The organism is Streptomyces sp. NPDC093260, from assembly GCF_040683715.1.
In the GTDB taxonomy this organism is placed as follows: Bacteria; Actinomycetota; Actinomycetes; order Streptomycetales; family Streptomycetaceae; genus Streptomyces; species Streptomyces sennicomposti.
Genome location: NZ_JBFBEK010000004.1, coordinates 1 through 57,671, shown reverse-complemented (window position 1 = coordinate 57,671; position 57,671 = coordinate 1). Strand labels below are relative to the sequence as shown.

The window sequence follows — 57,671 nt, the reverse complement described above, 5'->3', positions numbered from 1 at the left end:
CGGGAATCCCCGTCACCCCGCGCGCCCGGCCCCGCGCAGTGGACCTCAGCCGCCTCACGCGCCCGGCGCGAACCTCGCCCGCCCGCGCACCCGGCCCCACGCGGCGGAGTCGACCCCGCGCCGCGGCCCCCCTCAGCCTCCCTGCGCTCCCGTGAGCCCCTGCAAACGGCCCAGCAGGGTGATCTTGCCGCCGGCGCCGCCCGCGGGGTCGAGGGCGACCTGGTTGGCGACGAACTCCATCGTCAGCGACTGCTTGATCTCGCCCTCGGTCAGCGCCCGCACGCTCTGGTTCGCCGCCGGCACAGAGGTGCCCGCGGCGGCGGTCTGCTTCTGGTAGTGGTGCGTGGCGAAGAACACCAGCGCGCCCCCGTCGGCGGTGCGCAGCGCCAGCGGCGCGTAGCCGCCGTTCGTCAGCGGCTCGTCGATGTACTGCGTGGCCAGACCGGGCCGTACGGCCGTCCTGGCGCGCTGCGCGCGCAAGTCACTGGTGTACGCGCCGTCGGCGAAGGAGCCGCCGCCGTTCTTCAGGTACGCCGCGTAGTCCTTGCTGAGGTCGGCGGGCGGGGCGACCTGCCCGGCCGCGCCGACGGGCACCGCCTCGGCCCAGCCGTCCGCGTCCGTACGGAACTTCGGCACCGCGCCGGGCGCCACCAGCGTCAGATACGCGGCCCGCCACTTCGCGTCCAACCCGTCCCGGGTGAACACCAGGAGCCAGCGCGCGCTGCCGCCCTTGTCGCCCTCGGCGTCGGCGAGGAACCAGCGGGGCCAGCCCGCCTTCTTCGGGATCGTGAACTTCGCGTCGGACAGCGTCAGCGGAGTGTGCGCGGCGTTGCCGCCCGGGCTGTTGACGTGCCCGGCCTTCAGCCGCGCCGCGTCGATCGCGCCGAGCGCCCCGGTGACGTACGCCGCGTCCAGCGAACTGTCGTACGCCTTGTCGGCCTTGTTGTACGCGTCGGTGAACTCGGCGAGCGCCTCCGCCGCCTCGCCGCGCGTGGTGGCCGGAAGCACCTCCCGCTCGCCGTGCACCACCACACAGCCGCTCGCCGTCAGCGACAGCGCGGCCACGGAGGCCGCCGCCAGCACCTTCCGCTCAAGCCTGCGAAGCCTTCGAGGGCCGCGGACCCTGCTCATCAGCTACCGTCACCTTCCCCTTCCCGGAGGCGAACCCTACCGGGGCGAAGAACAGTGCGAGCGCCGGGACCAGGTACAGCAGCCACACCGTGACCTGGAGGACGGTCGGGTCGGGCTGGAAGTTGAACACGCCCTTCAGCAGCGTGCCGTACCAGCTGTCCGGCTCGATGGTGCCGCTGATGTCGAAGGCGAGGTTCGTCAGGCCCGGGACCAGGTCGGCCTCCTGGAGGTCGTGCACGCCGTACGCCAGCACGCCGGCGGCGACCACCACCAGCATCGCGCCGGTCCAGGTGAAGAACTTGGCGAGGTTGATGCGCAGCGCGCCCCGGTAGAACAGCCAGCCCAGCAGGACCGCGGTGGCCAGGCCGAGGGCTACGCCGACCAGCGGGCGCGGGGTGCCGTCGGAGGCGGCGTGCACCGAGGCCCACACGAACAGCGCGGTCTCCAGGCCCTCCCGGCCCACGGCCAGGAACGCGGTCGCCACCAGCGCGCCGGTGCCCATCGCCAGCGCCTGGTCCAGCCTGCCGTGCAGCTCGGCCTTCAGATGGCGGGCGGTGCGCCGCATCCAGAAGACCATCCACGTCACCAGGCCCACCGCCACGATGGACAGGGAGCCGCCGAGCGCCTCCTGCGCCTGGAACGTCATCTCCTGCGAGCCGAACTCCAGCACGCAGCCGAAGCCCATGGCCAGCAGGACGGCGATGGCGATGCCCGTCCAGATCGGCTTCAGGGCGTCCCTGCGGCCGGTCTTGACCAGGTAAGCGATCAGGATGCACACGACGAGGCTGGCCTCCAGCCCCTCGCGCAGACCGATCAGATAGTTGGAGAACACAGACTCACGCCTCCTCGGACAGCAGGGCGCGGCCCCACCAGTCGTGCGCGTCGCGGACACCGGGCGGGATCGCGAAGACCGCCGAACCCACGTGCTGGATGTAGTCGTTGAGCGCGTCCTGCGCCGACAGCCGGCGTTGCAGCGGGATGAACCCCTTGCGCGGGTCGCGCTGGTAGGCCAGGAAGAACAGGCCCGCGTCCAGCCGGCCCAGCCCGTCCGTGCCGTCCGTGAAGGAGTAGCCGCGGCGCAGGATGGTGATGCCGTTGTTGGAGTCGGGGTGCGCGAGGCGCACGTGCGCGTCGGGCTTCATGGCCTTCAGGAACGGCTCGTCGTGCTCCTTGGCCTTGCCCACCGGCGCGCCCTCGCCCTTGTCCCGGCCGAAGACGTCCTCCTGCTCCTGGAGCGAGGTGCGGTCCCACACCTCGATCTGCATCCGGATGCGCCGGGCGACGAGGTAGGAACCCCCGTGCATCCAGGCGTCCTTCGCGCCGCCGTCCCCGTCGCCGACCCACACGAACTTCTCCAGCCGGCCGGTCTCGGTGCCCGCGATGTTGCGGGTGCCGTCCTTGAAGCCGAACAGGTTGCGCGGGGTCTGCGCGCCCGGGGTGGTGGAGGAGGTCTTGCCGAAGCCGAGCTGCGACCAGCGGATGGCGACCTTGCCGAAGCCGATCCGGGCCAGGTTGCGGATCGCGTGCACGGCCACCTGCGGGTCGTCCGCGCAGGCCTGCACGCACAGGTCGCCGCCGGTGCGGGACCGGTCGAGGTTGTCGCCGGGGAACGGCGGCAGATCCACCAGAGCCGCCGGCCGCCGGTCCTTCAGACCGAACTTGTCGAACAGCGACGGCCCGAAGCCGACGGTGAGGGTCAGCCGGGAGGCCGGCAGGCCGAGCGCCTCGCCGGTGTCGTCGGGCGGCGCCTCGACGAGCCCGCCGTAGGCGCCCTCGCCGACCGCCTGGCCCGCGGTCATCCGCCGGGCCGCGGCCGTCCAGTCCTTCATCAGCTGCACGAACTCGGCGCGGTCGGCGGTCTTCACGTCGAACGCGGCGAAGTGCAGCCGGTCCTGGACGGGCGTGGCGATGCCCGCCTGGTGGGCGCCGTGGAACTCCACCGCGCCGGACGTGTCCGCGTGGTCCGCGCCGTCGTCGTCCTTGGCCAGGGCGACCGCGCCGCCGGCCGCGACGGCGCCGAGCGCCAGCCCGGCACCGCCCCAGCCGATCAGGGCGCGCCGGGAGGGGGCGGCGCCCCGCTGACCGGCGGTGCTCGGCTCCGGAGTGTCCGTCTCGCTCATCTGTGGCTCCCCGCTCACTTCGCTACGGCGGCGGCGAGCTTGGACAGCGGCTCGGCGAGCGCGTTCACCGCGTCCGAGAGCTCCTTGCGCTGGTCCTTGCCGACCTTGTCGTAGGACACGAAGTCGTAGGACGCCTTGTCCGTGCGGTACTTGTCCAGCACCGTGTTCAGGGCGGCGAACTGCTTGTCCAGCTCACCGGTCAGCGCCGCGTCGTTCTTCTTGGCGACCGGCTTGAGCAGCTCGTACGCCTTCTGCGCACCCTCGACGTTGGCCTTGAAGTCGACGAGGTCGGTGTGCGCGTAGCGGTCCTCCTCGCCGGTGACCTTGCCGGTGGCGACCTCGTCCAGCAGCTCCTTGGCGCCGTTGGCCATGGAGGTGGGGGTGATCTCCGCCTTGCCGACCCGCTGCTGCCAGTTCTTCAGGTCGGACACGAGCTGGTCGGCGAGGGTCTTCTCCTCGGCGCCGATCTTCTTGTCCTGCCACAGCGCCTTCTCCAGGCGGTGCCAGCCGGTCCACTTCTGGCCCTGCTCCAGGCCGTCGGCGCGGGTGTCGGTCTTCGGGTCGATGTCGCCGAAGGACTCGGCGACCGGCTCGGTGCGCTCCCAGCCGATACGGGAGGGGGCGTAGGCCTTCTTGGCGGCCTCCAGGTCGCCGGCCTTGACGGCGTCGGCGAACTTCCGGGCCAGCGGCACGGTCCCGTCGGCCTGGTCCTGCGCGTACTGGCGGTACTGGGCGACGGCCTGGTCCAGCTCGGGGTCGCGCTCGGCGGCGGCGTTCGAGCCGGTCACCGTGAGCTTCTGCCGTACGCCGTGGCCCTTCATGCCCGGGCGGCAGGCGATCTCGTAGGAGCCGGCCTTGACCTCCGCGGTCAGCGTGTACTTGGTGCCGGGGCCGATGTTCTCCTTCTCGGAGACGATGCGGTCGTCCGGGAAGACGATCTCGACCTCGGTCGCCTTGGAGCCCTTGTTCTCTATCTTCAGCGTCACCTGGCCGGCCGGGACCGTCTTGGCCGAGGTGTCGCACGTGGAGTCGGCGGCGGTCACCTGGATCGCGTCGCCGTCCGCCGCATCGCTCTTGGAGGTGCAGGCCGTCATGGAGGTCAGAGCCGCCGCGGTGGCGACGGCGGTGACGAGGGAGAGTCTGACGGCTCGCATGGAAGTGCTCCCGGATGGCTGAGAAGATCCCGACAGTATTGGTGAGGCTTGCCTAACTTAACGGACCTGCGCCTGCTTGGTACCCGTGCGTGCCGTGATTCAGCTCTCACGGGACGGGCCCGGCCACGGGTTGATCGCGAGCCGCCCAAGGAACCTTAAAGAGAAGGTCACGGAAGCTCCAAAGGGAGCGCTTCGGGGGCGCGCAGGCCCGGGGCGCTGCGGAGGGCGGCGCCGGCCCGGTCGCCCGCGCCGCCCTCCGTGCCGTTTCGGTGCTTCAATGCCCTGGTGACCGACTACGACGTGCTGCGCGTGTTCTGCGCGGCGAACGGCGGCTACGGCAACGAACTCGGTGTCGTCCGCGACGGCTCGACGATTCCGGACCCGGACGAGCGCCAGGCCCTCGCCGCCAAACTCGGCTTCAGCGAAACGGTGTTCGTGGACGACCCGGAGCGCGGCGTCCTCGACATCCGCACCCCGACCCTTCGCCTGCCCTTCGCCGGGCACCCCTGCGTGGGCGCGGCCTGGCTGCTGGACGTGCCCGAGCTCGTCACCCCGGCCGGCGCCGTCGGCACCCGCCTGGACGGCGAGTTCACCTGGATCGAGGCCCGCCCGGAGTGGGCGCCGCCGCGCACCCTGCGGCAGTACGCGACCGCCGCCGAGGTGGACGACCTGCCCGTCCCGCCGCCCGGGGAGTGGGTCTACGCCTGGGCGTGGGAGGACGAGGCGGCCGGCCGGGTGCGGGCGAGGGCCTTCCCGGGCCGGGGCGACGGCATCGAGGAGGACGAGGCGACCGGCGCGGCCGCGCTGCTGCTGACCGCGCGGCTCGGCCGGGCGCTCAACATCGTGCAGGGCGCGGGCTCCCAGATCCTGACGGCCCCCCAGCCGGAGGGCTGGGTGGAGATCGGCGGCCGGGTGGTCCTGGAGCGCTGACGCCCCCACGGGCGGCCTGCTTCACCCGGACGCCCACCCGGCCCGGACGCCGGGACCGCTCACGCGGCGGTGAGCGGGAACTCCTCGCCGACCGCCCTGAACACCTCGGTGTTCAGGGTGAACGCCCGCTCGCACTCGGCCGCGATCCGCTGCCCAGGGCCTCACGGCAGCGTGAGGATCTCCGCACCGGTCTCCGTGACCACGAGCGTGTGCTCGAACTGCGCGGTGCGCCTGCGGTCCTTGGTGACGACCGTCCAGTTGTCGTCCCAGATGTCGTACTCGATGGTGCCGAGGGTCAGCATCGGCTCGATGGTGAAGGTCATGCCCGGCCGCATCACCGTGGTGGCGTGCGGGCTGTCGTAGTGCGGCACGATCAGCCCGGAGTGGAACGCCGTGCTGATGCCGTGTCCGGTGAAGTCGCGCACCACGCCGTACCCGAAGCGCTTGGCGTACGACTCGATGACCCGGCCGATGATGTTGATCTGCCGGCCCGGCCGGACCGCCTTGATCGCGCGGTTCAGCGACTCGCGGGTCCGCTCGACCAGCAGTCGGCTCTCCTCGTCCACGTCGCCGACCAGGTACGTCGCGTTGTTGTCGCCGTGCACCCCGCCGATGTACGCCGTCACGTCCAGGTTCACGATGTCGCCGTCGCGCAGCACCGTCGAGTCCGGGATGCCGTGGCAGATCACCTCGTTGACCGAGGTGCACAGCGACTTCGGGAAGCCGCGGTAGCCGAGCGTGGAGGGATAGGCGCCGTGGTCGCACAGGTACTCGTGCGCGACCCGGTCCAGCTCGTCCGTGGTCACGCCCGGCGCGATGTGCTCAGCCGCCTCCGCCATCGCCCGCGCGGCGATCCGCCCGGCGACGCGCATCGCCTCGACGGTCTCCGGGGTCTGCACCTCCGGTCCGGTGTACGGCTTCGGCGCGGGCTTGCCGACGTACTCGGGGCGGCGGATGTTTCCGGGTACGGAACGGGTGGGGGAGATCTCCCCGGGAACGAGCAGCGACTGGCCAGACATGCCCGCGAGTCTATCCACGGGCGATGGGGGAACATGTCGGTGGCGAGAGGAGCTGGTCATGGCCCTGTTCAAGAAGCGGACCGTCGGCAAGCCGGGCGAGTGGTTCTACTGCCTGGAGCACAAGAAGGTCGAGGAGGGACCCGAGTGTCCCGCCAAGGACCGGTTCGGCCCCTACGCCTCCCCTGAGGAGGCGCGGCACGCGATGGAGATCGCCCGCGAGCGCAACCTCGAGTGGGAGAACGACGCCCGCTGGCACGACGCCCCCACGAGCGGCCCCGACGAGGGCTGACCGCCCCGCGGCCGGGCCGCCGGGCCCGGCCGCCGCGCCGGGCGGCCCCGCCGCGTCACCCCGCGCCGCTCACGCCGCCTCCCGCACCGCGACCGCGCGTTCCGCGCGCAGCCGCCGGGCGTGCTCGTTCGTCCGGGCGTCGTACGCCATCAGGCCCGGCAGGCACACCGCGAGCAGCCCCACCGCGCCCGCGCACAGCAGCCCGCCCGACCACACCGACGCCCGTACGCCCCACCAGGCGGCCACGCCGCCCGAGCGGACCTGGCCCAGCTGCGGGCCCACCGAGTACGACAACAGCTCGATCCCGGCGAGCCGGCCGCGCAGGGCGTCCGGGATGGTCTGGTTCCACATCGCGCCGCGGAAGATCCCGCTGACCATGTCGCAGCCGCCCGCCACGGTCAGGAACAGCAGCACCAGCCACACGTTCCCCACCACCCCGGCCGCGGCGACCGCGAGGCCCCACAGCAGCGCCGCCAGCACCACCATCCGCCCGTGCCGGTGCACCCGGGAGGTCCAGCCGCTGGTCACGCTCACCAGCAGCGACCCGAACGGCACCGCCGCGTACATCAGGCCCAGCGACCAGCGGGCGTCCAGCGCGTCCGCGAGGAACGGCAGCACGGCCAGCGGCATCGCCAGGAACATCGCCGCCAGGTCCACCGCGTACGTCCCCAGCAGCTCCTTGCGGCCCCACGCGTACCGGGCGCCCTCGGCGATCGCCCGCAGCGACGGCTTCGCCGCCTCCCGCGCGGCCGGCTGGGCGGCGATCCGCACCACCAGCACCAGCGACACCACGAAGGTGCCGAGATCGGCCGCGTAGGCGGGCGCGAGGCCCGCGTACGCCACGATCACGCCCGCCACCGCCGGACCGGCCACCCCGCCGACCGTCCAGCGCAGCGAGTTCAGCGCGGTCGCGGCCGGCAGGTGGTCGTGGGCCACGATCCGCGGCCACAGCGCGTCGAGCGCGGGCCGCTGCACGGCGGTCAGCGCCGAGGACAGGGCGGCCACCACGTACAGCGGCCACACCGCCGGCTCGGGCAGCAGCGCGTTGCCCAGCAGCCCAGCGCTGAGCACGGCCAGCCCCACCTCGGTCCACACGATCAGCCGCCGCTTGTCCAGCGCGTCGGCCAGCGCCCCGCCGTACAGCCCGAACACGATCAGCGGCACCAGCTCCACGGCGCCGATCGCGCCCACCGCCGCCGCCGAACCGGTCTCGTCCTTGATCTGCACCGGCAGCGCCACGAAGGTGAGGAAGCTGCCGAAGTTCGAGATCAGCCCCGACACCCACAGCCTGCGGAAGTCACGGGAGGCCCGCCACGGGGCGAGATCGGGCAGCAGCGCCCGCAGCCCCGAGGGCGGGGCGTCGTCGGCGGAAAGCGCAGGAGCGTCGTCGGTCACGAAGCGTCATGCTCGGCGGGAGACGCCACCTCGGGCAAATCCATTTCCGCACCCCGACGGCGCGGACGGCGGGCGAGCCCTCCGGCGAGACGGTCGCGGACCGCGGGCCCGGGAGCGCCGGGTGCCGGCGGGAGCGCCCCAGGCGCGGTGCCCGGGCGCACCGTGGTCGCTCCTCTACCACCCCGACGGCGGCGGCGCGGTCAGGGACTCCGCCAGCCGCGACAGGCGGTCCCGCAGCCGTCCGCCCCGCCGCGGCCCCGGCAGCGGGTTCTCCCCGGCCGCCGCGCTCACCAGGTGCTGCACCGTGTCCAGATCCAGCTCCGCGCCCTCCGGCACCGCCAGCGCCTCGTGCGCCAGCGCCGCCAGCTCGCCCATGCCCGTACCCAGCGCCAGCACCGTCGCCCCGGCCCGCCGCGCCCCGCACACCCGCTCCAGCAGCGGCGCCGGCTCCCCGGGCGCCACCACGAGCAGCGTCTCGCCCCGCCGGGCCGCCTCCAGCCGGCCGAGTCCGACCGCCAGATGCGCCGGGTCCGAGGGCCGCGCGTCGTGCCGTACCAGGGTCGGGGCCAGCTCCGGGGTGCCCGACCAGGCGGCCTCGTCCACCAGGTGCGCCGCGAGGTGCCACGGCTCGTACTCCGGGGTGCCCACCAGCAGCAGCCCGCCCCCGTGCGAGACCACCGACCCCCGCAGCGCCCCCGCGAACCGCCGGGTGGCGTCCAGCCACTCGGTCCCGGCGAGCACTTCACGCAACAACGCGACCCGTACGGCGTCCATACGACCGCATCGTGCCCCGAAACAGCCGGCCGGATGCGGAGTTCGGCCGCGATTCGCCCGCCCTGGGGACCCCGCCCCCGCCCCGTCGGGCGGCCCACCCGCAGCGGTGGCCGGCCGTACGCGGACGTAGAGTCGGCCCATGACCACTAGCGACAGCGCACACAAGGCCCCCGCCAAGGACCCCTGGGACCTGCCCGACGTCTCCGGGCTCGTCGTCGGCGTGCTCGGCGGGACCGGCCCGCAGGGCAAGGGCCTCGCCTACCGCCTCGCCCGGGCCGGCCAGAAGGTGATCATCGGTTCCCGGGCGGCCGAGCGCGCCCGGGCCGCGGCCGAGGAGATCGGCCACGGCGTCGAGGGCGCCGACAACGCCGAGACCGCCCGCCGCAGCGACCTCGTGATCGTCGCCGTTCCCTGGGAGGGCCACGGCAAGACGCTGGAGTCGCTGCGCGCCGAACTGGCCGGCAAGATCGTCGTGGACTGCGTCAACCCGCTCGGCTTCGACAAGAAGGGCGCCTACGCCCTCAAGCCCGAGGAGGGCAGCGCCGCCGAGCAGGCCGCCGCCCTGCTGCCCGACTCGCGGGTCACCGCCGCCTTCCACCATCTGTCGGCCGTGCTCCTCCAGGACCCGGAGGTCGAGCGGATCGACACCGACGTGATGGTCCTCGGCGAGGACCGCGCCGACGTGGAGACCGTGCAGGCGCTGGCCGGCCGCATCCCCGGCATGCGCGGCGTCTTCGCCGGCCGGCTGCGCAACGCCCACCAGGTCGAGTCCCTGGTCGCCAACCTGATCTCCGTCAACCGCCGTTACAAGGCGCACGCCGGGCTCCGCGTCACCGACGTGTGAGCCGTGGCGGTCACGTGCCCGCGCGGCACGGGCGTGTGCGGGCAGTGCGGTGCGCGGGCCGTGGGGCGCGCGTGCGCACGGCCCCGGCACGGGGGCGGGGTCCGCATGGGGGACACTGGTCGACGGAGCGCTCCCGGCGGGACAGGGGGCGCCGGACAGCACCGCGCCGTACCCAGCAGTGTCCCCGTGCCCCCGACAGGAGCCGACCGCCATGCCCCGCCTCGCCCTCTACTCCCTGATCGTCTGCGTCCTCACCGCGGCCGCGGCCGTCGTCTCGTTCACGCAGGGCAGCTGGCTGGGCATCGTGTGGGTGCTGCTGGCCGGCCTGTCGTCCAACATGACCTGGTACTACGTCCGCCGCGGCCGGGCGGCGCGGCAGGACGGCCCGGTCACCGGATGACCGGGGCGGCCGGTCACCGGACGGCCGAGCAGAAGTCGTCCGCGCCCTCCCAGAAGCGGTAGAGGCCCTGACCGCAGTACGTGTCCAGGTCCGTGATCCCCAGCGACCGCAGGATCGAGTCGATCACGTCGAAGAACGCGCTGTTCACCGACGGCACCCACAGCAGCGCGAAGACGAACAGCAGCCCGAACGGCGCGAACGGCTCCACCTGGCGCCTGACGTTGTACGACAGCCACGGCTCGATCACCCCGTAGCCGTCCAGACCCGGCACCGGCAGGAAGTTCAGGATCGCCGCAGTGACCTGGAGCAGCGCCAGGAAGGCCAGCGCGAACCGGAAGTCGGCGGGCACCCCGTCCAGCGCGTCCAGCCAGAACGGCGCGGTGCACACGACGGCGAACAGCACGTTCGTCAGCGGGCCGGCCGCGGAGATCAGACTGTGCCGCCAGCGGCCCCTGATCCGGCCCCGCTCGATGAACACCGCACCGCCGGGCAGACCGATCCCGCCCATGATCACGAACACCACCGGCAGGACGATGCTCAGCAGGGCGTGCGTGTACTTCAGAGGGTTCAGCGTGAGATAGCCCTTCGCGCCGACCGTGATGTCCCCGCCGTGCAGCGCGGTACGGGCGTGCGCGTACTCGTGCAGGCACAGCGAGACCACCCAGGCCGCCGTCACGAACAGGAACACCGCGACGCCGGGCTGCTCGGCGAACCCGGTCCAGGTGGCCCAGCCCGTGACGGCGGTGACGGCCAGGATCCCCACGAAGACCGGACTGATCCTCCGGTCGCCCGGGCGGCTGGTGGCGGTGGTCATCGAGAGGGCTCCTGTGCTGGTGGACGTCCGTGCGAACGAGCCCGACCGTACCGGGCGCGGGGAAAAACGTCTCGCGCGCTGCGGGGGGCTCCAGGGGAGTATGGCCTGCGCGACCCGCGCCGACCGCCCCGGGACGGCCTCCCGGCCTCCGCGGGGCCGCCGGTCGCCGCGGAGCCGCCGGCCCCGTACGGCCGTCGGCGCCCGGGGAACTGCCGGCCCTCGCGAGGCCGTCGGTCCCCGCGGGGCCGCCGGGCGGCGCGCCCCGCCGCCGAACCCCGTGACCGCCTGTGAGACCACCGGAGACAATGGACCCCGTGCGCTACCGCATTCTCGGCACCACCCAGGCAGTCCGCCCCGACGGCACCGCCGTCCCGGTCGGCGGGGCGCGTCTGCGCGCCCTGCTGACCGTGCTCGCCCTGCGCCCCGGCCGTACGGTCCCGGTGCGCGTCCTGGTGGACGAGGTCTGGGGCGCCGAGCCGCCCGCCGACGCCACCGGCGCGCTCCAGGCCCTGGTCGGCCGGCTGCGCCGGGCGCTCGGCGCCGACGCGGTCGCCTCCGACGAGGGCGGCTACCGGCTCACCGCCGCCGCCGACGACATCGACCTGCACCGATTCGAGCGGCTGACCGGGGAGGGCCTCGCCGCCCTCGCCGACGGCGACGCCGAGAAGGCGGCCGCCGTCCTCGACGACGCCCTCGCCCTGTGGCGCGACCCGGCCCTGTCCGACCTGCCCGACCGCACCGCCGAGGCGGCCCGCCGGGAGACCCGCCACCTGGACGCGCGGCGCGCCCGCCTCAGCGCCGCCCTCGCCCTCGGCCGCGCAGAGGAGGCCCTGCCCGAGCTGATCGCCCTGTGTGACACCCACCCCCTGGACGAGCCGCTCCAGGTGCTGCGCCTGCGCGCCCTGCGCGACGCCGGCCGCACCGCCCAGGCCCTGGCCGCCTACGAGGACGTACGCCGCCTCCTGGCCGACCGCCTCGGCTCGGACCCCGGCGGCGAGCTGCGCGCGCTGCATGCGGAACTCCTGGGAAGGGGGCAGCCGGGCGGCGGCCCCGGCGCCCCGGAGACCTCACAGGGCGGCGCGGGCGCGCCGCGCGGGGGTGCGGGCGCCTCGCGTGGGGGTGGCTTCTCGGGTGCCGGTACGAGTGCCTCGGACGGCGGTGCGGGTGTCTCGGGCGAGGGTGCGCGTCTTCTTGGTGGTGCCGGTGTCCCGGGTGGGCGTTCCGCTCCGGGTGGGCGTCCTGCCACGGGCGGTTCCGGTGTCCCGGGTGGTCGTCCCGGCTCCGGGGGTCTCGGTGTCCCGGGCCACAGTCCTTGCCACGGGGGCGGTCATGCCGCCTCGGTTGGGTATCGCGCCGGGGGCGGGCGCCCGGACGGCCGTCCTGCCCCGGGCCGAGATCCCCTGCCGGACGGCCGTCCCGTGTCGGGCGGTGGCTCGGAGTCCCGGGGCGACGCCCACGCTTCCGTCGGTCGTCGCGCCTCGGGCGACCCCCGCGTCGCGCGTGACGACACCCGTCTGCCGGACTCGGGTTCCGGCGCCGGTCAGGGCGCCGCCCCGTGGCCCGGCACGACGGGCTCCGGCGCTGTCGGGCCCGCCGCCGACGCCGTTCCGCCTCGGAGCGGCTTCGCCGAGCCGCCCAGCAACCTCCGCGCCCGCCTCACCTCCTTCGTCGGGCGCGAGGCCGATCTGGCGACGATCCGGGCCGATCTCGGGTCCGCCCGGCTGGTCACGCTGCTCGGGCCCGGCGGAGCCGGCAAGACCCGGCTGTCCCAGGAGGCCGCCGAGGCCGTGCGCGCGGCGCAGCCGGACGGGATCTGGCTCGCCGAGCTGGCCCCCGTGGACGACCCGGACGCTGTGCCCGAGGCCGTGCTGACCGCCGTCGGCGCCCGTGAGACCGTGCTCTACGGCGCCGGCGCCGAGGAGATCCGGGTGGCCGTCGCCGACCGGCACGACGACCCCGTCGACCGCCTCGTGGAGCACTGCGCCCGCCGCCGCATGCTGCTCCTGCTCGACAACTGCGAACACGTCGTGGACGCCGCCGCTCACCTCGCCGCGGAACTCCTCGCCCGCTGCCCCCAGCTCACCGTCCTCGCCACCAGTCGCGAACCCCTCGGCGTACCGGGGGAGTTGCTGCGGCCCGTCGAGCCGCTGCCCGAGCCGGTGGCGCTGCGCCTGTTCGCCGACCGGGGCGCGGCCGTACGGCCCGGCTTCCGGATCGACGCGGACGAGGACACCGCGGCCGCCTCGGCCGAGATCTGCCGCCGCCTCGACGGCCTCCCGCTGGCCATCGAGCTCGCCGCCGCCCGGCTGCGGATGCTCACCCCGCGGCAGATCGCCGACCGCCTGGACGACCGCTTCCGCCTGCTCACCTCCGGCAGCCGTACCGTCCTGCCCCGGCAGCAGACCCTGCGCGCCGTGGTCGACTGGTCCTGGGACCTGCTGGACGAGCCCGAGCGTGAGGTGCTGAGCCGGCTCTCCGTCTTCGCCGGCGGCTGCGACCTCGCCGCCGCCGAGGCCGTGTGCGGGCCCGCCGCCTTCGACGCCCTCGGCTCCCTGGTCGACAAGTCCCTGGTGGTGGCCGCCCCCGACGGCGAGGGCGGCATGCGCTACCGGCTCCTGGAGACCGTCGCCGAGTACGCCGCCGAACGCCTGGACGAGACCGGTGGCCGTACCCCGGCCGAGCGCGCCCATCTGACGTACTACCGCGAACTCGCCCGCACCACCGACCCGTTGCTGCGCGGCCCCGGACAGCGCGCTGCCATCGACCGGTTCGAGCGGGAGTACGAGAACCTGCGCACCGCCCTGCGGCACGCCGTCGCGGCCCGCGACGAGCAGGAGTGCCTGTGCCTGGTCCTCTCGCTCGTCTACTACTGGCAGATGCGCGAGCTGCGCGTCGAGGCGCGCAACTGGTGCCGCGAGGTCATGGCGTTCGTCCCGGACCCGTTCACCGAGCCGGTGCGCCCGGCCGCCCCGGTGTGGCAGCGGTGCACCGAGAACCCGCCGCCGATGACCGGCGAGGTCCTCGCCGAGGCCCGGCGGGGCCTGCACCTGGCCCATCTCGCCTGTATGGACACCGAGATGGATGCCTGGCAGACGCCGGCCGCCCGGCGCAAGCTCGGCGTCATCGCCGAGACCTACGAGCCCGGCCTGCCGCAGACCTGCCGGGGCACCGGCATGCTGTGGTTCTTCGCCGTGATCATGATCGGTGACGCGGAGCGGATCCGGCAGATCGTCGACGCCACCGTGGCCACCTGCCGCAGCGCCCCCGGCTTCGAGTGGGACCTCGGCAACGCGCTCCAGCTGCGCGCCAACCTGCTGGCCAACCGTGCCGACTGGGTGGGCGACGCCACCCGCGACGCCGACGAGGCGCTGGAGATCTTCCGCCGCCTCGGCGACGACTGGGGCCTCGCCGAGGCGCTCTCCGCGCGAGGGGAGGCCCACGAACGCGCCGGCCGCTACCGGCAGGCCGCCGACGACTACTCGGCGGCCGTCGAGCACGCCCAGCGTCTCGGCGCGCACGCGCAGGTCAACGTGTTGCACGCCCGGCTCGGCGGCGCGCTGATGGAGGGGGGCGACCCGGAGCGCGGCGAGGCACTGCTGCGCGAGGTGATCGACAACGAGGCCGGCTCGGTCAACGAGGCCCGGCCGTTCGCCCGGCTCGGCCTGGTCGGCCGGCTCGGCGCCACCGGCCGGCTGGCCGAGGCGGGCGAGCAACTGCGCATCCTGCGGGAGGAGTTCGCCCTCTCCCACTTCGTGGTCTTCGACGCCTTCATCCTCGGCGCGGAGGCGCGGCTGGCCGCCCTGGAGGGCCGCGCCGGGGAGGCCCTGGACCGGATCCGCCAGGCGCTGGACCGGGCCGAAGACCCGATCTCCCGGGCCGTCGCCCCCCAGATGCAGGCCTCCTACCTCGCCGTCGGCGCGCTGGCCCTCGCCGGCGTGGACGGCGGCAGCCGCGCGCGGGACGCCGCCCGCTGCCTCGGCGCCGCCGACGCCATGCTGCCGGAGGGCCACGTGAACACCCTGGTGGAACGCCACACCCACGAGCAGGTGCGCATACGCGTCCTGTCCCGGCTGGCCGAGGCGTCCTTCCAGGAGGCGTACGCCGAGGGCGGCGGCCTCTCCCCCGAGGAGGCCGCCGCCCTGGTCGGACGGTGACGTCGCGGACCGGCCCGGCCACACGGCCGGGTCAGCTCTTGGTGCGGAACTTGTGGATCGCCACCGGCGCCATGACCACAGTGATCGCCACCGACCAGGCCACGGTCACCCACACGCTGTGGCCCACCGCACCGCCCGACATCAGCGCGCGGGCCGAGTCGGCCAGCGTCGAGAGCGGGTTGTAGTCGGTGAAGTGCTGGAGCCAGCCCGGCATCGAGTTGGTCGGCGCGAAGATCGACGAACCGAACTGGAGCGGGAACAGCACCAGGAAGCCCATCGCCTGCACCGACTGGGCGTTCTTCAGCACCACGCCGAGCGTCAGGAAGATCCACATGATGGACGAGGCGAACAGCGCGGACAGGCCCATGGTCGCGACGAGGCCCATCCAGTGGGTGATGTGGAAGCCGACCAGCACGGCGACGATCATCAGGATGACCGTGGAGAACAGCATCCGCGCCAGCTCGACCGCGATCTTCGCGAACAGGACCGAGCCGCGGCCGATCGGCAGCGAGCGGAAGCGGTCCATGACACCGCTGTTGAAGTCCTGGCTGAAGCCGGTGCCCACGCCCTGCGACAGGGTCATGCTCATCATCGCCAGCATGCCCGGGATCACGTACTGCACATAGCGTTCCTGGCCGCCGCCGAGCGCCATGCCGATCGAGCCGCCGAAGACGTACACGAACAGCAGGGTGAAGACGATCGGCATGAGCAGCGCGTCGAACATCGACTCCGGGTCCTGGCGGATCCAGAGCAGGTTGCGGCGGACCAGCGCGCCGGTGTGCCGCAGATGGCCGCGCAGCGTGATCCGGGCGTCCGCCTGCACATCGGTGGCGGCGGGTGCGGTGACGGCGCTCATACGGCGACCTCCTCGGGGGCGACGGGCCGGGCGTCCTGGGGGACACCGGCGCGGTGGCCGGTGAGGGACAGGAAGACCTCGTCCAGGCTGGGCAGTTCGGTCGTGATGGACGAGATCGTGATGCCGCGCGCGGTGACGGCGCCGACCACGGCGGTCAGCTGCTCGTCGTTGAGGATCGGCACCAGCAGGGAGCCGCGCTCGGCGTCGATGGTGGTGGTCGCGAGGCCGGTGATGCCGAGTTCGTCCAGCATCGCGGCGAGGGGGCGCAGCTCCAGCGGGTCGGCCGGGCGTACCCGCAGGGTGCGGCCGCCGACCTTCGCCTTGAGCTCCTCGATGCCGCCGTTCGCGATGACCTTGCCGCGGTCCACCACCGTCAGCTCGGAGGCGAGCTGTTCGGCCTCCTCCATGTACTGGGTGGTGAGCAGGACCGTGACGCCCTCGCCGACCATCGCCTTGACCTCGTCCCACACCTCGTTGCGGGTGCGGGGGTCGAGGCCGGTGGTGGGCTCGTCCAGGTAGAGGACGGCGGGGTGGCCGATCATGGAGGCGGCGAGGTCGAGGCGGCGGCGCATGCCGCCGGAGTACGTGCTCGCCGGGCGGCGGGCGGCCTCGGTGAGGGAGAAGCGCTCCAGGAGTTCGTCGGCGCGGGCGCGGGCCTGCTTGCGGGGCAGGTCGAGCAGGCGGCCGATCATGTAGAGGTTCTCCCAGCCGGGGAGCTTCTCGTCCACCGAGGCGTACTGGCCGGTGAGGCCGATGACCCGGCGCAGCTGGCGGGGCTGGCGGACCACGTCGTAGCCGGCGACCGTCGCCTGGCCGGCGTCGGGGGTGATCAGGGTGGACAGGATGCGTACGAGGGTGGTCTTGCCGGCGCCGTTCGGGCCGAGGACACCCATCACGGTGCCCTCGCGCACGTCCAGGTCGACGCCGTCCAGTGCCTTGGTCTCGCCGTAGTGCTTGACCAGCCCCCGTACGGTCACGGCGGCGCGTCCGCCGGTGGGGATGTCGTCGTTTCGCGTCATGCCGAAGAGACTTCCACCTCCCACCGACAAACGTCCGACACGGTGCCTACAAACGGGGGGCGCAGCCGACATCCCGCCGACAGGGAGTGGCTCGGTGGTGGTCCGGCGGCTCGGTGGTGCGGCTACGGGGTCGTGGGTCCGGGGGTGGGGGTGCGGTCGGGTCGCCGCCCGCGGACACACGGCGCGGAAGGGGGGAGGAACGGTCCCGGTCCGCCGGAGCGCGGACGACCACCGCCCGCCCCTCAGTCCACCAGCCCCCGCACCCTCGTCTCCTCCGGCAGGTGACTCACCACCACGCGCCCCGTCGGCGCGCTCACCCTGCGCCGGTCCACCGCGTACGCCGCCCCGGCGACGCCGAGTCCGAGGACGGCCAGGCCCGCCCCGGCCACCGCGGGCGACGTCGCCCCGAACCCGGCGGCCAGGGACAGGCCGCCGATCCACGCGCCCCCCGCGTTGGCCAGGTTGAACGCCGCCTGGTTCGCGGAGGACGCCAGCGACGGCGCCGCCGCGGCCTTCTCCATCACCATCAGCTGCAGCGGCGACCCGGTCACGAACGCCGCCGTCCCCAGCAGCACCACCGCGACCGCGGCGCCCCACTCGTCCCGCATCAGCACCGGGAACAGCGCCAGCACCACCGCCAGCGCCCCCAGCCCCCCGAACAGCGTGCCCCGCAGCGAGTGGTCCGCGAGGCGTCCGCCGAGCAGGTTGCCGGCGGTGGCGCCCACCCCGAACAGGGCCAGCAGCACCGTCACACTGCCCTCGGCGTAGCCCGCCGCCTCCGTCAGCATCGGCGTGATGTAGCTGTACGCCGCGAACAGCGCCCCGAAGCCCGCCACCGTCGTCAGCAGCGCCAGCCAGACGGGCAGCGGCCGCAGCGCGGCCAGCTCCCCGCGCAGCCCGGCGGCCGGCGCCGCGCCCGCGTGGTCGGCCGGGATGAGCAGCGCCAGCGCGGCGATCGCCGCGATGCCGATCGCCGAGACCCCGAGGAACGTGGCCCGCCAGCCCAGGTGCTGGCCCATCAGCGTCGCGGCGGGCACCCCCGCGATGTTCGCGACGGTGAGCCCGAGGAACATCAGCGACACCGACCGCGCCTTGCGCTCCGGCGGCACCAGACCGGTCGCGACCACCGCGCCCACGCCGAAGAACGCGCCGTGCGGCAGACCGCTCAGGAAGCGGGCGGCCAGCAGCCAGCCGTGGCCCGGCGCGACGGCGGACAGCGCGTTGCCCACGACGAACAGGACCATCAGGCCGATCAGCACGTGCCGCCGGGACAGTTTCGAGGTGAGCGCGGCCAGCAGCGGCGCGCCGATGACGACGCCGAGCGCGTACGCCGAGACCAGGTGCCCGGCGGTGGGAATCGAGATGCCGAGGTCGTCCGCGACATCGGGCAGCAGCCCCATCATCACGAACTCGGTCGTCCCGATGCCGAAGGCGCCCACGGCGAGGGCGAGCAGGGCCAGGGGCATGAAGGGGCCTTTCGAGGTGGGTTCCGGGCAGCTGTGGCCACAGTAAGTTCAGCTGCGGAACAAAGTCTCCCAGGTCCCGTATTCCAGCGGGTTACGAGCCGGTGACCGATGTGGTGACCTTCACACGCGCCGCCACCGGCAGATGGTCGCTGTCCGTGCGCGGCAGCGTCCAAGAACTCTCCGGCTCGACCCCCTTGACCATGATCTGGTCGATCCGCGCCATCGGGAACGACGCCGGCCAGCTGAACCCGAAGCCGTTGCCCACCGCACCCTGTGTCGAACGCATCTGCGAGGTCACCGCGTTGAGCGAACGGTCGTTCATCGTCCCGTTCAGATCGCCCAGCAGCACCACCCGCGGCAGCGTCTCGTCGGCGATCGCCTCGCCCAGCGCGTCCGCGCTCTGGTCGCGCTGCGAGGCCGTGAACCCGGCGTTCACCTTCACCCGCACCGACGGCATGTGCGCCACGTACACCGCGACCGCGCCCTCCGGGGTCGCCACCGTGGCCCGCATCGCCCGCGTCCAGCCGAGCCGGATGTTCACCGGCTTCACCGAGCTGAGCGGGTACTTGCTCCACAGCCCCACCGTGCCCTGCACCGAGTGGTACCGGTACGTCGGCGACAGCGCCTTCTCGTACACCGGCACCGCCGACGCCTTCAGCTCCTCCAGCGCCAGTACGTCCGCGCCCGAGGCGGCCACCTTGCGGGCGGTGCCGGACGGGTCCGGATTGTCGGCGTTGACGTTGTGCGTGGCCACCATCAGATCGCCGCCGCCGGCTGACTTGTCGAACAGCAGTCCGCCGAAGAGGTTCAGCCAGACGGCCGCCGGCAGCACCACCGCGAGCAGCGCCGTCGCCGACCTGCGCACCAGCGCCAGCACCAGCAGCACGGGGATCGCGAGGCCGAGCCACGGCAGGAACGTCTCGGTGAGACTGCCGAGGTTGCCGATCCGGTTCGGGATGTGCGAGTGCAGCAGCATCACCAGGGCCAGCGCCACCGCGACCACGGCCAGCACGATGCCCCGCAGCCAGATCCGCCGGTCGCCGCGCCAGGCGGCGAGGAAGCGATGCACCAGGCGCCGGAGCCGGTCCCCCCGGCGCTCGGGCCCCGAGCCGCCGTCGTCCGTCTCCGTCATGTACGCCTGCTGCGCCATACCGTCGCCTCACTGCCTGCCGTGCACACCGTTCACCCCGTGGGTTACGACCCTAGGGGATGATCGGCTCCGTTCCGCCGTCCGATGACGGCCGTACGGGCACGATGACGAACAAGTCGGCGCGAGAGGTTCCGGTTACCGCGCGGTGATCATGGTCTGTGACGAAACGTGCACATTACGACGGGGAACTGACGGGCCGTAGACCTTCGAGCAGCGCGTCCACGATCTGCTCGGGCAGGTCCTCGGGAAGGTCGGCCTCCGGGCGCATCACGCTGCGCACCAGCATCGGGCCGACGAAGACGTCGTTCAGCAGCTCGACGTCGAGATCCGTGCGCAGCTCACCGCGCTGCTGCCCCCGGCGCAGGACCTCGATCTGGAGCCTGCGCCGCGGTTCCACCACCGTCTGGTGGTAGGCGCACCAGATCTTCGGGCTGCTCTTCATCTGTGCGTAGACGTTGTGCAGGATCGCCGAGGAGCGGCTGGCCAGCCCGCGGATGCGCAACTGCTCCAGCAGGACCACCAGATCGTCGCGCACGCTCGTGCCGGGCAGTTCCGGATCGGGCGGCTCGGCGGCGCGCACCACGTCGACGAACAGCTCCTCCTTGCCGCTCCAGCGGCGGTAGATGGTGGCCTTGCCGACCCCGGCGGTCCGGGCGATCCGCTCGATGGAGAGTTCGGCGAGCGGCACGCCCTCCTCCAGCAGCTTCATCACGCCCTCCACGATGGCGCGTTCCACCGCCTCGCTGCGGGGGCGTCCCCGCGCGGGGGCCTCCGGAGCGGGTGAGGCCGGGCTGTCGGCGAGACTCACTTGAGACGTCCTTTCGTCGTACCGGGCAATTCTCCTACCCGGTGACCGTGACCGGCGACCGGCGATGGTCCCCCCCACCGCCGGCCGGCCGCCCCCGTCGACCGCTGCGCCCCCGTGCTCGCCCCTCCCCGACGACCTCCCGCGTCCCCGTGCCCCCGTGCGGCCAGGGTCTTCCGTCCGGATCAGGCCGGATCAGGGAGCGGGGTCCGGCGTGGGGCACCTCGCACGCCGTTCAGGCAGTGGGACCCTGCCCGATGGGCTCGGGGAAGCGGTGCCAGAACCCCCGAGCCCGGCATGATCCGGACGAGAGGCCCTAGTCCATCGCCGCCACCAGCTCCTGCTCCTCCTCGCCGCCCTGCCGCGGCGGCTGCTGCGGCCTGCCGGGCAGGAACACGGCCGTCACGACCGCGCCGAGCAGCGCGACCACGGTGCCGCACAGCGCGGTGACGTGCATGGCGTGCAGGAAGGCGTCGTTGGCCGGGTCCACCAGGGCCTGTCCGCGCGGGCCGAGCTTCGCGGCGACGCCCAGGGTGGCCTCGATGGACTCGCCGGCGGTGTCCCGCAGACCGGCCGGGAGCATCCCGAGCTTGCCCTCGATGCTGTCCCGGTACGCCGTGGAGAGCACCGAGCCGAGGACGGCGATGCCGAGGGCGCCGCCGACCTGCCGGAAGGTGTTGCTCAGCGCGGACGCCGAACCGGCCTTCTCCCGCGGCAGGGCCTGCATGATGACCACGCTGGTCGGCGTCATGATGTGCGCCATGCCCGCGCCCATCAGGAAGAACACGACCTCCAGCAGCCAGATGGGCGTGTCCGCGTCGAAGGCGGCGAAGGCGCCGAGCATGCCGGCCAGCAACGCCAGGCCGGCCGTGGTGGTCGCCTTGTAGCCGAACCGGTCGACGACCAGCCGGGCCCGCGGCGCGAAGATCATCTGCGCGGCGGCCAGCGGGATCATCAGCAGACCGGACTCCAGCGGGGAGTAGCCGCGCACGCTCTGGGTGTAGAAGACCGAGAAGAACGTCACGCCCATCAGCGCGAAGAAGACCAGCGCGATGGCGGCCATGGCGGCCGAGAAGACCTTGTTCTTGAAGTACGTCACGTCCAGCGACGGGTGGTCGCTGCGCTTCTCGAACAGGATGAACGCCGCGAGGACCACGACGCCGGCGATGATCGTCGCGAGCACCTTCGGGTCGGTGAAGTCGGCCAGCTCGCCGCCCTTGATGATGCCGTAGACCAGCAGGACCAGGCCGACCACGGACAGGACGACGCCGACCGGGTCGAGCCGGCCCGGACGCGGGTCGCGGGAGTCGGGCACCAGCCACACCATCAGCCCGAGCGCGAGGATCACGATCGGCACGTTGATGAGGAAGACCGAGCCCCACCAGAAGTGGTCCAGCAGCAGACCGCCGGTGATCGGGCCGATGGCGATGGCCAGACCCACGCCGCCGGCCCAGATGCCGATGGCCTTGGGCTGCTCCTCGCGCTCGAAGACGTTCATCAGCACGGCGAGCGTGGCCGGCATGACGAACGCGGCGCCCAGCGCCATCAGCGCGCGGAAGGCGATCAGCTGGCCGGGCGAGCCGGACTCGGCGGCCAGCGCCGAGCCGATGCCGAACACGACGAGACCGCCGAGCAGGACCTTCTTGCGGCCCACCCGGTCACCGATCAGGCCGGCGGTGAACAGCAGACCCGCGAAGACGAGCGTGTAGGCGTTGATCGCCCACTCCAGCTCGCTCTGGGTCGCGCCCAGCCCCGTCGGGGCAGGGGTGGAGATCGTCTTGATGGCGACGTTCAGGATCGAGTTGTCGAGCACCACGATCAGCAGGCTCAGCATCAGGACGCCGAGGATCGCCCAGCGGCGCCGGTGCACCGCCTCCGGTATCCGTGGGCCGGACCCGGCGTGGTCGGCAGGAGTAGTCATGGCCCCGAGCCTAGGCGCTTTCCGATACGAGACCGTCTCGTATCGGAAGTATTTTACCCAGAACTTACGCGCCGTGACGTACCGGAAGGAGCTCTTCCGGGCTACGTCCGGCCAAGACCGCCCGCGACAGCCGCCCGGAACCCGCGCGGGAGCCGGCCGGGACCGCCGGCGAGAGGCCCGAGACGCGGCGCACACAGACCCCCTCTGGCCGCCTCCGGGCCGAGGTGCCACCATGGAGGGGAGTCCGGGGACGCCGTCAGGGCGCCTCGAGATGACTGAAGGAGCCGTTGCAATGACGCAGCTTTCGGCTGCCCACACCAAGCCCTCCGACGGCAGCAAGGCGCTGTACGGGGGCAAGGGCACCCGCCGCATCACCGTCCGCGACATCGCCCTCGCCAAGGAACGCGGCGAGAAGTGGCCCATGCTCACCGCCTACGACGCGATGACTGCCTCCGTCTTCGACGAGGCCGGCATCCCGGTGATCCTGGTCGGCGACTCCGCCGGCAACTGTCACCTCGGGTACGACACCACCGTGCCCGTCACCCTCGACGAGATGACCATGCTGTCCGCTGCGGTCGTCCGCGGCACCAAGCGCTCCCTGATCGTCGCCGACCTCCCCTTCGGCTCCTACCAGGAGGGCCCGGTGCAGGCGCTGCGCTCGGCCACCCGGCTGGTCAAGGAGGCGGGCGCCGGCGCGGTCAAGCTGGAGGGCGGCGAGCGCTCGCACGAGCAGATCCGGCTCCTGGTGGAATCCGGCATCCCGGTCATGGCGCACATCGGTCTGACCCCGCAGTCCGTCAACGCCATGGGCTACCGCGTCCAGGGCCGCGGCGAGGAGGCCGCCCAGCAGCTGCTGCGCGACGCCAAGTCGGTGCAGGACGCGGGCGCCTTCGCGGTCGTCCTCGAACTGGTTCCGGCCGAGCTGGCCGCCGAGGTGACGCGGGTCCTGCACATCCCGACCGTCGGCATCGGCGCCGGCCCGGAGACCGACGCGCAGGTCCTGGTCTGGACGGACATGCTCGGCCTCACGAGCGGCCGCGTCCCGAAGTTCGTCAAGCAGTACGCCGACCTGCGCCAGATCATGGGCGACGCGGCCAGGTCCTTCGCCGAGGACGTCGTCGGCGGCGCCTTCCCGCAGGAGGAGCACTCCGTCCACTAGGGCGGACCCTCAGCACCCCGCCCACCAGGGCGGCCCTCAGGGCGCCGCACCACCGGGCGGCCGCCCACCGGGCCGCCGCCCCGCCCCACCGGACCACCACGGCACCACCGGAACAGCCCCGCCGATCTTCCCCCGTCGGCGGGGCGGTTCTGTGGCCGCGGGGGCGGTCACGCGTGTTCGCGCCAGCCGTTCGTGATCGGGAGGCGGCGGTCCTTGCCGAAGCCCTTGGGGGAGATCTTCGTGCCCGGCGGGTACTGGCGGCGCTTGTACTCGGCCGTGTCCACCATCCGCAGCGTCCGGGCGACCAGCTCGGGGTCGTAACCGGCCGCGACGATCTCGTCGGCGCCCTTGTCGCGGTCGACGTACAGTTCCAGGACCGCGTCCAGCACCGGGTAGTCCGGGAGCGAGTCGGTGTCCACCTGGCCCGGCCTGAGTTCCGCGCTCGGCGGCTTGGAGATGGAGTTCTCCGGGATCGGCGGGGTCTGGCCGCGCTCGGCCGCCGCCCGGTTGCGCCACTTCGCCAGCCGGAACACCGACGTCTTGTAGACGTCCTTGATCGGGCCGTACGCCCCCACCGAGTCGCCGTACAGCGTCGAGTAGCCCACCGCCAGCTCGGACTTGTTGCCGGGGGCGAGGACGATGTGGCCCTCCTGGTTGGACAGCGCCATCAGCAGCGTGCCGCGCAGCCGGGACTGGAGGTTCTCCTCCGCGAGCCCGGTCAGCCCGAGCGAGTCCATGTACGCGTCGAACATCGGCGCGATCGGCACCGTCCGGAAGTTCAGGCCGGTGCGCCGGGCCAGCTCCGCCGCGTCGTCCTTGGAGTGCTCCGAGGAGTACTTCGAGGGCATCGAGACGCCGTACACGTTCTCCGGGCCCACCGCGTCGCAGGCGATCGCCGCGACCAGCGCGGAGTCGATGCCGCCCGACAGCCCGATCAGCACCGACCGGAAGCCGTTCTTCACCACGTACGCCCGCAGGCCCGTGACCAGCGCCGTGTAGACCTCCTCGTCGTCGTCCAGACGCTCCCCGCATCCGGCGGCCGGCGCCGGCTCGTAGGCCGGCAGCGGCTCCTCGGACAGGACGACCCGGTCGATGCGCAGCCCGTCGTCCACCACGCCCGAGGGGGCGTCCGCGGCGGCGGCCGGCAGCTCCAGGTCCAGCACCACGCAGCTCTCCTCGAACTGCGCCGCCCGCGCGATCACCTCGCCGTCCGCGCCGACGACGATCGAGTCGCCGTCGAAGACCAGCTCGTCCTGCCCGCCGGTCATGGCCAGGTAGGCGGTGGTGCAGCCGGCCTCCTGGGCCCGCTTGCGGACCAGCTCCAGGCGGGTGTCGTCCTTCTCCCGCTCGTACGGCGAGGCGTTGACCGACAGCAGCAGCCCCGCGCGGGCGGTGCGCGCCGCCGGGACCCGGCCGCCGTCCTGCCACAGGTCCTCGCAGATGGCGAGGGCGACGTCCACGCCGTGCACCCGCAGCACCGGCATGGTGTCGCCGGGCACGAAGTAGCGGAACTCGTCGAAGACGCCGTAGTTCGGCAGGTGGTGCTTGGCGAAGTTCAGCACCACCTCGCCGCGGTGCAGCACCGCCGCCGCGTTCTGCGGCGCGCCGGCCGGCATGCCGTACTTCGGCTGGGCGCTCTCGCTGCGGTCCAGGTAGCCGACGACGACCGGCAGCTCGCCGCAGCCCTCCTCGGCGAGGCGGGCGGCCAGCTCGCGCAGCGCGGTGCGGGACGCCGTCACGAACGACGACCTCAGGGCCAGGTCCTCGACGGGGTACCCGGTCAGCGCCATCTCCGGGAACGCGACGAGATGCGCTCCCTGCTCGGCCGAGTGCCGGGTCCAGCGGAGGATCGACTCGGCGTTCGCGGCGAGGTCGCCGACGCGGGAGTCGATCTGGTTCAGGGCGAGACGTAGTTGAGGCACGCGCCCAGTGTAATCGTCAGAGCGACGCGATGGGGGGCGGGCGCGGCGGCGCGGGTGTGGCCCGGCACACGTGCGACCGCCGCCAGGCGCGGGCTCGGGAGGGGAACACGCGGGCGCCCGCCCCTCGCGGAGGAGGAAGCGGGCGCCGGGGCCGTACGGCCGGTGGTGCGTGCGTCAGTGGCGACGGTAGGAGTCGACGTAGCCCGTGGCGGGCGAGCCCACGCCGGTCACGTCGTCGTAGCCCTTGACGGCCTTGAGCGAGCTGTCCTTGCCGAGGCTGCGCAGGGAGTAGGTCAGACCGCCGGAGGCGTCGATGCCGTTGACGAAGTCCACGCGGGCCACCGCGAGGTCCTTGCCGGTCGGCTTGTCCACCACGTCGTGGTAGAGCTTCGAGCCGTACTTCGAGTAGATCGACGGGTTGGCGAAGCCGATCGCCTTGCCGCCGCCGGCCTCCTGGGCGAGGGCCTGCACGGCCGCGATCACCGGCGCGGCCAGCGAGGTGCCGCCGATGCGGTACTCGCTGTAGCGCTGGGTGCCGTCCGGGAAGGACTGCGTCTGGCCGACCAGGAAGCCGGTGTTCGGGTCGGCGATCGCCGCGATGTCCGGGACGACGCGGTTGCCGGCCGCGTTGTTGGCCGTGGCCAGCCCCTCGGGCACGACGCCCTTCTGGTAGTACGGCTGCGGCACGGTCTTGCTGGTGCCGCCGCCCGCGCCGGAGGTGTAGGCGCCCGGGAAGTTCGCCCAGCTCTTCCCGTCGGCCGACAGGTTGGCCTTCTCGGTGCCCCAGCCGGTCTCCCACAGGTACTTGTCGCCCTTGCCGACGGCCAGCGAGGTGCCGCCGACGGCGGTCACCCACGCCGAGTTGGCCGGGGTGTCGACCTGCTTGACACCGGTGTTGGCGACCTCGTCGCCGTTGTCGCCGGAGGAGAAGTAGAAGCCGATGCCCTCCACCGCGCCGAACTGGAACACCTGGTCGTAGGCGGCGGCCAGGTCCGGCGTCTGGTTGGCCTCGATGTCGCCCCAGGAGTTGGAGACGATGTCGGCCAGGTGGCTGTCGACGATCTTGCTCAGTGAGTCGAGCAGGTCGTCGTCGTAGCAGGACGCGGCGCCCACGTAGGTGACGTTCGCGTCGGGCGCGACGGCGTGCACGGCCTCGACGTCGAGGGTCTCCTCGCCGTACCAGCCGGCCGCGCCGCACTCCTCGGTCCTGGTGTAGTCGGCCGGCAGCACCTGACGGAGCTGGCTGGTCTTCCAGGCCTTGTCGCCGTTCTGCTTCGCGTAGTCGGCCGCGTCGTAGGCGATGGTCGGCGAGGCGTACGCGTCGGTGATCGCGATCCGGACGCCCTTGCCGGTGTACTTGCCGGCGCCGTAGGCCGAGCGCAGCTGCTTGCCCGTGTAGCCCTTGACGGCGTACGGGACCTTCTGGCCGTAGGCCGAGGGCAGCGTGCTCGCGGTCGTGGAGCCGTAGTACGAGGAGAACGGCCCGGCGTTCTTGAACACCGCGTCCGGCGGCGGCAGCTGCTCCTTGTGGTTCGCCTTGTGCGGGGCGTTGTCCAGACCGGTGACGGTCAGCACGGCGCCCTTCAGCTCGGCCGGCACGGAGGCCGACGCGGCCGGGGCGCGGTAGGTCTTCGAGCCCTTGGCGAAGTTGTGCAGCTGGGTGCCGAACGCCTTCTCGGCGGCGGCGACATCGCCGGAGACGGCGATGTAGTGCGGCGTGACGGAGGTGACCGTGAGGCCCGCCGACTTCAGCCACGACCTGACCGCGGCCACCTGGGCCTTGGTCGCGCCGTAACGGGCCTGCGCCTGCTCGGCGGTCAGGTACTTGCCGTACTGGGGTGAGGACGGGTCGGCGACCGCCTTGGCGTACGCCGCGAGGCCGGCGGCGTCGCGGCCGGCCAGGTACACCCGGGCGTCGACCCGGGAGCTGTCGGCGGCGGCGCCCTTGTCCGCCTTGGCCGTCGCCCACGCGGGCTTGGTGCCCGCGAGGGCGCCGCGGCCCGAGTGGTCCGCGGCGTGCGCCGCGGGTATGCCGAGCGCGAGCGCGCCGGCGACCATGGGCAGCGTCGCCGCCAGGCTCACACCGGCGCGCACGGTGGCGCGGTTGGATCTCATAGAACCCCCTGCGATGCGGATCGCATGTAACGCAATGAGTGGTCGGACCACGCGTGATCCGCGAAGCGGCCGCGGCGGTTTGGCCCCATGAGCGGTATGGCCCATGAATGGATCACACGATCGAGGGTCACTCTTCCCGACGAACCGTTCATGCCAGGGCCATGCGCAAGCCAAGAGAAAGCCAAGGAACCGTCAGGTGCGGTGCATACAGGGCGAATTGAGGCCTTCGTTCCCCGGATTGAGGGCTTCGGTTCCCGGATTCCGGAGGCCCGTCTCACGAACCGGGCGCCGCCCCGCTCATGAACCGGGCGCCGCGCCGCTCACGAACCAGGTTTCGCGCCGCGCTCCTTGAGCATGCCGGCCATGAGCCGCAGCTCCGACTGCTGCCCGTCCACCATGCTCTGCGCCAGCCGCTTCTCCACCGCCACCGTGCACCGGGCGACGCACCCCTGCGCCATGTGCAGGCCCCCCTTGTGGTGGGCGGTCATCAGCTGGAGGTAGGCGATCTCCGCCTGCCGGCCGCTGAGTCGGCCCAGCTTCTCCAACTGCGCGTCGGTCGCCATGCCGGGCATCAGCGCGCCGTCCTTGCCGGCCGCCGCGTCGCCCATCCCCATCCAGGTCATCGGCGGCTGCGCCGACACCTTCGGCAGCTCCCACAGATCCAGCCAACCCAGTAGCATCCCGCGCTGGTTGGCCTGCGTCTGCGCGATGTCGTAGGCGAGACGGCGCACTTCGGCGTCACGGGTGCGGTCGCGCACGATGTACGACATCTCCACCGCCTGCTGGTGGTGGACCGCCATGTCCCGGGCGAAGCCCGCGTCGGCGGAGTCGGCGGCGGGGACCGGGACGGCGGACGCGGAGGCCGCCGCGGCGGGCGCGGGGCCATGGGCGTGCGCTCCACCGTCCTCGGCGACCGCGTAGGTGATGGCGCCGGCCGCCACCAGCGCGGTCACCGCGGCCGCCGCGACCAGCCCGGCCGGCCTCACCGGTCCACACCGCCCGTGCAGGCGGCCCCCGGCTCCGGAGTCTGCGGGCCCTGGACGAACTCGGCGAGGAACCTGTCGACGTCCGGGTCCTTCGCGCTGCTCACACTGCGCTGGTGCGCCCACGCCGACAGCATGATCGGGTCCTTCTGGTCCGCGACGGGACTCATCAGCGTGTACGGCGTCCGGCGCACCTTCTCCGCCAGCGCGGCCACGTCCGCCTTGGCCGCCTTGGCGTTGTACGTCACCCAGACCGCGCCGTGCTCCAGGGCGTGCACGGCGTGCTCGTTCCTGATCGGCGCGGTGTACACGTCGCCGTTGCAGTTCTGCCAGACCGGGTTGTGGTCGCCGCCGACCGGGGGCTCCATCGGGTACGTCACGGGATCGGTGGTGTGGTTGCGGGTGAGGGCGCCCTGCCAGGTGCGGACGCCGTCGGGGCCGGTGGTGAAGTGACCCGCGCCGCCGGGCTTCGTGTTCTTGCCGTCCTGGCCGCTCTTCGCCTCGACGGCGGAGCCCGTCGCGCCGCCGTTCTCGGACTGCGCGGTCTGCGCGTGGACGAACAGCACGCCCCCCACGGTCAGCCCCGCGACCACGGCCACGCTCGCGACGATGCCGAGCACGCGGTTGCGCCGCTGCCGGGACTGCTCGGCGCGGCGCAGCTCCTCCATGTGGGCCCGGCGCTGGTCGCTGCCGGTCGTGCCGGTGGGTCCGGGCTGAGGGGCGGAGGCCATGGGGGTCCTTCGGGGTCAGGGGGCTGAGGCGGGGCGGTCGGTTCGCGCTGATCGTAGTGGGGCGGAGGGGGTGTGGGGGAGAGCGCGGCGATCGACGGCGGGTTGCCCGGCACGGCGGGCGCGCAGAGGACGGCGGCGGGCGGCGGCCCGCCGTTGAGTCGGACGGCGGATGCCGGTTGTCCACGCGGGCGGGATGCGCTGCTGCTGCGCTCCACCGACAGGGCGCCGCGCGTCCGGATGAGGCTCGCCGACGCGGGCGAGGCCGACACCCCCACGACCCGCGAGGCCGCGGAGGGACTCCGGCCGCGCGGCCTGCGCGGCGGGTTCCGGCCCCGCGGCAGGCGCGATGGCCTCCGGCCATTACGGCGGGGGCGCGCAGGGGGCAAGATGGGCGGCAGAGCAGCGCACCACTGCGCGCGGACGACCGAACGCCAGAACGACCGCACGTCCCGGCAGGCCCGGACGTACGTTCCGGCCGGGCCCCGCCCGGACCGGGGTGAAGCCGGGGCCGGGTCCGGACCGGAGCCGGGACCCGGTCCGAGGCGAGGGCCAAAAACCCGGTCCGAGACGAGGGCCGGGACCCGGACCCCGGCCCGCACCCGGTCCGGGTCACGGCCGTCCGCAACGCGCGTGAAACCCTGGTGTGGTGTGATGCTCGCGTGCCCGACCGCCTCCCGTGACGACATACGGACACAGGCGGCCTGACCAGCAAGGATGGGGAAGCGGAAGATGGACAAGCAGCAGGAGTTCGTGCTCCGGACGTTGGAGGAGCGTGACATCCGGTTCGTACGCCTGTGGTTCACGGACGTGCTGGGCTTCCTGAAGTCGGTCGCCGTGGCCCCCGCCGAGCTCGAACAGGCCTTTGACGAGGGCATCGGGTTCGACGGCTCGGCCATCGAGGGCTTCGCCCGGGTCTACGAGTCCGACATGATCGCCAAGCCGGATCCGTCGACGTTCCAGATCCTGCCCTGGCGGGCGGAGGCCCCCGGTACGGCGCGGATGTTCTGCGACATCCTGATGCCGGACGGCTCCCCGTCCTTCGCGGACCCGCGCTACGTGCTCAAGCGCGCCCTGGCGCGCACCTCCGACCTGGGCTTCACCTTCTACACCCACCCGGAGATCGAGTTCTTCCTGCTGAAGAACCGCCCGCTGGACGGCTCCCGCCCCACCCCCGCGGACAACTCCGGCTACTTCGACCACACCCCGCAGGCCATCGGCATGGACTTCCGCCGCCAGGCGATCACCATGCTGGAGTCGATGGGGATCTCGGTGGAGTTCTCCCACCACGAGGGCGCGCCGGGCCAGCAGGAGATCGACCTGCGCTACGCCGACGCGCTGTCCACGGCGGACAACATCATGACGTTCCGCCTGGTCATGAAGCAGGTGGCGCTGGAGCAGGGGCTCCAGGCGACCTTCATGCCGAAGCCGTTCTCGGAGTACCCGGGCTCCGGCATGCACTCGCACCTGTCGCTCTTCGAGGGCGACCGGAACGCGTTCTACGAGTCCGGCGCGGAGTACCAGCTCTCCAAGGTGGGCCGCTCCTTCATCGCGGGTCTGCTGCGGCACGCGGCGGAGATCAGCGCGGTGACCAACCAGTGGGTCAACTCCTACAAGCGCATCTGGGGCGGCTCGGAGCGCACGGCGGGCGCGGGCGGCGAGGCGCCGTCGTACATCTGCTGGGGCCACAACAACCGCAGCGCGCTGGTCCGCGTCCCGATGTACAAGCCCGGCAAGACGGGCTCGGCCCGCGTCGAGGTCCGCTCGATCGACTCGGGCGCGAACCCGTACCTGACCTACGCCGTCCTCCTGGCCGCCGGCCTGAAGGGCATCGAGGAGGGCTACGAACTCCCGCCGGGCGCCGAGGACGACGTCTGGGCCCTGTCCAACGCCGAACGCCGCGCGATGGGCATCGAACCCCTCCCGCAGAACCTCGGCGAGGCCCTGACCCTCATGGAAAGCAGCGACCTGGTGGCCGAGACCCTCGGCGAACACGTCTTCGATTTCTTCCTGCGCAACAAGAAGCAGGAGTGGGAGGAGTACCGCAGCGAGGTCACCGCGTACGAGCTGCGCAAGCACCTGCCGGTGCTGTAGGCGCGAGGTACGGGGTTCCAGCAGAACTGGCCGGTGGGGGCGCAGCGGACATGATCCGCTGCGCCCCCACCGGCCGTCGTTCTCCGTCGCGGACATCAGACGTCGAGGCAGGGTGTGGTGAGGTTCCGACTGCGGCTGACGTGCCGAGCGCGAGGACCGGGGGGCGACCGCGGCGCGGCGCCGCCCGGTGTGCGACCGGACGGCGCCTTCCACGGACGCCTGCGCGCCGGCGGCACCGCGCCGGGTGCTCGCGCGACAGTCCGCTACGTACATGTCAGGACGCCCAGATGCCGGTGATGTCGTGGGCGTCTGCGGCGTTGCCCGCGTGCGTGGTCAGGCGCTGCGTGTCCTCCAGGGTGCGCAGCAGGTCGTAGTGGTTGTAGGTGGTGGAGCTGGTCGTCCCGGCCGCGACCGGCTGGCCGTACAGGACGGTCGGGATGCGATCGCCGCTCAGCCTGTCGTCCTCGTCGAAGGTGACGACGAGCAGACTGTTGTGCGTCTTCGCCCAGGTCGCGTACGCGCCCAGGCTGTTCTTCAGCCAGGTGTCGCCCGTCGACACCGAGCAGTCGTGCATGTCGCTGCACAGGTTCGGGATCACGAACGACAACTGCGGCAGGGTCGAGTAGTCCGTCGGGAACTGCGCGAACGTCTTCGCCGAGGAGGTGGGGACGTTGCTGAACCCGAACCACGGGTTGTGCTTGCGGGCGTACTTGCCGCTGCTGCACGTGGTGGAGCCCTGGCTCGGCAGGGTCTCGTTGTAGCTCGCCCACGTACGGCCCGCCGCCAGCTGCTCGGAGGCCAGGTTCGCCGCCGAGGAGAAGCCGGGCGTGTAGCAGCTGTCGTCCGTGATGCCCTGGGTGGAGCCGGAGAACAGCGCGAAGTAGTTCGGCTGGCTGGGGTGGGTCTCCGCGTAGGACTGGGTGAGGTTCGCGCCGCCCGACTTCAGCGAGTTGAGGTACGGGGCGCTGGAGGAGCCGATCACCTGGTTGTAGGCGTGGTTCTCGAAGACCACGACGACCACGTGGTCCGGGGCGGGCACCCCGGTCGCGGCCCGCGCGGACGAGGCGCCGCCGCCCAGGCCGGTCCACAGGCCGACGGCGGCGGCCGCCAGGGCGACGGTGGACGCCATGGCGGTACGGCCGCGGCGGAGCACCGACTTGCCGGAACTGCCGGACACATCTACCTCCGGGGAGGGGAGAAGGGAGAAGGGAGAAGGGGGAAGGGAATGGACGGTGGGGGGTGGGGATGGGCGGGGAGAGCATGCACACGCCAAGATGATGGCGGGGCATCGTGTGCGGCCCGGTGGGTGAAGAGCGGGTGAACTGCTGTCGCCTGGCCTCGCTGGTCGTTTGCCTCGCCGCGCCCTGCCGGGCCTCGCCTCGCGTGGGGCGGGGGCCGGGCGCGTTGTCGTTCTCCCGGGTGCCCGGTGCTGGGCCGGGGGCGCCGTGCGCGTTCGGGGAACTGGTCCGTGCGGGGCGGGGTGGCCGGTGGGCGGTCCCGGGAGCAGCCGTCCGGTCGCAGTCCGGCTACGCTCTGGCCAGGACCACCTTGATCCGACGGGAGGCCGGGATGACGGCGCCGGGGCGCAGGAGCAGTACCTTCACACGGCTGCTGCGGCACGGCTTCACCGATGCCTCCGCCGCCGAACGGCTGCTGGAGAGCCCCGAGCTGGCCCCCGTCCGCAGCGACCCCGTGCTGCTGGAGGCCCTCGGCGGCACCGCCGACCCCGATCTCGCGCTCGGCGGACTCGTCCGGCTGCTGGAGGCGCAGCCCTCGCCCACCGCCCGGCGGGAACTCCTCGACACCGTGATAGCGGCCAAGCCCTTGCGCGACCGGCTGCTCGGCGTGCTCGGCGCGTCCGCCGCCCTCGGCGACCACCTCGCCCGGCACCCCGGGGACTGGCACGTCCTCGTCACCTACGAGCCGCGCGACCTGCACCCCGGGGTCGAGGAGTTCGAGCGCGGGCTCGCCGACGCGGACGACCCCGTCTCCCTGCGTATCGCCTACCGGCGCAGCCTGCTCGCCATCGCCGCCCGCGACGTGTGCGGCACCACCGGCGTCGCCGAGACCGCCGCCGAACTCGCCGACCTCGCCACCGCCACCCTGCGCGCCGCGCTGCGCATCGCGGGCGCCGCCGCGCCCGAGGACGCCGCCCAGTGCCGGCTCGCCGTCGTCGCCATGGGCAAGTGCGGCGGCCACGAGCTGAACTACGTCTCCGACGTCGACGTCATCTTCGTCGGCGAGGCCGTCGAGGGCGGCGACGAGGGCGCCGCGCTGCGCGCCGCCACCCGGCTCGCCTCCCATCTGATGCGGATCTGCTCCGAGACCACCGTCGAGGGCTCCATCTGGCCCGTCGACGCCAATCTGCGGCCCGAGGGGCGCAACGGGCCGCTGGTGCGGACCCTCAGCAGCCACCTCGCCTACTACCAGCGGTGGGCCAAGACCTGGGAGTTCCAGGCCCTGCTCAAGGCCCGGCCCGTCGCCGGCGACGCCGAACTGGGGGAACGGTACGTCGAGGCCCTCGCCCCGCTCGTCTGGCAGGCCGCCGAACGCGACAACTTCGTCGCCGACGTGCAGAAGATGCGCCGCCGGGTCGTCGAGAACATCCCCGTCGCCGAGGTCGAGCGCGAGCTGAAGCTCGGGCCGGGCGGGCTGCGCGACGTCGAGTTCGCCGTGCAGCTCCTCCAGCTCGTGCACGGACGCGCCGACGCCTCCCTGCGCAGCGGTACGACGCTCGACGCCTTGCAGGCCCTCGCCGCCGGCGGGTACGTCGGGCGCGCCGACGCCGTCCAGCTCGACGAGGCGTACCGCTTCCTGCGGTTCGTCGAGCACCGGATCCAGCTGCACCAGCTGCGGCGGACCCATCTGCTGCCCGACGACGAGGCGGGGCTGCGCCGGCTCGGGCGGTCGCTCGGGCTGCGCGGTGATCCCGCCGCCGAGCTGACCCGGGAGTGGAAGCGGCACACCAGCGTCGTCCGGCGGCTGCACGAGAAGCTGTTCTACCGGCCGCTGCTCGACGCCGTCGCCCAGCTCGCGCCCGGTGAGGCGCGGCTCAGCCCCGAGGCGGCGCGGGAGCGGCTCGTCGCCCTCGGATACGCCGACCCGGCCGCCGCGCTGCGGCACCTGGAGGCCCTCGCCTCCGGCGTCACCCGGAAGGCCGCCATCCAGCGGACGCTGCTGCCCGTGCTGCTCGGGTGGTTCGCCGACTCCGCCGATCCCGACGCCGGGCTGCTCAACTTCCGCAAGGTCTCCGACGCGCTCGGCAAGACCCCCTGGTATCTGCGGCTCCTCCGCGACGAGGGAGCCGCCGCCGAGAATCTCGCCCGCGTGCTGTCCGCCGGGCGGCTCGCTCCCGATCTGCTCATGCGCGCGCCCGAGGCCGTCGCCCTGCTCGGGGATGGCGACGGGAGCGGCGGCGGGAGGCGGGTCGGGCCGCGCGGGCGCGCCCAGCTGGAGCAGGAGATCCTCGCCGCGGTGGGGCGCGCCGAGAGCGCCGAGCAGGGCGTGACCGCCGCGCGTGGTGTGCGGCGGCGGGAGCTGTTCCGTACGGCCGCCGCCGACATCCTCGGGTCCTACGGGACAGAGGCGCAGCCCGCCGAGGCCGATCAAGGGGCCCTCGTGGACCTCGTCGGCGGTGCGGTGTCCGACCTCACGGGTGCGACGCTGGCCGGGACCCTGCGGGCCGTGGTGCGGGAGGGGTGGGGCGACACCCTGCCCACCCGGTTCGCCGTCATCGGGATGGGGCGGTTCGGGGGGCACGAGCTGGGTTACGGATCCGATGCGGACGTGCTCTTCGTGCACGAGCCCCGGGACGGGGTGGACGAGCGGGAGGCTTCTCAGGCCGCCGGCCGGGTGGTCGCCGAGATGCGGCGGTTGCTGGCCGTGTCCAGTGCGGACCCGCCTCTGTTGATCGACGCCGATCTGCGGCCCGAGGGGAAGTCCGGGCCGCTCGTGCGGACGCTCAAGTCGTACGCCGCCTACTACCGGCGGTGGTCGCTGGTGTGGGAGTCGCAGGCGTTGCTGCGGGCCGAGCCGGTGGCGGGAGACGCCGAGCTGGGGCGGCGGTTCGTGGAACTGGTCGATCCGTTGCGGTATCCGGTGGGCGGCCTGGGGGAGGAGGCCGTTCGGGAGATCCGGCGGCTGAAGGCGCGGATGGAGGCGGAGCGGTTGCCCCGGGGGGCCGATCCCAAGCTGCACACCAAGCTCGGGCCCGGGGGGTTGTCCGACGTGGAGTGGACCGTGCAGTTGCTTCAGCTGCGGCACGGGGCGGAGGTCGCCGGGCTGCGGACGACTCGGACTCGGGAGGCGCTGGGGGCGGCTCGGGAGGCGGGGCTGGTGTCCTCGGAGGACGCTTCGACACTGGACGAGGCGTGGGTGCTGGCCACTCGGGTGCGGAACGCCGTGATGCTGGTGCGGGGGCGGGCGGGGGACACGTTTCCCACGGAGCCACGGGAGCTGGCTGCGGTGGGACGGTATCTGGGGTACGGGCCGGGGCATGTGGGGGACATGCTCGACGCGTATCGGAGGACCGCTCGGCGGGCCCGGGGGGTCGTGGAGGAGCTGTTCTACGGGGCGTGAAGGCTCTGGGTGCGGTGCGGGTGCGGGTGCGGTGGCGGGGTGGTGGGGCCAGGGCGCCGCACACGGACACACGGCCCGGAGTGGGGTCGTGGACCGAGGGGGGACCGCGGTGCGCGGCGCCCGTACGGCCCCACCACCCCACCCCCTCCCGCCGTCGTCGCCTCCGGGATTCCCTCCGCCGTCCGGCGGCCTTCCGTCGTGGCTGCGGGCACGGTGGTGCGCCTCCCCTCGGGGGTGCGCCCCTGTGGGGAGGGCGCCCTACGCTCTCGCCGGCTGCCAGGCCGTGCGAGGCAGTGCGTGGGGCAGGGCGCCGTAGCACGTTCTCGCCACCGTGAGGCCGAAGGCCAGGCACCCTGCTCCGCCTACCGCGTCCAGCCAGAAGTGGTTCGCCGTCGCGACGATGACGATCAGCGTCGCGGCCGGATACAGCGCCGCCAGCACCCGTGCCCACGGGATCGTCGTCAGCGTGAAGACCGTCAGGCCGCACCACAGGGACCAGCCGATGTGCATCGACGGCATCGCGGCGTAGGGGTTCGACATGTGTTTGAGGTCGCCGGAGGCCATCGAGCCCCAGGTGTGGTGCGTCTGGACCGTGTCGATGAAGCGGCCCGTCGGCATCAGGCGCGGTGGGGCCAGGGGGTAGAGGTAGTAGCCGAGGAGGGCTACGGCCGTGGTGGCGAACAGGGTCAGGCGGGCCGCCGCGTAGCGGCCGGGGTGGCTGCGGTAGAGCCACACCAGGACGCCCACGGTGGCCGCGAAGTGCAAGGTGGCGTAGTAGTAGTTCATGCCGACGATCAGCCAAGTCGCCGAGTCGGCGGCATGGTTGACCGTGTGCTCCACGGCGATGCCGAGCCGGTGCTCGGCGCGCCAGATCTGGTCGGCGTTGCGCAGGGCCTCGGCCCGCTGTTCCGGGACCGCGTTGCGGATCAGCGCGTACGTCCAGTAGCTGACCGCGATCAGCAGCACCTCGAACCACAGCGGCGGGCGGCGCGGTGCGGAAGTTTCCGTGACCGGGTGCGGAAGGGCCTTTTCGGGGCCTTCCGGTCGCGTTCCGGACGTATCACCCATGGGCACAGAGTCTGCCAGAAGTGCGGCGGTCTTCCGTCGATCGTCCCCCGGTCCCGGGTGAGCCGCATGTTCTAGGCGCGGTGGCGGTCCCCGGGGGCCGACGCGGTGGAGCCGCGCACCACCAGTTCCGGCATGAACACGAACTCGCTGTGCGGCGCCGGGGTGCCGCCGATCTCCTCCAGCAGCGTACGCACCGCGGCCTGGCCCATCGCGGGCACCGGCTTGCGGATGGTCGTCAGCGGCGGGTCCGTGAAGGCGATCAGGGGCGAGTCGTCGAAGCCGACGACGGAGAAGTCGCGCGGGACCTCCAGGCCGCGCTGGCGGGCCGCGCGTATCGCGCCCAGCGCCATCATGTCGCTGGCGCACACCACGGCCGTGCAGTCGCGGTCCATGAGCGCGGTGGCCGCCGCCTGGCCGCCCTCCAAGGTGTAGAGGGAGTGCTGGACGAACTGGGTTTCGGTGGTTTCCGGGGGCAGGTCCAGTTGGTCCCGCATCGCGCGGACGAAGCCCTCTATCTTGCGCTGTACCGGCACGAACCGCTTGGGGCCCAGGGCCAGGCCGATGCGGGTGTGGCCCAGGGACGCCAGGTGGGTGACGGCCAGCGTCATCGCGGCGCGGTCGTCGGGCGAGATGAACGGGGCCTGGACCTTCGGCGAGAAGCCGTCGACCAGGACGTAGGGGACGCCCTGCGCGCGCAGCCGCTCGTAGCGCTCCATGTCGGCCGTCGTGTCCGCGTGCAGACCGGAGACGTAGATGATGCCCGCCACCCCGCGGTCCACCAGCATCTCGGTCAGCTCGTCCTCCGTGGACCCGCCGGGGGTCTGGGTGGCCAGCACCGGGGTGTAGCCCTGGCGGGTGAGGGCCTGGCCGATGACCTGCGCGAGCGCCGGGAAGATCGGGTTCTCCAGCTCCGGGGTGATCAGGCCCACCAGGCCCTCGCTGCGCTGCCGCAGCCGTACCGGACGCTCGTAACCGAGGACGTCCAGGGCCGCCAGCACGGACTGGCGGGTGGTGGCGGCGACGCCCGGCTTCCCGTTGAGGACCCGGCTGACGGTCGCTTCGCTCACCCCCGCCTGGGCAGCGATGTCGGCAAGCCGTGTGGTCACAGGAGTGGACTGTACCGGCTGCATCTCAGACTGCCCACCAGACGGCCGAGTCGCCGGGCAGGTCGGTGCTGGTGGCGCCCGGCTCCACGGGTGCGCTCGCCAGCAGGAGGGTGCCGGGGGTGGGCAGGGGGACCGGGGCGCCGGTCAGGTTCACCGTGCACACGAAGGAGCCCTCCGGGGTGTCGCGGCGGAAGGACAGCACTCCCTCGGGGGCGTCCAGCCAGGTGATCTGGCGGCCGGCGCCCAGGGCCGGGTGGTCGCGGCGGACGGCGAGCGCGCTGCGGTAGAACTCCAGCGTCGAGTTCGGGTCGCCCTCCTGCGCCTCGACCGTCAGGTGCTTCCAGTCGGCCGGCTGCGGCAGCCAGCTCGGGCCGCCCTCGACGGGCCCGAAGCCGAACGGGGCGGCCTCGCCGGACCACGGGATCGGCACCCGGCAGCCGTCGCGGGTGCCGTCCTGGCCGGAGGTGCGGAAGAACGCCGGGTCCTGGCGCACCTCGTCCGGCAGGTCCACCACCTCCGGCAGGCCCAGCTCCTCGCCCTGGTAGAGGTAGGCCGAGCCGGGCAGCGCCAGCATCAGCAGCGTCGCCGCCCGGGCCCGGCGCAGACCGCGCGCCGGATCGCCCTCCGCCAGGCGCGTGGAGTGCCGTACGACGTCGTGGTTGGACAGCACCCAGGTGGCCGGGGCGTGCACCGCGTTCATCGCCCGCAGCGAGCGGTCGATCACGTCGCGCAGGTCCGCGGCGTTCCAGCCGGTCGTCAGGTAGGAGAAGTTGAACGCCTGGTGCAGCTCGTCGGGGCGCAGGTACAGGGCACTGCGTTCCACCGTCGGCGTCCACGCCTCGGCGACCGCGATGCGCTCGCCCGTGTACTCGTCGAGGATGCGCCGCCAGCTGCGGTAGATCTCGTGCACGCCGTCCTGGTCGAAGTACGGCACCGCCTGCGTGCCCAGCAGTTTGACCTGCTCGTCGTGGCCGATGTCGGGCAGGCCCTCCGCCTTGACCAGGCCGTGCGCCACGTCGATGCGGAAGCCGTCGATGCCCAGGTCCAGCCAGAACCGCAGGATGGAGCGGAACTCGTCGTGGACGGCCGGGTGGTCCCAGTTGAAGTCGGGCTGCTCGGGCGCGAACAGGTGCAGGTACCACTCGCCGTCGGCCACCCGGGTCCAGGCCGGGCCGCCGAAGATGGACTCCCAGTCGTTGGGCGGCAGTTCGCCGTCCGCGCCCTTGCCGGGGCGGAAGTGGAAGCGCTCGCGCAGCGGCGAGCCGGGGCCCTCGCGCAGCGCCTGCTTGAACCACTCGTGCTGGTCGGAGCAGTGGTTGGGCACCAGGTCCACGATGACCCTCAGGCCCAGTGCGTGCGCCTCGCGGACCAGGTCGTCGGCGTCGGTGAGGGTGCCGAACATCGGGTCCACGGCCCGGTAGTCGGTGACGTCGTAGCCCGCGTCGGCCTGCGGGGAGGCGTAGAAGGGGGAGAGCCAGACGGCGTCGACACCCAGCTTCCTCAGGTACGGCAGCCGCGCGCGGATGCCGGGCAGGTCGCCCATGCCGTCGCCGTTGCCGTCGGCGAAGCTGCGCGGGTAGACCTGGTAGATGACCGCGTCGCGCCACCACTCCCGGCGCCCGGAGGCGGCGGCAGCGGCTTCGGTGGGGACGGTGTCGGTGACGTGCTGGGTCATGGATTCCCTTAAGGGTGCGGGGGGAACGACAGAGGCGCTTGCTGAGGGGGGCGGGCCGGGCGGCCGCGCGCTCATGCGGTCAGGACTTGGTGCCGCCGGCCGTCAGCCCGGAGACCAGGCTGCGCTGCACCAGCATGAAGACGATGGCCGCCGGGATGGTGATGATGATCGCCGTGGCGGAGGTCCACGCCCAGTCGGGGCGCTGGTCCTGCGCGAAGGTGCGGATGCCGACGGCGAGCGTGTAGTGGTCGGACTGCATGAACTGCGTCGCGTACGCCACCTCGCCCCAGGCGGTGAGGAAGCTGTAGAACGCGGTCACCGCCAGACCCGGCCTGGCCAGCGGCACGATCAGCCGCCAGAAGGTGCCGATCGGGGTCAGGCCGTCCACCCGGCCCGCCTCGTCTATCTCCTTGGGGATGGTGTCGAAGTAGCCCTTCATCATCCAGGCGCAGAACGGCACCGCCGTGGTCGCGTACGCGAGGATCAGCCCGAGGTAGTTGTCGAGCAGGTGCAGTTCGGACATCAGCAGGTACAGCGGCACGATCAGCACGATGCTCGGGAACATCTGGGTGACCAGGAACGTCCACATCAGCTGCCGGCTGCCCGGGAACTTCATCCGGGACACCGCGTACCCGGCGGTCGAGGCGAGGAAGACGCCGAGCACGGTGGTGCCGCCCGCCACGACGACGGTGTTCAGGAACCACTTCGCGAGGTCCGAATGGGCCAGTACGTCGCTGTAGTTGTGCAGGCTCAGATGCGAGAGGACCTGGCCCGGCTCCTGCCAGGCGTTCTTCGGGCCGAGCGAGATGAACAGGATCCACACCACGGGGAAGGCCGCGATCACGGTGGCCAGGATCAGCGTGCAGTGCAGGACGACCGAGGCCCAGGGGCTGCGCTCCTGGCGGCCGCGCACCCTGCGGGGTGCGGCGGCGGGCAGGGGGCGCGCGGGGGCGGCGGGCGTGACGGCGCCGGACTCGTGCGTTGCTGCGGTCATGACGAGGGCTCCTTACGCCTGCTCGGACTTCAGGGTGTTGCGGCGGTAGAAGGTCGAGAAGGCCAGCAGGAGAGCGAGGATGATGATGCCGTAGGTCGCCGCTCCCGCGTAGTCCGAGATTCCGGTGAAGGCCTTGTGGAAGGCGAAGGTGACCAGGATGTCGGTGTCGCCGGTGGTGTTGTTGCCCAGCAGCAGGTAGATGACGTTGAACATGTTGAACGTCCAGATGCAGCCGAGCAGGATCACCGTGTTCGACACCGGCTTCAGGCCCGGCAGCGTCACGTTCACGAACCGCTGCCAGGGCGAGGCTCCGTCCATCTCGGCCGCCTCGTACAGCTCCTTGGGGATGGACTGGAGCCCGCCGAGCAGCGCCACCATGTTGAACGGGATGCCGATCCAGACGTTGACCATGATGACGGCGACCTTCTGCGCCAGCGGGGTGCCGAGCCAGTTCTGCGCCGGCAGGCCGAAAGCCGTGATGATCTCGTTGAAGACGCCGTACTGCGAGTTGAGCATCAGCCGCCAGGCGAACACGCCGATGAACGACGGCACCGCCCACGGCAGGATCAGCATCGCCCGGTAGAAGCCCCGCAGCCGCATCTCGCGGTTGAGCAGCACCGCGAGCGCCATGCCGAGGCCCACCTGGAGCACGACGCAGGACACCGTCCACACGACCGTCCACACCAGCCGCGGGTAGAAGTCGCCGTCCGCGCCCGACAGGACGTGCCAGTAGTTGTCCAGGCCGACGAAGTCGTAGGTGGCCGGGCGGTGGAAGGCGCCGATGGTGGTGGCGACGTTCGACTCGTTCGCGTTCGTCAGCGACTGGTAGAAGCCGTAGCCCAGCGGATACAGGACCAGCACCGTGATGACGACGGCCACCGGGGCCACCATCGCCCACGCGTACCAGTACTTGTCCCAGGATCGCCTGAGGGCCGAGACGCGTGCGGGGCGCGGCGACGCACCGTCGCCGCGCGCTGTCTTGTTCGTTGTTCCGGTGCTCGCTGCGGTCGTCATCCTCATCGGCTCTTTCGCGGACGGAGTCGGGGTGGTTCCGCGAGCCCCGGGGAGCCCCGGACGGGGCGGCAGCGGGGAGGTCCTTCCCCGGGGCTGCGTGTCCTGCAACTGCCGTAGGGCCGCCGGGTGTCCGACGGCAGCCGTACGGCTACTGACCTTTCGGTCAGCCGATGGAGTAGCCGGGCAGGAGCTTCTGGAACTCCTTGGCGGTGGCGTCGAGGCCGTTCTTCACCGACTCGTCGCCCTGGAGGATCTTCACGTAGTTCTGCTGGAGCGGCGTGAACAGCGAGCCGACCTGCGGCAGGGCCACGCGCGGCCGGGCGGTCTTGTCGAGGATCGACTTGAAGCCGGCGACCTTCGGGTCGGAGGTGACCGCGGAGGTGTACGCCGACTGGCGGGTCGGCAGGGTGCCGGTGCCCTTGGCGATGGCGACCTGGCTCTCCGTGGACGTCATGAACTGCGTGAACAGGTAGCTGGCGTCCAGGTTGCCCGAGCCCTGGTACACGGCGAGGTTGTGGCCGCCGGTCGGGGCCTGCGCCCTGCCGCCGGCGCCGGCCGGGACGGGGGCGTAGCCGAGGTTGGCCTGGTCGCTCTTGAACGCCGTGCCGGACAGCGTGTCGGCCACCGACCACGGACCCTGGATCAGCATGGCGACCTTGCCGTTCTTGAAGGCCGCCTGCATGTTCTGGTACGCGTTGGCGAAGTCGACCTTCATCGACGCCTGGTCGTTGATCTGCTTCGCGGTGGTGAGGGCCTTCACCGCGGCGTCGTCGCTGATCGTGATCTTCTTCGCCGACGGGTCGGCCATGTCCGCGCCGTTGCTGTAGAGCAGCGGCAGCAGGAAGTAGGAGTCCGGGTTGACGTAGGTGCCGTACGCCCCGGTCTTCTCCTTGATGGTCTTGGCGTCGGCGATGAACTCGTCCCAGGTGGCGGGCGGGTTGGCGATGCCGGCCTGCTTGAGGAGCTTCTTGTTGTAGAGGAGGCCGAGGGTGTCGGTGACCGAGGGGACGCCGTACGTCTTGCCGTTGTACTTCGCGGTGTTCAGCGGCGTGGCGGCGAAGTCCGAGGTGTCCTTCAGGGCCGGGGTGCCGTCGAGCGGGGCGATGTAGCCCAGCGAGGCGTACTCGGCCATCAGCCCCACGTCCGTGCGCACGACGTCGGGGGCGCCCTTGCCGCTCTTGGCGGCGGACTTGAACTTCTGCTCGACGTCGGTGAACGGGACGCTCTGGAAGTTCACCTTGATCTTCGGGTACTTGGCCTCGAACTGCTTGACCAGGGCCTTGTACGTCGGGGCTTCGGTCGCCGCGTCGGAGGTGTCCCAGTAGGTGATCGTCCCGGAGACTTCCTTGGGGTCCTTCGGCTTGCTCGACGAGTCGTCGTCCGAGCCACCGCAGGCCGAGGCGGTGAGGGCGACCACGGTGACCGCGGCGGCGATCGATATGCCACGTCGCATATGAACTCCTAGATGAGGGTGCCCGGATCATCCCTTGGGAGGACCGCGGGTGCCGTCTGTCCCTATCGACGGCCGCCGGGCGCGGGAGGAACGTAGCAAGGCTGCAATCCCTTGCGAAAGACGTTGCAAGAAAATTTCCGCAAGATCCCGCAGACGTGACGCTTCCGTTACCGGCAGGTGTCCTGGCCTGCGCGGGGTCCGTCCGGCGGGGTCCGGCCGGTGGTCCGGTGGCGGTCCATGGCGGTCCGGGGAGCGGGGCTCGTCCGGGTCGGCCGCCCTCGTGCGGGGCGTCGCCGCCGGGGTGCGGCACGGTCGTGCGCGAAGGTGCGCTAAGGAAGGTAGCGGATTCACCGGGGGAGGGAACCCGTCGGTGCGCGGGTTCGCGCGCCCGACCGGTCCCCCGGCCGCTTTCCTGCACGCCTCGCCTGCGCGGGAGCGCGCCGACCGGCGTACGAGGGGCGGCACTTGACGGGGCGCGCGGAGGCCCCGGTGGCCGTTCGTGAAAGTTCTTGCCGTGCTTTGCAAGGCTCTTGCTGTAAGTGTTTCGGCGGCGATACGGTCGCGCCCGGCGTCCGGCCGCGAAGCCGCTGGCCCCTCGTCCGCGGTGCGGGCACGGACCCGATCGAGCCGTAGTCGCAAGGAGTTCTCGCCTGTGATACCGAGATGGCCGGCGCCCCCGGGGCGCCGCAACCCCCAGGGCGGACCGGGCCGGCGGGGCCGGCACAGCGGGCGGGTCGCGGCCGTCGCCGTCGCCGCGCTCGCCGCCGCCCTCGTCCAGCCGACGGCCGCGAAGGCGGCCGGCCCGCCCGCGCCCCCGTCGGACGCGTACCTCGCCGCACAGCCCGCCCGGCACGACGCCACGCGCGAACAGTTCTACTTCGTCATGCCGGACCGCTTCGCCAACGGGAACAGGGCCAACGACCGGGGCGGACTGACCGGCTCCCGGCTGGCCACCGGCTACGACCCCACCGACAAGGGCTTCTACCAGGGCGGCGACCTCAAGGGGCTGACCGACCGGCTCGACTACATCAAGGGCCTCGGCACCACGGCCATCTGGCTCGCGCCGATCTTCAGGAACCAGCCCGTGCAGGGTGCCGGCAAGGACGCCTCCGCCGGCTACCACGGGTACTGGATCACCGACTTCACGCAGGTCGACCCGCACTTCGGCACCAACGCGGACCTGACGAGGCTGATCGCCAAGGCGCACGCCAAGGGCATGAAGGTCTTCTTCGACGTCATCACCAACCACACCGCCGACGTCGTGGACTACACGGACCGGTCCCACGAGTACCTGTCCAAGGGCGCCTTCCCGTATCTGACCGAGGACGGCCGTCCCTTCGACGACGCCGACTACGCGAACGGGAACAAGAAGTTCCCCGCCGTCGACCCCTCGTCCTTCCCCCACCCGCCGACCGTCCCGGCCGCGAAGAAGAACGCCAAGGTTCCGGCGTGGCTGAACGACCCGACGATGTACCACAATCGGGGCGACTCCACCTACAGCGGCGAGAACGCCACCTACGGCGACTTCTCCGGCCTGGACGACCTGTGGACCGAGCGTCCCGAGGTCGTCAGCGGCATGGAGAAGATCTACGAGCGCTGGGTGAAGGACTTCGGCGTCGACGGCTTCCGCATCGACACCGTCAAGCACGTGAACATGGAGTTCTGGACGCAGTGGGCGACCGCGCTCGACGCGTACGCCGCCCGGCACGGCCGCAAGGACTTCTTCATGTTCGGCGAGGTCTACTCCGCCGACACCTCCGTCACCGCGCCCTACGTCACCCGGGGCCGCCTCGACGCCACGCTCGACTTCCCCTTCCAGGACGCGGCCCGCGCCTACGCCTCCCAGGGCGGCAGCGCCAAGAGGCTCGCGAGCGTTTTCGGCGACGACTACAAGTACACGACCGACAAGGCCAACGCCTACGAGCAGGTCACCTTCCTCGGCAACCACGACATGGGCCGCATCGGGTACTTCCTCAAGCAGGACAATCCGAAGGCGACCGACGCCCAGCTCCTGGCCAAGGACAAGCTGGCCAACGAGCTGATGTTCCTCAGCCGCGGCAACCCCGTCGTCTACTACGGCGACGAACAGGGCTTCACCGGCGCCGGCGGCGACAAGGACGCCCGCCAGACCATGTTCGCCTCGAAGGTCGCCGACTACCTCGCCGACGACGAGATCGGCACCGACCGCACCCACGCCAGTGACGCGTACGACACCAAGGCGCCGCTGTACCGCCAGATCGCCGGGCTGGCCAAGCTCCGCAAGGACAACCCCGCCCTCACCGACGGGGTCCAGACCGAGCGGTACGCGGCCGACGGCCCCGGCGTCTACGCCTTCACCCGCACCGACGCCCGCAGCGGCGCCGAGTACGTCGTCGCCGTCAACAACGCCGACCAGGCGAAGACCGCCGCCTTCACCACCGGCTCCGCGCGCATGACCTACCGCGGCGTCTACGGCACCAAGGCGTCCGTCGCCTCCGACGCCGACCGCGGGGTGTCCGTCACCGTCCCGGCCGGAGCCGCCGTCGTCCTCAAGGCGACCGGCCGTCTCGAGGCCCCGGCCGCCGAGCCGGCCCTCACCGTGACCGCGCCCGCCGCGGGCGCCACCGGCACCGTGGACCTCAGCGCCGACGTCACCGGCGGACAGCTCGACCGGGTCGTCTTCGCCGCCCAGGTCGGCAACGGCCCCTGGAAGGTCCTCGGCTCCGCCGACCACGCCCCCTACAAGCTCACCCAGACCCTCGACACGACCGTGCCCGCCGGTACCGCACTGCGCTACAAGGCGGTCGTCGTCGACTCGGCCGGGCGCACCGCGAGCGCCACCGCGGCCTCCACCACCGGCACCCCGCCGGCCCCCGAGGTCCCCACCGCCTCCTCCCGCGACTACGCGGTCGTCCACTACCGGCGCACCGACGGCGACTACGACGGCTGGGGCCTGTACGCCTGGGGCGACCTCGCCGACGGCGAGGCGACCACCTGGCCCGCCGCCCACCCCTTCACCGGCCGTGACGCCTACGGCGCCTTCGCCTACGTGAAGCTGAAGCCCGGCGCCTCGAACGTCGGCTTCCTCGTCATCGACAAGGACGGCGACAAGGACGTCTCCGCCGACCGGTCCATCGACGTCACCAAGACGGGCGAGGTGTGGATCGAGCAGGGCCAGGACGCCGTGCAGACCACCCGGCCCGCCGGCTACCCCGCGCAGGACACCGCCAAGGCCGTCCTCCACTACCACCGCGCCGACGGCGACTACGACGGCTGGGGACTGCACGTGTGGACCGGCGCGGCCGAGCCCACCGACTGGGCGAAACCCCTCGCGCCGGTGAAGACTGACTCCTATGGCGCGGTCTTCGAGGTACCGCTCACCGACGGTGCCACCTCACTCAGCTACATCCTCCACAAGGGCGACGAGAAGGATCTGCCCACCGACCGGTCCCTCGACCTCAAGGCGGCGAACGGCCACGAGGTGTGGCTGGTGAGCGGGCAGGAGCAGCCCCTGCTGCCGCAGCCCGAGGGCAGCGCCGCCGCCCTGGACCTGACCACCTCCAAGGCGGTCTGGATCGACCGGGACACGGTCGCGTGGAACGGCTCGGCGGCCGCCGCCTCCACCCAGCTCCTGTACTCGCGCGACGGCTCCATCACCGTCAAGGACGGGACGCTGACCAGCGACGACGAGCGGTGGCTGCGGCTGGAGAAGACCACGCTCACCGACGCGCAGAAGACGAGGTTCCCGCATCTGAGGGACTACACCGCCTACTCCGTCGACCCGCGCGACCGCGCCCGGGTCACCGAGGCCCTGCGCGGCCAGGTCGTCGCCTCCCAGCGCGCCGCTGGGGGCACCTCCCAGGCATCGAGCACCGGGGGAGGGGCCGTGCTCACCGCCACCGGCGTCCAGCTCGCCGGGGTCCTCGACGACGTCTACGGCACCGCCGCCGCCAAGGCGAGCCTCGGTCCGGTCTTCCGTGACGGGCGGCCCACACTGAGCGTGTGGGCGCCGACCGCGCAGAGCGTGGCGCTGGAACTGGACGGCAAGACCGTCGCCATGCGCCGCGACGACACCACCGGCGTCTGGTCCGTCACCGGCCCGGCCGCCTGGCGGAACAAGCCGTACCGGTACGTCGTCACCGTGTGGGCGCCCTCCGTGCGCAGGATCGTCGTCAACAAGGTCACCGACCCCTACTCGGTCGCCCTCACCGCGAACAGCGAGCGCAGCCTCCTCGCCGACCTGGACGACAAGGCCCTCGCCCCCAGCGGCTGGGCGGACCTCGCCAAGCCCAAGGCCGTACCGCTGCGGGACGCGCAGATCCAGGAACTGCACATCCGCGACTTCTCCGTCGCCGACCCGACCGTCCCGGCCAGGGACCGGGGCACCTACCTCGCCTTCACCGACACCGGCGGCGACGGCAGCAAGCACCTGCGCGAGCTGGCCAGGGCCGGCACCTCCTACGTGCATCTGCTGCCGGCCTTCGACATCGCCACCATCCCCGAGAAGAAGGCCGACCAGGCCGGCCCCGGCTGCGACCTCGCCGCCTACGCCCCCGACTCCGACCAGCAGCAGGCCTGCGTCGCCAAGACGGCCGCCAAGGACGCCTACAACTGGGGCTACGACCCCTACCACTACACGGTCCCCGAGGGCTCCTACGCCACCGACCCGGACGGCACCGCCCGCACCGTGCAGTTCCGGCAGATGGTCAAGGCCCTCAACCAGGACGGCCTGCGCGTCGTCATGGACGTCGTCTACAACCACACCGCGGCCAGCGGGCAGGACGACACCTCCGTCCTCGACCAGGTCGTGCCCGGCTACTACCAGCGGCTGCTCGCCGACGGATCGGTCGCGAACAGCACCTGCTGCGCCAACACCGCGACCGAGAACACCATGATGGGCAAGCTCGTCGTGGACTCGATCGTCACCTGGGCCAGGGAGTACAAGGTCGACGGCTTCCGCTTCGACCTCATGGGCCACCACCCCAAGGCCAACATCCTCGCCGTCCGCAAGGCCCTCGACGCGCTCACCCCGGAGAAGGACGGCGTCGACGGCAAGAAGATCATCCTGTACGGCGAGGGCTGGAACTTCGGCGAGGTCGCCGACGACGCCCGCTTCGTCCAGGCCACCCAGAAGAACATGGCCGGGACCGGCATCGCCACCTTCTCCGACCGGGCCCGCGACGCGGTGCGCGGCGGCAGCCCCTTCGACGCCGACCCCGGCGTCCAGGGCTTCGCCTCCGGCCTCTACACCGACCCCAACTCCTCCACCGCCAACGGCACGAAGGAGGAGCAGAAGGCCCGGCTGCTGCACTACCAGGACCTGATCAAGGTCGGTCTGAGCGGCAGCCTCGCCGAGTACCGCTTCACCGACAGCGACGGCAAGGAGATCACCGGCGCCGGGATCGACTACAACGGCGCGCCCGCCGGATACGCGGACGCCCCCGGCGACGCCCTCGCCTACGCCGACGCCCACGACAACGAGTCGCTGTTCGACGCGCTGACCTACAAGCTGCCCGCCTCGACGTCCGCCGCCGACCGGGCCCGGATGCAGGTCCTCGCGATGGCCACGGCCGCGCTCTCCCAGGGGCCGGCGCTCTCCCAGGCCGGCACCGACCTGCTGCGCTCCAAGTCGCTGGACCGCAACTCCTTCGACAGCGGCGACTGGTTCAACGCCATCCACTGGAACTGCGCCGACGGCAACGGCTTCGGCCGCGGCCTGCCCATGGCCGCCGACAACCAGGACAAGTGGCCCTACGCCAAGCCGCTGCTGTCCTCCGTCACGGTGGGCTGCCCGCAGATTGGGGGCGCCTCGGCCGCCTACCGGGACCTGCTGCGCATCCGTACGACGGAGCAGGCGTTCTCCCTCGCCACGGCCGCACAGGTGCAGGACCGGCTGTCCTTCCCGCTGTCCGGCAAGGACGAGACGCCCGGGGTGATCACCATGCGGCTGGGCGACCTGGTCGTGGTGTTCAACGCGACGCCCCAGCGGCAGGAACAGCGCGTCGCGGCGCTGGCCGGGGCAGGTTACCGGCTGCACCCGGTGCAGGCCTCGGGTGCCGACCCGGTCGTGAAGACCTCCGCCTACACGGCGGCGACCGGCACGTTCACCGTCCCGGCGCGCACGGTGGCGGTGTTCACGCGGGGCGCGTGAGGTACCGGAGCGGTGGAGGGGGGCGGGCCGTGAGACGGTCCGCCCCCCTTCTCCGGTCGCGAACTAGGGTGGGCCGACGCCGTGGAACACCAGACGCCGCAGAACACCAGGAGTGGAGCTCCCATGCCCCAGATCACCGTCGACTACTCGGCCGAGCTGGCGGACGCCTTCGACCGGCCCAGGTTCGCGCGGGCGCTGCACGAGGCCACCGTGGAGATCGCCGGCGCCCGGCCGCCCGCCTGCAAGACACTGTTCCGCCCGGCCGGGGAGACCGTGGTCGGTCCCGACAGCGACGGGCACGCCGTCGTCCACGTGCACATCGGACTGCTGGCCGGCCGCACCCCGGAGACCAAGGCCGAGCTGACGGAGGCCGCGCTGGAGCTGTTGCGGCGGTATGTGAAGCCCGGCGGGGAAGCGATGCTGCACGCCTCGGCCGAGGTGAGCGACCTCGACCCGTCCTACCGGAAGTTCGAGCGAGAGTAACGCCCCGCCGGTACGGGCGGTCAGGGGGACGCGAGGGTGATGAGGCGGCCGGCCAGGTCCGTGAAGGGGTTGTCGGCCGGTTCCGTCGCGAAGACCCGGTGCAGCAGCGCGGTCAGCTCCTCGTCGCGGGCGGCGGCGACGGCGGCGAGCGCGGCGAAGTCCTGCACCAGCTGGACCTCCAGCTCGGCGCGCGGGATGCGGCGGCCGTCGAGCCAGATCAGCGCCGTCGACTCGGCCAGCGAGATCCACGAGCGGACGACCACCTCCAGCCGGGCGGGCGGGTCCTGGACCTGGAGATGGGCGAGGATCTGCTCGTAGGCGGCCTGCCGGACCGAGTCGATGAGCGCGTTGGTGGTGGTGGAGCCGACCGCCGGGCCGCCGCGCATCAACGCCGAGAAACCCGGCCCGTGTTCGTCCACGAAGTCGAAGAAGCGGCGCATCACCCGCAGCAGCCGCGCCCCCAGCGGACCCTCGTGCGGCTCCACGAACCGGCCGGCCAGATCCTCCGAGGCGCGCTTCAACGCGGCCTCGTACAAGCTGAGTTTGCCGGGAAAATAGTGGTAGACCAGCGGGCGGGAGATGCCTGCCGCCGCCGCTATCTCGTCGATGGACACGTCGTCGGGCGAGCGGCGGCTGAACAGTTCGAGGGCGACGCCGATCAACTGCTGCCGTCGTTCCTCGACTCCCATTCTGCGGCGGACCCCGGTAGTCATACCGACACCCTACCGACCAGGGCCGGAACCGGAACCGGCCGGTGGGGTGCGGGCGGTACGGGGCGGGCCCTAGCGCAGCATGTGCACGGTCCGGCCGTCGTCCAGCGTTCCCTTCAGCTCCGGCCGCAGACCCTTCTTCGCGGGTACGGCCAGCACATTGCCCTGGGCGGTCGCGGTCACGCCGTTCGAGGCGGTGATCGACTCCGTGTGGGAGCCGCCGGCGGCCAGCAGGTACCAGGAGCCCGCCTTCGACTTCCACAGCGCCCCGGCCAGCACCTGCGGATCGCGCGCCCCGCACGCGGTGACATCGGCGGAGCGGGCCACCGCCGCCCCGTACCGCACGGTGGGGACGCGGAGCTGGGCGAGCACCTGGGAGCCCGTGCCGCGCCAGGTGTCGGCGCGGGTGCACACCCATGTGGCCGTGCCGCTGTCGTCGGGCAGGTCCTGCTCGGCGTACTGCCAGGCGTTGACCGACCGCACCCCCTGGGAGCGCAGCACCGACAGTGAGCAGGCGAACGGCGCCCAGGTGCGCCCGGCCGCCGCGCTCGACGCCTCGTGCGTCGCGGTGGGGCGGCCGGTGGTGAGGCGGGCGGGCGTCAACTCGCCCAGATCGCCGAGGACGTACGCCCCGAAGTCGCCGGTGAGGCGCAGCGCGGGCCAGGAGGTGCAGGCGCCCGCGCGGGCGGCCGGGCCGGCCAGCGGTGCGGTGACGCCGTCCTTCAGCGTGAGCGCCGCCGGCTCGGACCCGGCGGTGCGCAGATCCTGCCGCGCGGCCTTCTTCACCCACGGGGCCGTCAGATAGCGGACGTTGCCGTCGGCGCGGTTCAGCACCACCGCGGCGGCCTCCGCCCCGGACGCTCCGTCCACGCGGGCGAGGTCCAGCGCGACGCCGGACGCGGAGCCCTTCGGCTCGGCGTAGCGGGCGATGCGCAGGCCGTCGTGGAGCAGGACGACGCGGGCGCCGTCGACGTCGCCCGCGTACAGCAGTTGCGGAGGGCCCGCGGGGCCGCCGGTGGCGGTGCCGGGGGTGGCGGACAGCCGGACGTCGCCGCCGGGGCGGGCCCAGACGGCGAGGGCACGGCGCAGCAGGGCGGTGTCGCCGGTGCGGTCGCCGCGCGCGGGCCACGCGGTGAAGTCCAGCCGCGCCGAGGTCCGCCACGCGGTGGGGGGGACGCGGATCAGCTTCGCCGGGTCGAGGGCGGCCTCGGCGGAGGCGTTGCGCGCGTAGACGGGGGCGGCGGCGCCGTTCGGGCCCCAGCCGCCGGCGGGCAGCGCGGTCAGCGTGCCGCACACGGCGACGGCCGCGGCGGCGGCGAGCACCGCCTTGCCGCGCTGCCTGCGCCGCAGCAGGTCGGTGGGGCGGGCCTGGAGCGAGCAGGGGTCGAACTCGGGTGAGGCGAGCAGCGCGGTGCGGTCCGGGACGCGCTCGGCCTGGCGCACGGCGGCCCCGGGGTCGGCGACGCCCGCTGCCGACAGCACCCGGAGCACGGCGTCCTCGGGGAGCTGCTCCAGACCGCGCAGCACGTAGGCGGCGCGCGCCGGGGCGGACAGGGCGGCGAGCTGCTGGTCCAGGGCGAGTTCGTCGGCGCCGCCGGAGCGCGGGAAGAGCTTCAGGCCCCACACCTGGGGCATCAGCGGAGGCAGGTGGACGCGGCGGGAGCGCGCGGCGCGGCGGCGGAGCGGGTCGGCCGCGAGCGCCGTACGGACCACACGGACGCGCAGGAACGCGTAGGCCGGGTCGGCGCCGGGGCCCGCCGTGCCGTCCGGCGTGACGGCGGTGGCGGGGCGGCCCCGCGGCAGGGCGCGCTGGACCAGGGAGTGCGCGGTCAGCACCCGGCGGCCGCGGCCGAGGACCGGGGGCAGCAGCAGATAGGCGAGCCGGACGAGCCGCGGGTAGTGCTCGACGAGCGCGGCCTCGGCCCGCCCGACGTCGAGGACCGGCGCGGAGGCGGACGGGGGGCGCGGGGCGACATCCTGTGACTGCACGTTCAGCAGAACGAGCGCATGGGCGGTTGGTCACCGCCGGGGGCGGCCCGTCAGCCCTTCGGCCGTGCCCTTCGGCCGTGCCGTCCGGCCGTGCGCTCGGCCGGTCCGTCCGGGTGCCGTCAGCCTTCCGGTTCGACCAGCAGGCGGGCGTAGTTCGCCGTGGAGCGCTGGTAGCGGGGCAGGTGCGGGGCGAGGGCGCCGAGGGTGAGGGACAGGGCCTCGCGTTCGCGGCCTAGGTCGGCCAGGCACAGGGCCAGGAAGGCGCGTACGGCGTCGTCCAGCTCGTCGGAGGGGCCGACCAGTTCGGGGGTGAGCAGCTTGACGCCCTCCTCCGGCCGGCCGGTGTTGCGCAGCGAGCTGGCGAGCTGGATCCTGGCGCGGCGGCCCCGGTAGCCGTCGAGCCCGCCGTCCAGCGCCGCCCGGTACAGCGGCACGGCCCGGTCCGAGTGGCCGGTGGAGTCCCAGGAGCAGGCCTGCTCGAACAGGCCGACGGGGCTGCCGGGCGGCAGCTCGGCGACCAGCGCGTCGATCACCGCCCGGAACTCGGCGGCGCGGTCCTCGGAGTAGTCGTCGAGGCGGGCCCAGGCGGCGGCCACGCGGTCTTCCCAGTCATCGTTCACCGGCCCACTCTCGCACAGGTGTGCCGGTGGGCCCATGGGTTTGAGCAGGGCGCCCGGCACGGCCGTATGGAGGGGGACGGCATGGACGGGAACCGGGCGCCGCCGGAGGCGACCCGCCGGAAAGCGGAGGAACAGATGAGGGTGACACGGCCGATGCTCGCGGTGGCCGGCGCGGCGGCGGTGCTGGCGCTGGCGGGCTGCGGTGCCGGCGGGGACGGGGCGGCCAGGGTGCCGCCGACGGCGACCGGCAGCCTGGAGAGCCTGGCCGCCGAGGTGAAGTGCAGGCCGGACATCCAGACCGACGCCGACACCATCCGCCAGGCGATCTGCGCGGGCTCCGGCGGGAGGTTCGTCCTCGCCACCTTCTCCACCGACCGCGGCCAGCGCGAGTGGATCGACGAGGCGAAGGACTACGGCGGCTTCTACCTGGTCGGCCGCAAGTGGGTCGCCGTCGGCGACGACGGCGTGGTCCACGCGCTGCGCGGCACCCTCGGCGGCGAGGTGGAGATCGGCGCCGACCACCACGCGCACACCGGCTGACGTCACCGCACGCGAGAGGCCGGTGGCGGGTCCTCCCGCCACCGGCCTCTCGCCGTACCGGCCGGGTGCGGCTAGCACGTCCGCCCGGAGTTGAGGCAGTTGGCGATCTTGTTCGCCAGGCCGTTCTTGGTCACGGCGATGAAGTCGTCGTGGTCGGTGACGGCCTTGTGCAACTGCTCGGGGAAGCCGTCGACGGCGTAGGCGTTCTTCACCTGGCCGTTCTGGACCACCGGCTGCGGCACGCTGTAGACCAGCCGCATCGTCAGCTGCGGGATCGCCTTGAAGCCGTTCTGGCAGCGGCCGGAGGCGTCGGCGAAGGCGACGTGGGTGCGGTGGTTGGCGCTGTCGACGTTCTGGCCGTCCCAGCAGCTCTGGAAGGCGAACGTGCGCACCACGTCGCTGCCGCGCGGGCAGATCGGGTACTTGTCGGTCAGCTGGACCTTGTTCTCGAAGCCGGTGCAGCTCCAGTGCGCGTTGGCGTTCGCCGTGCCGTTGGTGAAGGCCTTGGCGTCGCCGGTGATGATGCGCAGGAACTGCGGCATCGCCACGACCTTGCCGGTGGGGTTGCCGACGTACTTGATCTGCGCCTGCTTGGCGACCAGGATCCGGCCGACGTTGCCCTCCTTGCCGCCGCCGTCGGCGTTCTGGTCGAAGTCCTGCGTGCCGTCCTGCACCCGCACCACGGGCCAGTAGTAGGCCGACAGGTCGTTCTTGTTCTGGCAGCTGGAGCCGCCCTGGAGGAAGGTGTCGTTCGAGGAGAACGCGTTGACCTTCTGGTTCCCGACGTAGTCGTGCAGGTGGTGGGCACCGTTGGTCACGCCGGGGGCCACGATCACGTTGTCGGTGTTGTGGTTGCCGTTGGCGTTGACCCCGCAGCGGGTGGTGAACGTGCCGGTGGAGGCGTTGCGCATCCGGCGCGGCTTGGCCGGGACGTTCGCCTGGACCTTGGTGATGTCGACGAAGTCCGCGGCGGAGGGGCCGTTGCCGGCCTGACCGCCGTTGTTCTGCTGCTGGCCGCCGCCGCCCTGCTGGCCGCCCTCGCCACCCTGCTGACCGCCGTTCATGCCGCCGTTGTCCTGCTGGCCGCCGCTGTTCTGGCCGCCGCCCTGCTGGGCGCCGCCGCCGTCCGTCTGGTTGCCGGCGGCGGGGGATCCGGTGCACGAGGTCAGGCTGTCCAGGTCGCCCGGGGCGGTGCCGCCGGCCCGGTTGATCTCCAGCCTGATCCGGTCGAAGATCACCTTCCGGCGGTCCTTGAGCGGGCCCAGGATGCTGTTCTGGACGAAGCTCGCGTCGCGGGCCTGCGCGTCCCGCGTGGTCGCCAGGCGCTGGTAGGCCTCGGTGATCTGGCGGTCGAGATTGGCCAGTTCGCCGTCGACCTCGGTGCGGGCCCGGCCCGGCACGTCGGTGAGCTTCTGGCCGACGTCCGGGCAGGAGATCGTCGCCACCTGCGCGCCGGCTGCCTTGGTCCGGTTGCCCCACGCGTCGTCGTGCGACTCGTGGGCGGATGCGTAGAAGTTCGCCCAGATCAGCCCGCCCCCACCGAGCGCTAGGGCCGCCGCTGCTGCGATGGCCTTGGTGGCCGGCGACGTACGGCGTTTTCGTGTGTTGCGTCCCATGGAACTCCTCTGACTTCCTTGGCGGGGCAGCATCGAGGCGCCCGACAGGAGTGAAGCGGCCCCCTTCCATACGGACGCCGCCTCGGAGGTGTTCAACAGAAACGCGAATCGGCGGCCGGCTCAGCGGTCGCGGTCGAGATGCGCCAGTACGGCCAGAACACGGCGGTTGTCGTCGTCCGAGACCTCGAGTCCCAGTTTGGCGAAGATGTTGGAGGTGTGTTTCGCGATCGCCCGTTCCGTCACCACGAGTTGGGCGGCGATCGCCGTGTTGGAGCGGCCCTGCGCCATCAGCTCCAGCACCTCCAGCTCGCGCGGGGTGAGTCGCGACAGCGGCCGGTCCCGGTCCGAACTCCGGGCCAGCAACTGCTGGATGACCTGCGGGTCCATGGCGGTGCCGCCGGCCGCGACCCGGCGTACCGCGTCCACGAACTGGGCCGCGTCGAACACCCGGTCCTTCAGCAGGTACCCCACCGCTCCGCTGCCGTCGGCCAGCAACTCCCGTGCGTACAGCTGCTCCACGTGCTGGGAGAGGACCAGTACCGGCAGCCCCGGCCGCTCCCGGCGGGCGCGCAGCGCGCACTGGAGCCCCTCGTCGGTGTGCGTGGGCGGCAGCCGTACGTCGACCACCGCCACGTCCGGATCCAACTCGGCCAGCGCGCGGTCGAGTTCGGGGCCGGATTCGACGGCGGCCGCGATCTCGAAGCCATGGGCCTCCAGCAGCCGGACCAGCCCGTCGCGCAGCAGGAAGAGATCTTCGGCTAGGACAACGCGCACGGAATCTCCATGGTCGCCATGGTGGGACCGCCCGCGGGACTGCTGACGGCCAGGACGCCGTCGAATGTACCGAGCCGCCGCTCGACCCCCGCGAGCCCCGAGCCCGGCGCGATCGCGGCGCCGCCCCTGCCGTTGTCGGTGACGGCGATGCGCAGCATGCCGTCGGCATGGTGCAGATCGACCCAGACGCGGTCCGCGCCGGAGTGCTTGACGGCGTTGGTGAGCACCTCGCTGACCGCGAAGTACGCCGCCGACTCCACCGGCGCGTCGGCGCGGCCGGCCAGGTCCACGCTCACCTCCGTGGGGATCGGCAGCCGTAGCGCCAGCGCCCGGACGGCGTCGCCCAGTCCGCGTTCGGCGAGGACCGGCGGGTGGATGCCGCGCACCAGGTCGCGCAGCTCGCCGAGGGCCTCGGCGGAGTTCTTGCGGGCCTGCGCGATCAGCCGTCGGGCCTGCTCCGGGTCCGTGTCGATCAGCGACTCCACGGTGCTCAGGTCCATGCCCATGACGACCAGCCGGGCCTGCGCCCCGTCGTGCAGATCGCGCTCGATGCGCCGCAGCTCGGCGGCCGAGGTGTCGACGGCGTCGCGCCGGGTCTCGGTCAGCTTCTCCACCCGGCGGGTCAGCTCGGCCGCGTACGCGGGGGCGAGCTGGCTCCTCGTGAGCCGGAAGTGGGCGCGGACCAGCGCCGGGTTCCAGCGCAGCGCGGCGGCGAGCCAGCCGCAGCCGACGGCGCCCGCGGCCAAGGCGCTGGCCTGCCCGGTGACCGGCACGAACTGGTACCAGTACCGGCCCTCCGCGGCCACCAGCGGCCGCCACAGCCCTGCCGCCAGCAGGAGGCCCAACACGCCCTCGGCGAGCATGCCGGGCGCGAGCACGGCGACGGCCGCGCCCGCCACCTCGTCCACGAACAGCCAGCGCAGGTCCCGCCAGGTCGCCGGATCGCCCAGCATCAGCCAGGTGAGCCGCGGCCCGGCGGCCGGCCGGCCGTCCGCGGACCGCGGCAGCGGGCGGTACCGGGCGGCGGGGATCCGTACGTCCGACCAGCGGGTGGCCAGCGCCCTGCGCCGCTCCGCGTGGGAGCGCACCAGGAACAGGACCGGCGGCGTGGTCAGCAGACCGACGCCCAGCGGGACGAAAGCGATCGACAGGACCGCCAGCAGCAGGAGCCCGAGCGAGGCCGTCCAGCCCATCAGCGCGAGTCCCAGCCCCCGCACGCCCGCCACCAGCGCGTCCTTCACCCGTACCCCGTGCATGACCCCACCCCTCCCGGTTCGGGACCAGTCTGCCGGGTGCGGGAGCGCGGGTCAGGGGGGTGCGGCCCCGGGCCACGGGTGTACCTGACGCCACCGCCCCGCCCCGCGCCGCGCCCGCCCGGCGCGGGGCGGTGGGGCCTGGCGGCCGGGGCGGTGGCGTGCCCTCGGCGGCCGACGAGACCGCTCGGGCGGTCCGCCGGTCCGCCGGTCCGGAGACAGGTGCCCGGCGTCCTCGGGAAAGGGCCGGGGCCCGCGGCCGGGACGCGCGGGCGCGGGCGCCCGGCGGGGCGGCCCGTTCGGGACCGGGGACTGTGCCTGCCCGGCGGGGCGGGGGGAGGCACGGTGTTCGGGCGTGAACGTGGAGGCGCCGCCGTACTCGCCGCCCGTGGAGAAGCCCTGGACCAGCCGGAACAGGATCAGCAG

At 72.7% G+C, this 57,671-nt stretch carries 42 protein-coding genes and 1 pseudogene; 11 read left to right on the top strand and 32 right to left on the bottom strand.

Features of this window, described 5'->3' with window-relative positions; genetic code table 11:
• Positions 1-132: 132 nt before the first annotated feature.
• From AB0N63_RS06375 to efeO, 4 genes are read right to left on the bottom strand one after another with little or no spacing between them, the layout of a single operon-like run.
• A complete protein-coding gene (locus AB0N63_RS06375; RefSeq protein ID WP_365524920.1) occupies positions 133-1,131 on the bottom strand; it encodes a hypothetical protein in 999 nt (332 codons plus the stop codon).
• The gene (gene efeU, locus AB0N63_RS06370) at positions 1,091-1,963 is read right to left on the bottom strand and encodes an iron uptake transporter permease EfeU (RefSeq protein ID WP_365524918.1); all 873 of its coding nucleotides are present in this window, start codon (positions 1,961-1,963) and stop codon (positions 1,091-1,093) included. Before efeU ends, AB0N63_RS06375 begins: the two co-directional genes overlap by 41 nt.
• A gap of 4 nt (positions 1,964-1,967) precedes the next feature.
• Positions 1,968-3,251 carry an iron uptake transporter deferrochelatase/peroxidase subunit gene (gene efeB, locus AB0N63_RS06365; RefSeq protein ID WP_365524915.1) on the bottom strand — a complete coding sequence of 428 codons (1,284 nt, stop codon included), beginning with the start codon at positions 3,249-3,251 and terminating at the stop codon, positions 1,968-1,970.
• A gap of 14 nt (positions 3,252-3,265) precedes the next feature.
• Positions 3,266-4,405, bottom strand: coding sequence for an iron uptake system protein EfeO (gene efeO / locus AB0N63_RS06360; RefSeq protein WP_365524912.1), 1,140 nt, complete (start codon positions 4,403-4,405; stop codon positions 3,266-3,268).
• A gap of 285 nt (positions 4,406-4,690) precedes the next feature.
• Here efeO and AB0N63_RS06355 point away from each other — a divergent pair, with 285 nt between their 5' ends.
• Positions 4,691-5,335 carry a PhzF family phenazine biosynthesis protein gene (locus AB0N63_RS06355; protein ID WP_365524909.1) on the top strand — a complete coding sequence of 215 codons (645 nt, stop codon included), beginning with the start codon at positions 4,691-4,693 and terminating at the stop codon, positions 5,333-5,335.
• A 59-nt stretch (positions 5,336-5,394) separates the two neighbouring features.
• Here the strand turns inward: AB0N63_RS06355 and AB0N63_RS06350 are convergent.
• Positions 5,395-5,487: pseudogene (locus AB0N63_RS06350) on the bottom strand (biliverdin-producing heme oxygenase); the annotation flags it as partial.
• 9 nt (positions 5,488-5,496) lie between these two features.
• The gene (gene map / locus AB0N63_RS06345) at positions 5,497-6,354 is read right to left on the bottom strand and encodes a type I methionyl aminopeptidase (protein WP_365524906.1); all 858 of its coding nucleotides are present in this window, start codon (positions 6,352-6,354) and stop codon (positions 5,497-5,499) included.
• Between the two features lie 58 nt (positions 6,355-6,412).
• On the opposite strand from map, the gene AB0N63_RS06340 reads away from it, so the two are divergent.
• Positions 6,413-6,643 carry a hypothetical protein gene (locus AB0N63_RS06340; protein WP_365524904.1) on the top strand — a complete coding sequence of 77 codons (231 nt, stop codon included), beginning with the start codon at positions 6,413-6,415 and terminating at the stop codon, positions 6,641-6,643.
• 69 nt (positions 6,644-6,712) lie between these two features.
• Here AB0N63_RS06340 and AB0N63_RS06335 read toward each other — a convergent pair whose 3' ends face one another.
• Positions 6,713-8,038 carry an MFS transporter gene (locus AB0N63_RS06335; RefSeq protein ID WP_365524901.1) on the bottom strand — a complete coding sequence of 442 codons (1,326 nt, stop codon included), beginning with the start codon at positions 8,036-8,038 and terminating at the stop codon, positions 6,713-6,715.
• Between the two features lie 174 nt (positions 8,039-8,212).
• The gene (locus AB0N63_RS06330; RefSeq protein WP_365524898.1) at positions 8,213-8,812 is read right to left on the bottom strand and encodes a hypothetical protein; all 600 of its coding nucleotides are present in this window, start codon (positions 8,810-8,812) and stop codon (positions 8,213-8,215) included.
• A gap of 139 nt (positions 8,813-8,951) precedes the next feature.
• Here AB0N63_RS06330 and npdG point away from each other — a divergent pair, with 139 nt between their 5' ends.
• Both npdG and AB0N63_RS06320 read left to right on the top strand, forming a co-directional pair.
• The gene (gene npdG / locus AB0N63_RS06325; protein WP_365524895.1) at positions 8,952-9,656 is read left to right on the top strand and encodes an NADPH-dependent F420 reductase; all 705 of its coding nucleotides are present in this window, start codon (positions 8,952-8,954) and stop codon (positions 9,654-9,656) included.
• Positions 9,657-9,867: 211 nt separating this feature from the next.
• Entirely contained in the window at positions 9,868-10,056 is a 189-nt protein-coding gene (locus tag AB0N63_RS06320) for a hypothetical protein (RefSeq protein ID WP_365524894.1), read from the top strand.
• 13 nt (positions 10,057-10,069) lie between these two features.
• On the opposite strand, the gene AB0N63_RS06315 is transcribed toward AB0N63_RS06320, so the two are convergent.
• Positions 10,070-10,870 (bottom strand): site-2 protease family protein, encoded by an 801-nt coding sequence (locus AB0N63_RS06315; RefSeq protein WP_365524891.1) that lies wholly within the window; start codon positions 10,868-10,870, stop codon positions 10,070-10,072.
• Between the two features lie 305 nt (positions 10,871-11,175).
• Here AB0N63_RS06315 and AB0N63_RS06310 point away from each other — a divergent pair, with 305 nt between their 5' ends.
• On the top strand, positions 11,176-15,024 hold the full coding sequence (locus AB0N63_RS06310) for a BTAD domain-containing putative transcriptional regulator (RefSeq protein ID WP_365524889.1): 3,849 nt from the start codon (positions 11,176-11,178) through the stop codon (positions 15,022-15,024).
• A gap of 31 nt (positions 15,025-15,055) precedes the next feature.
• On the opposite strand, the gene AB0N63_RS06305 is transcribed toward AB0N63_RS06310, so the two are convergent.
• The 6 genes from AB0N63_RS06305 to AB0N63_RS06280 all read right to left on the bottom strand — a co-directional run bounded on the left by AB0N63_RS06305 (position 15,056) and on the right by AB0N63_RS06280 (position 22,241).
• On the bottom strand, positions 15,056-15,880 hold the full coding sequence (locus tag AB0N63_RS06305; RefSeq protein ID WP_365524886.1) for an ABC transporter permease: 825 nt from the start codon (positions 15,878-15,880) through the stop codon (positions 15,056-15,058).
• A complete protein-coding gene (locus tag AB0N63_RS06300; protein WP_365524883.1) occupies positions 15,877-16,899 on the bottom strand; it encodes an ATP-binding cassette domain-containing protein in 1,023 nt (340 codons plus the stop codon). Before AB0N63_RS06300 ends, AB0N63_RS06305 begins: the two co-directional genes overlap by 4 nt.
• 242 nt (positions 16,900-17,141) lie before the next feature.
• Positions 17,142-18,365: an MFS transporter gene (locus AB0N63_RS06295; protein WP_365524880.1), complete on the bottom strand. Its 1,224-nt coding sequence runs from the start codon at positions 18,363-18,365 to the stop codon at positions 17,142-17,144.
• Positions 18,366-18,456: 91 nt separating this feature from the next.
• Positions 18,457-19,515, bottom strand: a complete 1,059-nt coding sequence (locus AB0N63_RS06290) for an endonuclease/exonuclease/phosphatase family protein (protein ID WP_365524877.1) — start codon at positions 19,513-19,515, stop codon at positions 18,457-18,459.
• A gap of 175 nt (positions 19,516-19,690) precedes the next feature.
• Entirely contained in the window at positions 19,691-20,323 is a 633-nt protein-coding gene (locus AB0N63_RS06285; protein ID WP_365524874.1) for a TetR/AcrR family transcriptional regulator, read from the bottom strand.
• Positions 20,324-20,636: 313 nt separating this feature from the next.
• Positions 20,637-22,241, bottom strand: coding sequence for an MFS transporter (locus AB0N63_RS06280; RefSeq protein WP_365524871.1), 1,605 nt, complete (start codon positions 22,239-22,241; stop codon positions 20,637-20,639).
• A 292-nt stretch (positions 22,242-22,533) separates the two neighbouring features.
• Here AB0N63_RS06280 and panB point away from each other — a divergent pair, with 292 nt between their 5' ends.
• The gene (panB, locus tag AB0N63_RS06275) at positions 22,534-23,400 is read left to right on the top strand and encodes a 3-methyl-2-oxobutanoate hydroxymethyltransferase (protein WP_365524868.1); all 867 of its coding nucleotides are present in this window, start codon (positions 22,534-22,536) and stop codon (positions 23,398-23,400) included.
• Positions 23,401-23,567: 167 nt separating this feature from the next.
• Here panB and AB0N63_RS06270 read toward each other — a convergent pair whose 3' ends face one another.
• From AB0N63_RS06270 to AB0N63_RS06255, 4 genes are all read right to left on the bottom strand, one after another.
• Positions 23,568-25,322 carry an NAD+ synthase gene (locus AB0N63_RS06270; protein WP_365524865.1) on the bottom strand — a complete coding sequence of 585 codons (1,755 nt, stop codon included), beginning with the start codon at positions 25,320-25,322 and terminating at the stop codon, positions 23,568-23,570.
• Between the two features lie 174 nt (positions 25,323-25,496).
• Positions 25,497-27,437, bottom strand: a complete 1,941-nt coding sequence (locus AB0N63_RS06265) for a S53 family peptidase (protein ID WP_365524862.1) — start codon at positions 27,435-27,437, stop codon at positions 25,497-25,499.
• Positions 27,438-27,757: 320 nt separating this feature from the next.
• Positions 27,758-28,423, bottom strand: a complete 666-nt coding sequence (locus tag AB0N63_RS06260) for a DUF305 domain-containing protein (RefSeq protein ID WP_365524859.1) — start codon at positions 28,421-28,423, stop codon at positions 27,758-27,760.
• On the bottom strand, positions 28,420-29,151 hold the full coding sequence (locus AB0N63_RS06255) for a DUF3105 domain-containing protein (protein ID WP_365524856.1): 732 nt from the start codon (positions 29,149-29,151) through the stop codon (positions 28,420-28,422). The genes AB0N63_RS06260 and AB0N63_RS06255 overlap by 4 nt, the downstream gene beginning before the upstream one ends.
• 729 nt (positions 29,152-29,880) lie before the next feature.
• Between AB0N63_RS06255 and glnA the strand changes: the two genes are divergently transcribed.
• The gene (gene glnA / locus AB0N63_RS06250; RefSeq protein ID WP_009188264.1) at positions 29,881-31,242 is read left to right on the top strand and encodes a type I glutamate--ammonia ligase; all 1,362 of its coding nucleotides are present in this window, start codon (positions 29,881-29,883) and stop codon (positions 31,240-31,242) included.
• 274 nt (positions 31,243-31,516) lie between these two features.
• Here glnA and AB0N63_RS06245 read toward each other — a convergent pair whose 3' ends face one another.
• On the bottom strand, positions 31,517-32,371 hold the full coding sequence (locus tag AB0N63_RS06245) for an alkaline phosphatase family protein (protein WP_365525637.1): 855 nt from the start codon (positions 32,369-32,371) through the stop codon (positions 31,517-31,519).
• A 440-nt stretch (positions 32,372-32,811) separates the two neighbouring features.
• Here AB0N63_RS06245 and AB0N63_RS06240 point away from each other — a divergent pair, with 440 nt between their 5' ends.
• Positions 32,812-35,820, top strand: a complete 3,009-nt coding sequence (locus AB0N63_RS06240; RefSeq protein WP_365524852.1) for a bifunctional [glutamine synthetase] adenylyltransferase/[glutamine synthetase]-adenylyl-L-tyrosine phosphorylase — start codon at positions 32,812-32,814, stop codon at positions 35,818-35,820.
• Positions 35,821-36,078: 258 nt separating this feature from the next.
• Here AB0N63_RS06240 and AB0N63_RS06235 read toward each other — a convergent pair whose 3' ends face one another.
• The 6 genes from AB0N63_RS06235 to AB0N63_RS06210 all read right to left on the bottom strand — a co-directional run bounded on the left by AB0N63_RS06235 (position 36,079) and on the right by AB0N63_RS06210 (position 43,130).
• Positions 36,079-36,888: a phosphatase PAP2 family protein gene (locus tag AB0N63_RS06235; protein WP_365524849.1), complete on the bottom strand. Its 810-nt coding sequence runs from the start codon at positions 36,886-36,888 to the stop codon at positions 36,079-36,081.
• A 71-nt stretch (positions 36,889-36,959) separates the two neighbouring features.
• Positions 36,960-37,994 (bottom strand): LacI family DNA-binding transcriptional regulator, encoded by a 1,035-nt coding sequence (locus AB0N63_RS06230; protein ID WP_365524846.1) that lies wholly within the window; start codon positions 37,992-37,994, stop codon positions 36,960-36,962.
• A 25-nt stretch (positions 37,995-38,019) separates the two neighbouring features.
• Complete coding sequence (locus AB0N63_RS06225) at positions 38,020-39,669, bottom strand: glycoside hydrolase family 13 protein (RefSeq protein WP_365524843.1); 1,650 nt, start codon at positions 39,667-39,669, stop codon at positions 38,020-38,022.
• A 79-nt stretch (positions 39,670-39,748) separates the two neighbouring features.
• Positions 39,749-40,663, bottom strand: a complete 915-nt coding sequence (locus AB0N63_RS06220) for a carbohydrate ABC transporter permease (protein ID WP_365524840.1) — start codon at positions 40,661-40,663, stop codon at positions 39,749-39,751.
• 12 nt (positions 40,664-40,675) lie between these two features.
• Positions 40,676-41,677 carry a sugar ABC transporter permease gene (locus AB0N63_RS06215; RefSeq protein WP_365524837.1) on the bottom strand — a complete coding sequence of 334 codons (1,002 nt, stop codon included), beginning with the start codon at positions 41,675-41,677 and terminating at the stop codon, positions 40,676-40,678.
• 163 nt (positions 41,678-41,840) lie between these two features.
• Positions 41,841-43,130, bottom strand: coding sequence for an extracellular solute-binding protein (locus AB0N63_RS06210; RefSeq protein WP_365524834.1), 1,290 nt, complete (start codon positions 43,128-43,130; stop codon positions 41,841-41,843).
• Positions 43,131-43,782: 652 nt separating this feature from the next.
• Here AB0N63_RS06210 and pulA point away from each other — a divergent pair.
• Positions 43,783-49,260, top strand: a complete 5,478-nt coding sequence (gene pulA / locus AB0N63_RS06205; protein ID WP_365524831.1) for a pullulanase-type alpha-1,6-glucosidase — start codon at positions 43,783-43,785, stop codon at positions 49,258-49,260.
• Between the two features lie 123 nt (positions 49,261-49,383).
• On the top strand, positions 49,384-49,743 hold the full coding sequence (locus tag AB0N63_RS06200) for a 5-carboxymethyl-2-hydroxymuconate Delta-isomerase (RefSeq protein ID WP_365524828.1): 360 nt from the start codon (positions 49,384-49,386) through the stop codon (positions 49,741-49,743).
• A gap of 20 nt (positions 49,744-49,763) precedes the next feature.
• Here AB0N63_RS06200 and AB0N63_RS06195 read toward each other — a convergent pair whose 3' ends face one another.
• From AB0N63_RS06195 to AB0N63_RS06185, 3 genes are all read right to left on the bottom strand, one after another.
• On the bottom strand, positions 49,764-50,456 hold the full coding sequence (locus tag AB0N63_RS06195; protein WP_365524825.1) for a TetR/AcrR family transcriptional regulator: 693 nt from the start codon (positions 50,454-50,456) through the stop codon (positions 49,764-49,766).
• Positions 50,457-50,525: 69 nt separating this feature from the next.
• On the bottom strand, positions 50,526-52,442 hold the full coding sequence (locus AB0N63_RS06190; protein WP_365524822.1) for a hypothetical protein: 1,917 nt from the start codon (positions 52,440-52,442) through the stop codon (positions 50,526-50,528).
• Positions 52,443-52,561: 119 nt separating this feature from the next.
• Complete coding sequence (locus tag AB0N63_RS06185; RefSeq protein WP_365524820.1) at positions 52,562-53,098, bottom strand: tetratricopeptide repeat protein; 537 nt, start codon at positions 53,096-53,098, stop codon at positions 52,562-52,564.
• 99 nt (positions 53,099-53,197) lie between these two features.
• On the opposite strand from AB0N63_RS06185, the gene AB0N63_RS06180 reads away from it, so the two are divergent.
• Entirely contained in the window at positions 53,198-53,602 is a 405-nt protein-coding gene (locus tag AB0N63_RS06180; RefSeq protein WP_365524817.1) for a hypothetical protein, read from the top strand.
• Positions 53,603-53,673: 71 nt separating this feature from the next.
• Here the strand turns inward: AB0N63_RS06180 and AB0N63_RS06175 are convergent, their stop codons facing one another.
• The 3 genes from AB0N63_RS06175 to AB0N63_RS06165 form a co-directional block, all read right to left on the bottom strand.
• Positions 53,674-55,218 carry a DUF1996 domain-containing protein gene (locus tag AB0N63_RS06175; RefSeq protein ID WP_365524814.1) on the bottom strand — a complete coding sequence of 515 codons (1,545 nt, stop codon included), beginning with the start codon at positions 55,216-55,218 and terminating at the stop codon, positions 53,674-53,676.
• A gap of 120 nt (positions 55,219-55,338) precedes the next feature.
• Positions 55,339-55,992 carry a response regulator transcription factor gene (locus AB0N63_RS06170; RefSeq protein ID WP_365524811.1) on the bottom strand — a complete coding sequence of 218 codons (654 nt, stop codon included), beginning with the start codon at positions 55,990-55,992 and terminating at the stop codon, positions 55,339-55,341.
• A complete protein-coding gene (locus AB0N63_RS06165; protein ID WP_365524808.1) occupies positions 55,977-57,248 on the bottom strand; it encodes a histidine kinase in 1,272 nt (423 codons plus the stop codon). Before AB0N63_RS06165 ends, AB0N63_RS06170 begins: the two co-directional genes overlap by 16 nt.
• Positions 57,249-57,671 lie beyond the last annotated feature (423 nt).

Bases quoted from the DNA above. Each gene is read 5' to 3' on its own strand.
- AB0N63_RS06375 (WP_365524920.1), bottom strand. From the start codon at position 1,131: ATGAGCAGGGTCCGCGGCCCTCGAAGGCTTCGCAGGCTTGAGCGGAAG.
- efeB (WP_365524915.1), bottom strand. From the start codon at position 3,251: ATGAGCGAGACGGACACTCCGGAGCCGAGCACCGCCGGTCAGCGGGGC.
- efeO (WP_365524912.1), bottom strand. From the start codon at position 4,405: ATGCGAGCCGTCAGACTCTCCCTCGTCACCGCCGTCGCCACCGCGGCG.
- map (WP_365524906.1), bottom strand. From the start codon at position 6,354: ATGTCTGGCCAGTCGCTGCTCGTTCCCGGGGAGATCTCCCCCACCCGT.
- AB0N63_RS06340 (WP_365524904.1), top strand. From the start codon at position 6,413: ATGGCCCTGTTCAAGAAGCGGACCGTCGGCAAGCCGGGCGAGTGGTTC.
- AB0N63_RS06330 (WP_365524898.1), bottom strand. From the start codon at position 8,812: ATGGACGCCGTACGGGTCGCGTTGTTGCGTGAAGTGCTCGCCGGGACC.
- npdG (WP_365524895.1), top strand. From the start codon at position 8,952: ATGACCACTAGCGACAGCGCACACAAGGCCCCCGCCAAGGACCCCTGG.
- AB0N63_RS06320 (WP_365524894.1), top strand. From the start codon at position 9,868: ATGCCCCGCCTCGCCCTCTACTCCCTGATCGTCTGCGTCCTCACCGCG.
- AB0N63_RS06315 (WP_365524891.1), bottom strand. From the start codon at position 10,870: ATGACCACCGCCACCAGCCGCCCGGGCGACCGGAGGATCAGTCCGGTC.
- AB0N63_RS06310 (WP_365524889.1), top strand. From the start codon at position 11,176: ATGGACCCCGTGCGCTACCGCATTCTCGGCACCACCCAGGCAGTCCGC.
- AB0N63_RS06305 (WP_365524886.1), bottom strand. From the start codon at position 15,880: ATGAGCGCCGTCACCGCACCCGCCGCCACCGATGTGCAGGCGGACGCC.
- AB0N63_RS06300 (WP_365524883.1), bottom strand. From the start codon at position 16,899: ATGACGCGAAACGACGACATCCCCACCGGCGGACGCGCCGCCGTGACC.
- AB0N63_RS06295 (WP_365524880.1), bottom strand. From the start codon at position 18,365: ATGCCCCTGGCCCTGCTCGCCCTCGCCGTGGGCGCCTTCGGCATCGGG.
- AB0N63_RS06290 (WP_365524877.1), bottom strand. From the start codon at position 19,515: ATGGCGCAGCAGGCGTACATGACGGAGACGGACGACGGCGGCTCGGGG.
- AB0N63_RS06280 (WP_365524871.1), bottom strand. From the start codon at position 22,241: ATGACTACTCCTGCCGACCACGCCGGGTCCGGCCCACGGATACCGGAG.
- panB (WP_365524868.1), top strand. From the start codon at position 22,534: ATGACGCAGCTTTCGGCTGCCCACACCAAGCCCTCCGACGGCAGCAAG.
- AB0N63_RS06265 (WP_365524862.1), bottom strand. From the start codon at position 27,437: ATGAGATCCAACCGCGCCACCGTGCGCGCCGGTGTGAGCCTGGCGGCG.
- AB0N63_RS06255 (WP_365524856.1), bottom strand. From the start codon at position 29,151: ATGGCCTCCGCCCCTCAGCCCGGACCCACCGGCACGACCGGCAGCGAC.
- glnA (WP_009188264.1), top strand. From the start codon at position 29,881: ATGGACAAGCAGCAGGAGTTCGTGCTCCGGACGTTGGAGGAGCGTGAC.
- AB0N63_RS06245 (WP_365525637.1), bottom strand. From the start codon at position 32,371: ATGGCGTCCACCGTCGCCCTGGCGGCCGCCGCCGTCGGCCTGTGGACC.
- AB0N63_RS06240 (WP_365524852.1), top strand. From the start codon at position 32,812: ATGACGGCGCCGGGGCGCAGGAGCAGTACCTTCACACGGCTGCTGCGG.
- AB0N63_RS06235 (WP_365524849.1), bottom strand. From the start codon at position 36,888: ATGGGTGATACGTCCGGAACGCGACCGGAAGGCCCCGAAAAGGCCCTT.
- AB0N63_RS06225 (WP_365524843.1), bottom strand. From the start codon at position 39,669: ATGACCCAGCACGTCACCGACACCGTCCCCACCGAAGCCGCTGCCGCC.
- AB0N63_RS06220 (WP_365524840.1), bottom strand. From the start codon at position 40,663: ATGACCGCAGCAACGCACGAGTCCGGCGCCGTCACGCCCGCCGCCCCC.
- AB0N63_RS06215 (WP_365524837.1), bottom strand. From the start codon at position 41,677: ATGACGACCGCAGCGAGCACCGGAACAACGAACAAGACAGCGCGCGGC.
- AB0N63_RS06210 (WP_365524834.1), bottom strand. From the start codon at position 43,130: ATGCGACGTGGCATATCGATCGCCGCCGCGGTCACCGTGGTCGCCCTC.
- AB0N63_RS06200 (WP_365524828.1), top strand. From the start codon at position 49,384: ATGCCCCAGATCACCGTCGACTACTCGGCCGAGCTGGCGGACGCCTTC.
- AB0N63_RS06195 (WP_365524825.1), bottom strand. From the start codon at position 50,456: ATGACTACCGGGGTCCGCCGCAGAATGGGAGTCGAGGAACGACGGCAG.
- AB0N63_RS06185 (WP_365524820.1), bottom strand. From the start codon at position 53,098: ATGGGCCCACCGGCACACCTGTGCGAGAGTGGGCCGGTGAACGATGAC.
- AB0N63_RS06180 (WP_365524817.1), top strand. From the start codon at position 53,198: ATGAGGGTGACACGGCCGATGCTCGCGGTGGCCGGCGCGGCGGCGGTG.
- AB0N63_RS06175 (WP_365524814.1), bottom strand. From the start codon at position 55,218: ATGGGACGCAACACACGAAAACGCCGTACGTCGCCGGCCACCAAGGCC.
- AB0N63_RS06165 (WP_365524808.1), bottom strand. From the start codon at position 57,248: ATGCACGGGGTACGGGTGAAGGACGCGCTGGTGGCGGGCGTGCGGGGG.